Raw genomic sequence first — 56,832 nt, 5'->3', positions numbered from 1 at the left:
CGCGCCGCCGGACGGACGGGCCGCGACGTACGGATATTGCCGGTGGGAAGCGACGGGCTGGTCGATCTCGATGCCGCGCGCGCCGCGATCACGCCGGGCGTGGGGCTTGTGGCGGCGATGCTGGTCAACAACGAGATCGGCGTGATCCAGCCGGTCAAGGAACTCGCCGATCTGGCGCACGCGGCAGGAGCACTGTTCCTGTGCGATGCGGTGCAGGGCTATGGCCGCCTGCCGATCCCGGACAATGTGGATCTGGTCGCCATCGCCGCGCACAAGATCCATGGCCCCAAGGGGATCGGTGCGCTGTGGGTGCGCGACGGCGTGACGATCGAACCGCTGCTCCATGGCGGCGGGCAGGAAGCGGCGGGCCGCTCGGGCACCCTCGCGCCAATGCTGTGCGCCGGTTTCGGCGCGGCCGCCGAGCTGATGCACGAGCGCGCCGAGGAAGATGCCGCGCATCTCGACCGGCTATGGCAGATTGCAACCCAGCGGCTCGGCCCCGAATGGACGATCAACGGCTCCTTCGCGCACCGCTATCATGGCAATCTCAATCTCCATTGCGACGGGGTGGACGCGGCGCGGCTGATTTCCGACCTGCGGGGCCTGGCCTTTTCCGCGGGTTCGGCCTGTGCGAGCGGATCGGGGCGGCCCAGCCATGTTCTCAAGGCGATCGGCCTCAGCGACGCCGAGGCGCGATCGAGCATCCGGCTTGGCTTTGGCCGCTATACGAGCGAAGAGGATATCGAGAAGGCGGCGGGGATGATCCTCGAAGCGGCGGAGCGGCAGTTGATGTGGGCGGTATGACGCGGGTGATATTCGTCTCGGCCAATGGCGAGGACCGCAGTGAAGTGGACGCCGCGCCGGGACAGAGATTGCTGGAGGTGGCGCAGGCCGACGGCCAGCCGCTCGAAGGGACGTGCGAGGGCCAGATGGCATGTTCGACCTGTCATGTCATCGTCGACGCGGCGGACTTCGCCAAGCTGCCGCGCGCGTCGGAAATGGAGGAGGATCTGCTCGATCTCGCCAGCCATGTCTCTCGCACCTCGCGATTGGCCTGCCAGATCCACCTGGAGGAAGGGCTCGACAGTCTGACGGTGCGGATGCCGGGCGCGGCGCGGAACATGCAGGGGCGGTAGTTCGGCTCCTTCGCTATCGTCATCCCCGCGGAGGCGCGGCGTGGATTCGCAAACCAAGTGCGACAGTGGGTCGTAGAGTGCCGCGGCGGGAGTCTTGACCCGGTGCCCTTCGGTTTTGCTGGAATGACCGGGCGGGTCGCGGCTACCCTGCGATCATGATCTATGGCGATCCGGGCACCGTCATTCCGCTGAACATCCCGCCGGGGCGGGGCGATCATGTCCTGTCGGTTCCGCCTGGTCTGGTTGTGGCGCGGCGGGTCGCCACACCCGGGCATCAGCCGGTTGGAGCTGGCTGGTCTTTCGCCGCTGGCTCGGCCTTCGTGATGAGCAGCGGCGATGCCCTTCCGGCGCGGGTTCCGCTGGCCGTCATTGGCCCCGGCGTTGCGCAAAGCGGCATGATGCGTCTCGACCGCAGCGCCTATCTCCAGTCGAAACCGCTCGGGGTGGATTTCGGTACGTCCTCCGATCCGGCGCGAACGCAGACGCCGCACCGGCTGCGCTGTTCCTTTCGCGGCATTGTCCCCGCGAAGGTCGATGGCGCGCTTCTCTTTGCGATGACCGGATGGGGAACCGGCAGCATCATGCTGTCGACCCGCTATGGCAGTGACCAGCTCGAATGTACGATTGGACGCGGCGACCAGACCGAGGGCGGATTCTTCAGCACGGCGATGCGCAGGCCGGGCGTCGAGCAGCTGCTCGAAGTCGAATGGCGCGACGGCTCCGGTGCAGGCGGCACGATCAGCTTCTTCATCGACGGCAAGCCTGCGGGCGGACCGTTCCGGACGAAGATCAAGCCACGCGTTGCCGCCGGGATGGATTTCTCGGTCAATGCGTCGCTGGGCAATATGAGGCAGGCGATCGATGGGCTGCTGGTTCGCGAGATCAGGGTCGGCTTCGATCGGCCGGTGACGAATTACAGCTATCCGCTGGTCGTGAGCGGGCCGGTGGACGGCGCGATCCTGCCCGATCTGGTGGTCGATGCCCGTGCGGTGACCGCGCCCCAGCCGGCGCGCACCCTGGCCTGGCGCGGCGCGGACGGATCGGTCGCGACGCTCGACGTGACGATCGGCCCGATCGATGTCCGGCCCGGCCAGGCCTATAAGGCGATCCTCGAAGACTGGTCGAGCGGCAAGCCCGTCGCCCATCCACATGAATTGGTGATGACCCGTATCGCCGCGCAGAATTGCCGCTTCGAGGATGATTGGCTCGGCGCGGCGCAGTCCGCCTGGATCGAGTGCCTGCCGCAGGGCCCGGTGCCGAACATCGGTGGCATCGACTATCGGTGCGAGGCGATACGCTGCGGCGACTATGTCCAGTTCCAGTTCGGCTATGACTGGGACGCCGCGACGATGCCCGCCAACCCGTTCGGCGATCCGAGCGGCAAGCATAGTTATATGGTTCCGCATAAATGGCGGATCTACGATACCGACGACCTGCCGATCGCGGTGATCGAGACCCCCGATGGCGGCCCGTTGAACGGTAACGACAAACCCTATCTCTTCTCTGGGCCGCATGATCCGCGCGGCTGCGCGATGATCAGCTCCACCGATCGCTGGTATCCGCATGGCACCGTCCGTTCGGGCGTCATCTGGCGCAGCGGCGATCCGGGCAGCCATGATCAGGCGGGCATCCGCCGCACCGTGCCGCTGTTCGATCTCAGCATCCCTTTCGGCTGCCACCTCGACTATTCGGTCAACGGCTTCGATCTGCGCATCTTCAGCGGCGGGCAGGGCAATGAGGGACAGGCCAACGGCTTCGGAAACATCCGCGTCATCCCATGGAAGCAGAGCGACTACCGGAAGATGACCGGCAGCGCCGGGCGTACGCGCGACCCCTATGGCCGCATGCTTTATTCGGCGAACTCGATGGCTGCCAATGCGGCGCTGTGGCTGGAATATACGCCGTTCAACGTCCAGGGGCGATCGCCGGTCACCGGTTCGGGCGGGATGCGCGACGACCGGCAGATCATCCCCGAGCCGGTCGCCTGGCACATCAACCTGCCTGATGGCGTCCGGCCGCATGACGGGCTGCCGTGGCGGGCGATCGCGCTGGACTATCTGACCGGCTATGTCTCCGATCCGGTCCACGCATTCGAAAAGGGGCGGAATATTCCGCTGTTCAAGGGGAATGCCCGCCGTCCGATCGTTGCCCGCAACCATTATTACGGCCCCGGCGACAGCGCGGTTCCGGAGGCGCAGGCCTGGTATCAGCAGGGCGGGCGCGTGCCGAACTGGCTGCGCGAGACCGCGCCGCTCAAGGTCACGGTACCCTACGCCGGGGACACGCCATCGACCCCCTATTTCGGGACGTTCCAGGTCGACAAGCTGCACGGCCACCAATTTCCGGGCTGGGGCAGCATGTTGTTCCGGACGCCTGAATTCGCCTTTCTCGGCCATCGCTTCTGGGATCAGAACCGGCTCTATTCGAACGACATCCTGTCGGACCCATGGCTCGACCTCTGGTCGTCGCGCGAGGGCGCCTGGGCTTTCCTTCATGCGGCATTGGCGTGGAAGACGGCGAGCGCGGCATCGCAACGGCTCTACAGCCGCGCCGAGGTGCTCGACTTCGCGGTCTTCGACCTCGAACTGTTCCACGATCGCCATTATGCAGCGACGCCCGGCTTCCTGAATCCGCCGATCAATCTGATGCCCAACGGCAAGGTGGAGATGCACCTCGCGGCCTATGCCGCCGCCCAATATTTCGGCCCGGTGGCGAAGGATGACGGGCGCATCTACCAGCATGAATTCAGCATCGGCTACTGGCTGAGCGCGCTTGCGGCGGGGGAGAAACTGGGCTTCAACACGGCGTTGCGCAGCGCATCGCCCAAGGCCCGGGCGGTGCTCGACTGGCTGATCGCGATGCACCGCAAGCGGATCGTCGGGCGGATCAACGAAGCGCCGAACCTGCCGCCGATCGACGGCTCCAACTATCTGGTGGGAATCTGGACCGCCGATCATATCGCCAAAGCGGGTGGCGAGGTGGCGCGGCTGCCGCGCCGCTACGCAGAGCTCGAACCGCTATGGGGCAAGACAGCAAAGTGGGACGTCTATCGCGACGATCGCGGAACCGTGAGCCGCGACGGGCAGGCGATGGATCAGCTGATTGCCGGTCCCTCGCTGCTCCGCTACCTGCTTGGTCAGACCGGCGACGATCTGATCGCCGCGCAATCGACCGCCAATGGCTGGCGCGACACGAAGAAGGCGGAAGAGCTGGCGAAGGGCGAACAGGCGGGGTCGGGCTGGTTCACCTGTCTCCAGGCGACGAACAACCCTGCCAAAGCGGTTCAGAGCTGAAAAAACATAGCCGGGCCTCGCGAGAGCCCGCAAGGCCGAACGGCCGCCCGAGCTTATGCGAGGAAAGCCAAGCGAGCGCATGCTCGCGCCGGCGTTTGAGGCAAGATTTTGCGCCGGGTTGTACTCACACCCGATACTGTTATAGAGCCCGCCGACCGGCGGTCCTGTTTGCGGGCGTGGCGGAACTGGTAGACGCGCCAGATTTAGGTTCTGGTATCGCAAGATGTGGGGGTTCGAGTCCCTTCGCCCGCACCAGCTTCGCTCTCAGCAAGCGAAGCAGGACCCGAAAGCAATTTCTCGAGATAGAGGTTCGGACGACCCATGCAGACTGTCGAAACGCTCAATGAGGGCCTGAAGCGCGCCTATGCGGTGACGATTCCGGCGAATGATGTCGCCAAGCGCGTCGAGGCCGAGATCAAGTCGATCGCTCCGCAGATCCGCATGCCCGGCTTCCGCCCCGGCAAGGTGCCCGTCAATCTCGTCAAGAAGATGCATGGCCCGTCGATCGAGCAGGACGTGCTGAACAAGACCGTGCAGGACGGCATCCAGCAGCTCCTCGCCGAGCAGAAGCTGCGCCCGGCGATGCAGCCTTCGGTCGAGCTGGACGAAGGCTATGAGCCGGGCAAGGATGTCGCGTTGAAGGTCGAGCTCGAAGTGCTCCCCGACGTGCCCGCTCCATCGATCGACGGCCTGAAGCTGGAGCGCCTGACCGTCGCCGCCGCCGAAGAGGTGATCGACGAGCAGCTGAAGCGCATCGCCGGCCAGCAGAAGCAGTATGACGATGCGATGGAAGGCCATCCTGCGGTCGAAGGCGATCTGGTCGTCATGGACTATGCCGGCAGCGTCGACGGCGTTGCTTTCGATGGCGGCACCGGCGAGGGCATGTCGGTCGAGCTCGGCTCGGGCCGCCTGATCCCCGGCTTCGAGGAGCAGCTCGAGGGCGTCAAGAAGGGCGAGGCGCGCACGCTCAACGTCACCTTCCCCAAGGATTATGGCGAGAAGTCGCTTGCCGGCAAGAAGGCGGTGTTCGAGGTGACGGTCACCGACGTTCGCGTGCCGCGCGAAGCCAAGGTCGATGAGGATTTCGCCAAGTCGCTGGGCCTCCAGGGCCTCGACCAGCTGCGCGAACTGCTCAAGGGGCAGATCGAGCAGGAGCTCAACGGCCTGACCCGCACCCATATGAAGCGCAAGCTGCTCGACCAGCTGGCCGCGAACCACAGCTTCCCGGTGCCGCCGTCGATGGTCGATGCCGAGTTCCAGCAGATCTGGGCGCAGCTCGAGCATGAGGCGAGCCATGAGGAGGACCCCGAGGCCGCCCGCGCCGAGATGGAGAAGGACCGTGCCGACTATCAGGCGATCGCAGAGCGCCGCGTCCGCCTGGGTCTGCTCCTGTCCGAGATCGGTCAGCAAAATGGCGTCGAGGTCAATCAGCAGGAAATGCAGCGGCTGATCCTCCAGGCCGCGCAGCAGTACGGTCCCAAGGACCGCGACCGGTTCATCCAATATGTCCAGCAGGACCCGATGGCTGCAGCCCAGCTCCGCGCGCCGCTGTATGAGGACAAGGTCGTCGACTTCCTGTTCGAGAAGGCCGAGATCACCGACCGCACGGTAACGCGTGAAGAGCTCGAAGCCGCGATCGAGGCGGACGACGACACGATCGGCAAGGGCCATGTCCATGGCCCGGATTGCGGCCATGATGATCACGACCATGATCATGACGCCAAGCCGGCCAAGAAGCCGGCGGCGAAGAAGGCCGCTGCCAAGCCCGCCGAGGAGGCTCCCGCCGCTGAAGAGCCGGCCGCCGCTAAGCCCGCGCCGAAAAAGGCTGCTCCGAAGAAGGCTGCCGCAGCTGCCGCAGATGAGGCCGCTCCGGCTCCTGCCAAGAAGGCTCCGGCGAAGAAGAAGACCGCCGAATAATCGGACGATCTTCGGACGAGATTGGGAAGGGCCGGGCAGAGATGTCCGGCCCTTTCTGGTTCAGGCGGTCCGTTCCCGCACCGCCAGCGCGAACAGCGCGAAGCCGGTGGCGATCGTCCAGACAAACACCCGGTCCATGAACCAGGCGTGGATGATCGTGTGTTGCCAGAGCAGCGCCAGCATTCCGACGATCACGACATTCGACGCGACCAGATGAAACGCGCGTGATTTCAGGACCGCGTCGCCCGACCCGATGAGCTGCCGCGCCCCCCAGATACCCGCGCAGATCGCGATCAGCAGCATCGCCCCCGCCATGACATGCATTCCGGCGGCAAGCGAATTGAGTCCCTTGGTCAAGGATTTCGCCATGCGGAGCGGGCCGATGTCGGCGGGCCCGGCGCCGATACCCATCCGCACGCCGAGCTGCGCGGCGCTTTCACGGAAGGATTCGATGCCGAACACCCAAAGCGCCAGCCCGATCTTCAGAGCCAAGCACATCGCGACCGCGACGCAGAAGGCCGCGAGCGCCTCGATCACGCGCGCCAGCGTCTCGCGCGGATCGCGGTCGCGCAGCGCGAAGGGCAGGCCCCCGGCGATGATCGCCAGGCCGAGTGGGATGCCTCCGGTCAGGAATTCGAAGATCGCCACCGTCGCGCCGAAGACCGCTGCCGCGCCGATCGAGCACCAGCGGCCGAGCCCGCCGCGCGCTGCCGCGATCGCCAGGAAGAGCAGATAGGCGATGATCACCGCGTCGGACGGAGCGTGCGACAGCGACTGGCCGTAGGATTCGAGTCCGAACCAGCGGGAGAAGGCGAGAAAGATGATCAGCCAGAACAGGCCCGCGGTCTGGCTGCGGCCCCGGGCGAGCGTGGTCATCGCGACGATCAGCCCGGCCAGCACCAGCAATGTCTGGATGCCGTGATAGAGGTTGCGGATCGCATCGACCGACAGATGCGGCAACAGGTAGCGCGCCAGCATCGTATGACCGTGGATATATTGATGATACCAGACGCCGGTCCGCCCCGCCGCCTTGTCGCCGCCCGCATAGGCACGCAGCGCGTGGCACATCGATTCATCACCGCGCTGCATCGGCTTGATCGGGCTCGCGAGCAGCTGGACGGGAGTGGCCTGCTGGTCGATCGCCATATAGAGGATCAGGCAATCATTATATTGATGCCGGCCGATGCCGGTGTTGCCGGGCAGCCAGTCCTGATCCTGAAGCACCCCCGCGGCGAAGGCGGCGCGGACATTCGCCTCGGCCGCGGGAAGATTGCGGCCGAGGCCGTACCAGTTGCCGAGCGCGAAGATTGCGAACAGCAGCGCGGCGACCGGAAGCGCGATGAGCCCGCCTTGGCTCGCGCGGCGCGCCAGCGGCGTGATGTCGGCCCGTTTCAGCATCGGCATGCTCCCCCTCATCGCGCCATCTTGCCGATCGGTGCCGCCCATGCCAGCGATTTTCGGACCCTCTTGAAACCCCCGCGGCAAAGGCCGATGTTGGCGGTTCAAGGCAAAGTATCAAGGACCGAGACACTCCATGCAGAATCCGTTCGAAACCGGCCAGTTCCTCAATCCGGAAACGGCCGCGCTGGTCCCGGTCGTCATCGAGCAGTCGAACCGCGGCGAGCGCAGCTTCGACATCTATTCGCGCCTGCTGCGCGAACGAATCATCTTCGTGACCGGCCAGGTCGAGGATCACATGGCCTCGCTGATCACCGCCCAGCTGCTGTTCCTGGAATCGGAAAATCCGAAGAAGGACATCTTCATGTACATCAACTCGCCGGGCGGCGTGGTGACGGCGGGTCTCGCGATCCACGACACGATGCAATATATCCGTCCGCGCGTCGGCACGGTGTGCATCGGTCAGGCGGCGTCTATGGGCAGCTTCCTGCTTGCCGCGGGCGAGCCCGGCATGCGCGTCGCGCTCACAAACAGCCGGATCATGATCCACCAGCCTTCGGGCGGGGCGCAGGGCATGGCGGCCGATATCGAGATCCAGGCGCGCGAAATCCTGCGCATGCGCCACCGGCTCAACTCGCTCTACGCCAAATATACCAAGCAGCCGATCGAGGCGATCGAGACCGCGATGGACCGCGACAAGTTTCTCGAGGCGGACGAAGCCAAGGCCTTCGGCCTGATCGACGAGGTGTTCGACAAGCGTCCGACCCCGGCCGACGAGGCAATCGCGGCCTAAGCGCAGCCTTATCGGATGACATTCGCGGGGCGCGTCCTTTCCTCGGGAAAGGGCGCGCCCTTCGTCATTGTGGCGGTCAGCCTGTTGCTGATGGCGCCCGCCCTGATCGACGCGGGCATCGTCCACGGCGATTTCTACGTCTATGCCCGCTGGCAGGCGCATTTCGCCGAAGCGATGGCGGCAGGCGACCTTTATCCGCGCTGGCTGCCCGATCTGAACCAAGGCCTCGGCAGCCCCGCCTTCTTCATCTACCCGCCGCTCGGGCAATGGCTGGGGGCACTGCTGGTCCCGCTGCTGCCGGGCGCACAGGCGGCGGGCCTGCGACTCCATATCGTCCTGGCCGGATGCCTGATCCTCAGCGCTTTCGGAACGCTGCTCTGGCTGCGCTGGCTCGGGCTCGGCAGGCCGGCGGCGCTGATTGGCGCGCTCACCTGGCTGCTGCTGCCTTATCACGCCTATCTCAACCTCTATCAGCGCGGGGCGTTCGCCGAGCTGGTGGCGATGGCGGCGCTGCCCTGGGGGCTCGCCTTCGCGCATGCCGTCGAGCAGCGGCGCATGCTAGGCTGGGCGGGACTGACCCTGTCGCTCGCCGGGCTGCTGCTGAGCAACGCGCCGACAGCGTTGTTCGGGGCGCCCTTCACCTGCCTCTACGCCGTGTTGCTGAGCGATCGGAAGGACTGGCTTCGGCTTGGCGTGACGATCCTGTCCAGCGCGGCGCTGGCGATCGCCTTGTCGGCGGCATGGCTTTGGCCCGCGTTGAGCCAGGTCGGGCTCGTCAACGATCGCATCCTGTTCAACGATGTCTACCAGCCCGCGAACTACCTGATCTTCTCACCGACGCCTTGGCCCAATCAGGGCGTTAGGATAGCCGCGACGGCGATCTTCCTGCTCCATATGGCGATGCTGCTGCTCGTCGCGTTGGCGGGTGGCGCAGCGTGGGGCAGGGCGTTGCTGATCGCTGCGGCGGCGCTGATCCTGCTGGCAATGAGCGAGCTTGCCCGGCCGATCTGGATAGCGGGCATGCCATGGTCGAAGATCCAGTTCGCCTGGCGGCTGCTGGGGCTGCAATCGCTGCTGCTCGCCGGGCTGGTGGGGATGGGTTGGCAAGCCGTCGCGGCGCGGCGGAAGGGGCTGGTGCGGACCATACTGGCCTGGCTGCTGCCCGGCCTGCTGCTGATCGATGCGGCTTTTCTGGCGGCGCTCTCCTGGCATGTCGCCCGGCGTCCCGTGTGGCCTACGCCCGCGGTCGCCGCGCATCGCGCCGAGGTCCGCGAATATTGGCTGGGCGACGTCGATGCTCTGGCGCGCCGCTTCGGAACGAACGATGCGGTCGCGGTGTCGGGCCGTGTCGAGGCGGGGAGTCTGATCCGGAATGGACGCTCGCTCACCCTCGATGTCCGCGCCGATGGACCCGCATTGATCGCGCTGCGGCAGTTCGCCTATACGGGCTGGACATTCCGGATCGATGGCGGTGGCTGGTCGCGTGCATCGCGTTCGACGACGCTGCCGGGACTGATCGAGGTGCCCGTTCCCGCCGGAAACCACCAAATCGAGCTGCACCTGCCGCCGCTTCCTGCCGAGTCGCGCGGATTGTCGGTTTCGAGGGCGGCATTGCTGCTGTTGCTGGCCGGTCTGCTGCTCGCTCCGCTGAGGCGGCTGCTTGCGCGATAAAATGGGCACCCCATATGAATGGAACCCACGGATCGATCATCGCTTCTTAAGAAGGTTGTGGGATAGGCGGGGACATGCTTAGGATGCTAGCGATCCCCTAGTGGAGTCAGGATCTAGTTTATGACCAAGTTGACCGGCGGCGACTCTAAGAGCACGCTTTACTGCTCATTTTGCGGGAAGTCGCAGCACGAAGTCCGCAAGCTGATCGCCGGCCCGACGGTTTTCATCTGCGACGAATGCGTCGAGCTCTGCAACGACATCATCCGCGAAGAGACCAAGGGTGCGCTCGTCAGCAAGAAGGATGGCGGTGTCCCGACCCCGCATGAGATTTGCGAGCATCTCGACCAATATGTGATCGGCCAGGCGAAGGCCAAGCGGGTCCTGTCGGTCGCGGTCCACAACCATTACAAGCGGCTCAACCATGGCGCGAAGGGCGCCGATGTCGAGCTGGCCAAATCGAATATCCTGCTCGTCGGCCCCACCGGCTCGGGCAAGACGCTGCTCGCCCAGACAATGGCGCGGCTGCTCGACGTGCCCTTTACCATGGCCGACGCGACGACCCTCACCGAAGCCGGCTATGTCGGCGAGGATGTCGAGAACATCATCCTCAAGCTGCTCCAGGCTTCCGACTATAATGTCGAGCGCGCGCAACGCGGCATCGTCTATATCGACGAGATCGACAAGATCAGCCGCAAGGCGGACAATCCCTCGATCACTCGCGACGTGTCGGGCGAGGGCGTCCAGCAGGCGCTGCTGAAGCTGATGGAAGGCACGACTGCCAGCGTTCCGCCGCAGGGCGGGCGCAAGCATCCGCAGCAGGAATTCCTGCAGGTCGACACCACTAACATCCTGTTCATCTGCGGCGGCGCGTTCGCGGGTCTCGAAAAGATCATCGGCGACCGTCTCCAGGGTAAGTCGATCGGCTTCGGCGCTTATGTGGCCGCGCCCGAGGAACGCCGCACCGGCGAGACGCTGCAGCAGTGCGAGCCCGAGGATCTGCTGAAGTTCGGCCTGATCCCCGAATTTGTCGGCCGCCTGCCGGTGATCGCGACGCTGATGGACCTCGATGAGGCCGCGCTGGTCGAAATCCTGTCCGCGCCGAAGAACGCGCTGGTCAAGCAGTATCAGAAGCTGTTCGAGATGGAGGGCGTGAAGCTCGGCTTCACCGATGACGCGCTGATCGCGGTCGCCCGCAAGGCGATCACCCGCAAGACCGGCGCGCGCGGCCTGCGCTCGATCCTCGAGGGGCTGCTGCTCGATACGATGTTCGACCTGCCGTCGATGGACGGCGTCGACGAGATCATCGTCGACAAGGACGTGGTCGAAGGCCGCAAGGACCCGGTCCGCGTGTTCTCGAAGAAGAACAAGGAAAAGGCCGGCGACGCCGCCTGATCCTTCGGGATATCCGGTAAAGAAAAGGGCCGTCCGGCGATCCGGGCGGCCCTTTCTTCATGGCCTACGTCATCCCTGCGCGGGGATGACGCGGCACAGGCTACTTCCCCGGCACGCCCAGCATCTGCGCGGCCTGATCGAAGCGGGCCTGTTGCCGGGGATCGTCCTTGAACGCCGCTTTCGCGCCGTTCACCGCGCTGCGCGCGCCGGCCGGATCGTTGAGCTGCATCCGCGAGCGAATCAGCATGATCCAGCGATCGGCGTCGCGCGGATTGGCCTCCAGGCGGGCGGCGAGGCGCGCAACCATGCCGCGTGCCATATCGTCCTGCTCCGACGGCGTCATGCCGGTCGCGGCCTTAAGGTCGGCGGCAGTCGGCCCGGGAATGCCGCCCGTCGCGACGTTGTCAACCGGCGCGGGCGTGGGGCTCTGCGCGACCGAAGGCGGACGAAGGCGGCCCGTGATGTCGATCTTGTTGTCAGTGGATATCTTCGCGATCAGGTCGCGGACCGGTTGTTCCCACGACGCCCCCGCCGGGCTGTCGTTGAGCAGGCTGATCAGCTGGTCCACCGCGCCCTTGCTGTCACCGCCCTCGTTCCGCTTGACCGCCAGGAAATAGCGGGCCCGGAAATCCTTGGGGTCGATCGCCAGCGCCTTTTTGAACGAGGCTTCCGCTTGCGGGATCACTCCGCCCGGACCGGTGAGCACCTGCACCTCGCCGAGCGCCGACCAGTATACCGCATTGTTCGGATCGATGCTGGTGGCCCTGGCATAGGCTTTCACGGCGTCGGCGTAGCGGCCGACATTATAATAGCCGAGGCCGAGCAGGTTCCAGTTTTCGGCGTTGTCGGGATTCGCGGCCAGCTTCTTCTCAAGGCCGGAGATCGCAGCGGAAAGGTCGCCGGCCGCGGGCATCGCCTCCGGCGAAGGAGATTCGCTGCTGCTGCTGCCCGATCGCATCGTCGCGATTGCCACGGCGGCGAGCGCGATCAGGGCCGCGAGGATCAGCGCGACACGCGCGAACGGCAGCGAAAACCCCTTATTTGCGGCACTGTCCTTCGTCACATTTCTCTCCGGATTCGAGCGTAATAGGCTTTGATCTCCAAATGTAACGAAAGTCTAGCGGAACGCGTCGAAGCTGATAGAGTAGGGCCGGGGCACAACAGGGAAATTTCGACGGTCACAGGGCCCGTTGGAATATTCTGTGCCGCTATGTCGGTCGCTGGTGCAGCGGCGCAGAACGGGGCAGGGGGAATCAGTGGCGGATACCTACCGTATTGCCATCGTTGGCTCAGGGCCGGCGGGGCTTAGCGCGGCGGCGCACGCGGCGAAGCTCGGCCTGTCGCATATCCTGCTCGAAAAGACCGACCATCTTTCTGATACGATCTTCAAATATCAGAAGGGCAAGCACGTCATGGCGACGCCGAGTCAGCTGGTGCTGCGCTCGGACATCGAGTTCGACGCGGGCAAGCGCGAGAAGATTCTCGGCATCTGGGACGAGCAGACCGCCGCCGCCAAGGTGAATGTCCGGCTCAAGAGCGAGGTGAAGACGATCACCGGCGCCAAGGGCGACTTCACCCTGACCCTGACAGACAAGACCGAGATCAAGGCCGAGAACATCATCCTGGCGATCGGCACCCAGGGCAACCCGAACCTGCTGCGCTGCCCCGGCGCCGACCAGAACCACCTTCAGCTGCAATATCAGCTCGACGACCCCGGCGAATATGTCGATGAACATATCACCGTGATCGGGGCGGGCGACGCGGGTATCGAGAATGCGCTGGGCCTCGCCGCCGATCTGGCGCAGGGCAACATCGTCTCGATCATCAACCGCACCGCGGACTTCAGCCGCGCCAAGGGCGCGAACGTGAAGCTGCTGATGCAGGCGCGCGACGAAGGGCGGATGAACGTCATCACCGACGCGACGCCGAACCGGATCGAAGCGGGCCACCTCGTCCTCGACACCCGCGATGGCGAGGCGCGCATCCGCTGCGACCGGATCATCGCCCGCATGGGCTCCGCCGCCCCGCGCAAGTTCATCGAGGAATGCGGGATCGAGTTCACCAGCGCCGACCGTGAGGCTTTCCCCAAGCTGTCGCCGCAGTTCGAGACGACCAACCCCGGCATTTATGTCATCGGCGCGCTCGCGGGCTATCCGCTGATCAAGCACTGCATGAACCAGGGCTATGACATCGTCGAGTTCATCAACGGCAATCTCGCCCTGAAACCCGCCGACGAACCGATCCTCGAGGGCAAGTTCGTCAACCTGCCCATCCGCAAATCGGTCGACGAATGGCTCGAGTTCATCCGCACCAACGTCACGATCCTCAACGATCTGTCGCCACTGCAGATGCGCGAGTTCATGCTCGACTCGGACGTGCGCTTCTATGGCAAGAACGACATCATCTTCGAGAAGAACGCGCCGGGATCGTCGCTGTTCTGCATCGCGCAGGGCTCGGTGGACATTCCGCTGCCCGATGGCCGCTCGACGGGCATCGTCATTCCCGAAGGCTCGATCTTCGGTGAGGTCGGCCTCGTCTCGGGCCGCCGCCGCGGCTCAACGATCCGCTCGATCGCCGAGACCGTCGTGGTCGAGATCCCGCGCAACGCGATCCTGAAGCTGATGGCGTCTGTGCCGGGCGTGAAGCGCGCGGTGACTCGCATCTCGACCGAGCGTCAGCTGCTCCAGATGTGGCAGTCGGGCCTCCAGCCCGCCGATCTGGCAGAGGTGATCGAGAGCGCCGAGATCAAGGCCGTCCGCGCGGGCGAGGTGATCTTCCGCGAGGGCGAGGAAGGCAAGGACGTCTATGTGATCCGCTCGGGATCGGTGGTCGTCGAGAAGTCGATCGGCGGCAAGCCGGTGTTCCTCTCCTACATCCCCGCCGGCAATTATGTCGGCGAGCTCGAACTGTTCGACAACGGCATCCGCAAGCAGACGGTGCGCGCCGCGGTCAAGTCCGAGGTGATCAAGCTTGAGGGCGAGGCGTTCCGGCGGTTGCTGGAGGCCAAGCCGCAATTCTTTGCCAAGGCGAAGGTCGCTATCGGCGAGCGCGAGGATCTCGCCTCGTTCATCGAGGCCAAGAAGGACAGTTTCGCCAGCGTCGTCGACATGTATTCGTCGGTCGCCAACTTCCTGGTCGACAATGGCGTCGGCGAGGCCACCGACGTGCTGCTGATCGACGAGAATCTCTGCGTCGGCTGCGACAATTGCGAGAAGGCCTGCGCCGACAGCCATGACGGTATCTCGCGGCTCGACCGCGAGGCGGGACGCACCTTCGCGCATCTCCATGTCCCGACCAGCTGCCGGCATTGCGAGCATCCGCACTGCATGGCCGATTGCCCGCCGACCGCGATCCACCGCGGTCAGGATGGCGAGGTCTATATCGACAACACCTGCATCGGTTGCGGCAATTGCCAGCGGAACTGTCCCTATGGGGTGATCCGGATGGAAAAGGAGCCGCCGAAGAAGCCGAGCTTGTGGAAGTGGTTCCTGTTCGGACAAGGGCCGGGACCGGGCGAGCCGAGCCATGAATGGGCCTATGCCAATTCGGGCGGGGTCGAGAAGGCGAAGCGCGCGGTGAAATGCGACATGTGCTCGGGTATCGAGGGCGGCCCGAGCTGCGTGCGCGCCTGTCCGACGGGGGCGGCGATCCGTGTCGCGCCTGAAGAGTTCCTGACGGTCGCCCGGTTGCAGCGGGACGACGCCTGATGGCCAGTAAATCGCTACGCCAGGCGACCACCGGTCGCGAGCGTGCCTCCGAGCATGAAGGTTTCCTGCGCTATCAGGGCTATAAATGGCTCAAGATCGCGCTGATCATCTCGGGCATTGCGCTGCTGATCTACGCGTTCAACGACGTCCAGCCCAAGCCCAATGGCGGCAGCATCTACGGCTATGTCACGGGCACCATCGGGGTGGGCCTGATCCTGTGGCTGACGATGCTGGGCGTGCGCAAGCGCCAGATCACGCCGGGCCGCTGGTCGCTCAAGAGCTGGACGTCGGCGCATGTCTATCTGGGCCTGTCGCTGATCGTGATCGCCACCCTCCATACGGGTTTCGACCTCGGATGGAATGTTCACACCCTGGCCTATGTCCTTATGATGCTTGTGATTGCATCGGGCATTTTCGGGATCGCGGCCTATGCCTCGCTGCCCCAGGCGCTGTCGGCCAACCGGGGTGAGACCACCCAGCTGCAGATGCTCGACAATCTGCGGATGCTCGACCGTCAGCTCAACGAGGCGGCGCAGCCGCTCGACGCCGAGGGCGCCGCGATCGTCCAGATGGCGTTGCACGACGATCCGTTCGGCGGCGGCATCATCGCACGGCTGACCGGCCGCTATGGCAAATGCGGCACGCGCGCGGCGCTCGCCGCGGTCCGCGCGCATCCGTCGCGCGGCGAAGCACAGGCCGATCCGCTCGATCATGTCGAAGTGCTGCTGGAGCGCAAGCGTTCGTCGCTGTCGCGGATACGCAAGCATCTGCGCCTCAAAGCGCTGCTCGAGGTTTGGCTGTACATCCATGTGCCGCTGACCTTCGCGCTGATCGCGGCGCTGTTCGTCCACATCGTCGCCGTCTTCTATTACTGGTGAGAACGCGCACATGAGCTTCATCGTTCGCACGGTAGCGCGCACCGCCGACGGGCGCGACATCGTCCGCCCCAAGAGCTTCGACAAGGCCGAACTTAGCATCGGCCGCAGTCCGTCGAGCGACATTCACCTTCCCGACCTCGCGGCGGCGCTCAATCATGCCGTCGTCCGCACCGCGCCGGGCGGCTATGTCGAGCTGGTCGCCACCGCCGGCATGCCCTTCGTGGTCGACGGCAAGCAATCCGAACATGAACGCTTCAGCGCGGCGCAGGGCGCCGACGTCCGCATCGGCAGCCACGCCCTGTCCTTCGAGCCCGGCGAGGGCGATGAAAAGGGCAAGGTCGTCATCACCGTCGCCCGCGTCGGTGCGATCTCCAACGCCTCCGAGGACAAGGAGGAGGCGCGCGTCTTCTCGCTTGCAAGCACCTTGCCCGGCAAACGCCCGCTTGCATGGGCGCTCGCGCTGATCATCCTCGCCATTTTCCTGATCTGGCCGCTGGTCTCGATCCATACCCAGCCGACCGACGCGACCCGCAAGGTCGCCTTCCACGCGGATGAAATGTGGACCTCGGGAAAGCTGTCGCAGGTTCACAAGAGCCTCGAGAATAATTGCCAGGCCTGCCATGTGAAGGCTGGCGAGGCGGTCCGCGACACCGCCTGCGCCGCGTGCCACACCAAGGTCCACGACCATGCCGACCCCAAGAAGCTCGCCGAGGCGCGAGGGTCGCTGGGCATCGTCGGCGGCACCAAGCAGTTTGTCGGCGGGCTCTTCGGCATCCAGCCGGGCCGCTGCGTCGAGTGCCATACCGAGCATCAGGGCACGACCGCGATGCCCGTCACCGACGAGCGCTTCTGCACCAATTGCCATAACGACATGAGCAAGCGGATCGATACCGCGCTCAAGGACACCGCGGACTTTGGCGAAAAGCACCCGCAGTTCGCACCGACGATCCGTTTCGCCGGAGCGGACGGCGCGCCGATGTTCCGCCGGGTCTCGCTCGATGCGAACCCTAAGGAAGACAACGGGTTGAAATTCCCGCACGACATCCACCTGTCGGCGACCAATGGCGTCGCGCAGATGGCGAAGACGCTGGGTAAGGGCGAAGGCTATGGAGCGCCGCTCGACTGCGCAAACTGCCACACCCGCGACGCCACGGGGAACAGCTTCGCCGCGGTGAAGATGGAAACCGCCTGCGGTGCCTGTCACTCGCTCGCCTTCGATCAGGTCGGCGGAACGGTCCGCACGCTGCGCCACGGCGAACCCGCCCAGGTGGTCGCGGATATCCGCGCCTTCTATCGCGCCGGCGCGCCGCGCACCGCCGCGTTCCAGGGCATGGAGCGCCGCCGTCCGGGCGACTTCGCGACCTCGGGCCAGCGGATCGACTTCGCGCAAACGAGCGCGATGCACATCGGCAACGCCGATCAGGCGATCCGCGCGGTCTTCTCGAAGGGCGGGGCCTGCTTCGACTGTCACGTCGTGCGGCCGACCGGCAATGCTGCGGTGCCGTTCGCGGTCAAGCCGGTGGCGCTGACGACCCGTTACATGAAGAAGGGCTGGTTCGATCACGCCGCACACGACACCGAGAGCTGCAGCAGCTGCCATGCAGTCAAGCAGTCTCACTTCGCGTCGGATGTCAGCCTGCCGAAGCTGGCCAAGTGCCAGGAATGCCATGGCGGGCAGGACGCCAAGAAGGAAGTGCCGTCGGCCTGCGCGATGTGCCACGACTATCATATGACGGCGTTCGCGCCGCTGATGGTCCGCAACAACCGCGCGCGTGGCAAGGCGATCGAGCATATCGAGGAAAAAGCGCTCAAACAGGCCGGCAGCGGCGCTTAACCTCTGCTTTACCCCCTTTTTACATTCGCTGTGTAGGAGATCACAGCAACGGGCATTGGCACATGATGAGGTGCGGACGCGTTGGGAGTTGAGCCGGTGCCAGCCGGCGGAGTGAAGGGACCTTGTCATGCTGATCGCGCAATTGACCGACCTGCATATCGGGTTCGACCTCGACAATCCCGACGAGTTCAACTTCCGTCGCGTCGCCTCCGCCATCGATTATGTGAAGGGCCTGGCGGTGCCGCCGGACCGGCTTTTCCTAACCGGTGATCTGACCGACCATGGCGACGCCGCCAGCTATGAGCGGCTGAAAGGGCTGATCGCCGATTGCGATTTCCCGGTCCATCTCTGCGTCGGCAACCATGACGACCGCACCGTTATGAAGCAGGTCTTTCCCGACCTGCCCGTGGAGGACGGCTTCGTCCAATATGTCATCGACGAGCCCGAGGTTCGGATCATCGTGCTCGACACGCTCGATCCCGGCCATCATGGCGGGGCTTTCTGCCGTCGGCGCGCGGGCTGGCTGCGCGCCCGTCTGGCGGAGGTTCCGGGCAAGCCGGTGCTGCTCGTGCTCCACCATCCGCCGATCGAGACCGGGATTCCGTGGATGACCGCGCATCCCACCGAACCCTGGGTCGTGATGCTCGACAAGGCGATCGGGGATCGGTCCGACGTCATGATGATCACCGGCCATATCCATCGCTCGATCACGACCCAATGGCATGGCCGCATGCTCGCGGTCGCGCCATCGACCGCGCCGCAGGTCGCGCTGGAAATGGCGCCGATGGACCCCGCAACCCCCGACGAGCGGCCGATGATCGTCGCCGAAGCGCCCGGCGTCGCGCTGCATCTGTGGACCGGGGAGTTCTTCGTCACCCACCATGCCCAGGTCGGTGCGCCCGACGTGCTCGCGCGCTACGATCGCAACCTCCAGCCGCTCGTTCAGGCGCTGGCCGAGGAGCATGACACGGTAGAGCCCGGCGCGGCTGCGGCCTGACTCAGCGTTTGCGGACGAACTCCGCGCGCAGCACCAGCCCCTTGATCCCTTCGTAGCGGCAGTCGATCTCCTGCTCGTCGCCCGTCAGGCGGATCGAGCGGATCACCGTTCCGCGCTTGAGCGTCTGGTTTGCGCCCTTGACCTTCAGGTCCTTTATCAGCGTCACGCTGTCGCCGTCGGCCAGCAGATTGCCGACCGAGTCCCGCACCTCCACGCCCGCGGCCGGGCTCGGCGCCTGCGCTTCGGCGGCGCTCACCCATTCGCCGGTCGCTTCGTCATAGATATAATCTTCGCTCATGTGGCTCCGCCGCTACCGCCGTTGATGATCTTGCGCCTACACGTTGCCCTGCGTCAGGCCAATGGCAGGGCACAGACCGTCGCGAGGAGCCGGCAAAAGGAGGTTACAAAAAGATCCCCCATGCGTTAGTCGCGGCGCAGGCGCGATAATTGATCGGACAGATTGAGAGATGTCGATGGAAGACGAGGATATCGCCGGCGGATCCGCTACCGGAAAGATTGCGGTTCCCCAGCATGTCCAGGATGCGATTCGTACCTTGATCCGCTGGTCGGGCGACGATCCCGACCGCGAAGGCCTGCTTGACACGCCAGCGCGGGTCGGCAGGGCGTGGAAGGAATATTGCGTCGGCTATGAGGAAGACCCTTCGCTCCACCTGAGCCGGACCTTCGAAGAAGTCGGCGGATATGACGAGATCGTCCTGCTCAAGGACATTCCGTTCCAATCGCATTGCGAACATCATATGGCGCCGATCATCGGCCATGCGCACATCGCCTATCTTCCCAATCACCGGGTGGTTGGCATTTCCAAGCTGGCCCGCGTGCTCCATGGTTTCGCGCGGCGCCTGCAGATCCAGGAGCGGCTGACGGCCGAAGTCGCCGACTGCATCTGGACGCATCTGGAGCCGATCGGCGTCGCGGTCGTGATCCAGGCGACACATGCCTGCATGACGGCGCGCGGCGTGCGCACGCCGGGCGTCGGAATGACGACCAGCCGCATGATGGGCGTCTTCCGCGATGACGAGCGGAGCCGTAAGGAGGTGCTGAGCCTGATGGGACTCGGCAGTTGAGGATGTCGAAGATGCGTGGATTCAAGATTCTGGCCATTGCAGCTGTATTGCCCGGAGTGGCGTTCGCCGCCCCGACGCCTGCGCCCAAGCCCGCTCCCGCCGCGAAGCCGGCGCCGTTGCCGCTGGCCCCGGGAGTCCGGCGGATCACCTTGTCGGCCGAGGGCCGGACGATCGCCCAGCGCATCATGAGCGTGCCCGATCCGCGTGTTGGACAGATCCAGAGCGAGATTTTGTCGATCCGCTCCGAGAAGCTGAAGATGATCAGCGGTCCCACCATCGACGTCGAGGCGCTCGAGCCGATATTGCGCCGCGAGGAGGCTTTGCAGACCGAATTGCGGACCCGGCAGAACGATCGGTTGATGACCTTGCTGCGCGCGCTGTCCGATCCCGATCGCGTCGCGCTGCTGCAGAATCTCGCCAATCCCGCCAAGCCGCAGAGCTCGAAGCCCGAACCCGCCCATTGAGCGCGCCGTCGATCGTCTGGTTCAGGCAGGACCTGCGTCTGACGGATCAGGCCGCGGTGGCGGCTGCGACCGCGGAAAGACCCTGGATCGGGCTCTACGTCCTCGACGACGAGGCGCCCGGCCATTGGGCGATCGGCGGTGCCCAGCGCTGGTGGCTCCATAACAGCCTCGCTGCGCTCGGGCATATGCTGGCTGAAAAGGGCGGGCGGCTTGTCCTGCGCCGCGGCGATACCCGTACCGAACTTGGGAAGGTCGCGAAGACGATCGGCGCGGGTACGATCCATGCGCTGCGTCATTATGAGCCATGGTGGCAGGCGGCCGAACGGTCGGTCGGCGATGATTTCGATCTGCGCCTCTATGACGGCGGCAGGCTCGCGCCACCGGGCGGGGTGCTGACCGGCGCGCATGGCCGCTACCGCATCTTCACGCCCTATTGGCGCGCGCTGAAGGATCAGATGCCGCCGGGCAGGCCGATGCCCGCGCCTGACGCGATCAGCGCGCCGCATGTCTCGATCGACAGCGATGCGCTCGGCGACTGGAAGCTTCGGCCCTCCGCGCCCGATTGGGCGAAAGACTTCGATGTCTGGACCCCGGGCGAAGCGGGCGCGCGCGAAGCCCTCGACGATTTCCTGTCTGTGCTGGGCAATTATGACGAGGATCGCGACCGGCCCTCGGTCGACGGCACCTCTCGCCTGTCGCCGCATCTTCATTTCGGCGAAATCTCGCCGGCGACGCTGTGGTATCGCGCCGCGCGGCAGGCGCGGGCAGGGGCGGAGCCCTGGCTGCGGCAGATCGGATGGCGCGATTTCACCGCGAACATCGTCGATATCCTGCCCGATTATGGCGACGCCAATGGCCGCGACGCCTTCGATCATTTCCCGTGGCGCAGCGGCGCCGCAGCAGATCGCGACTTCGCTGCATGGACTCGCGGGAAAACCGGCTATCCGATCGTCGACGCCGGTATGCGCGAACTCTGGGCGACCGGCTTCATGCACAATCGCGTCCGGATGATCGCGGCCTCCTTCCTGATCAAGCATCTCCTGATCGACTGGCGGCGCGGGGAACGCTGGTTCTGGGACACGCTCGTCGACGCGGACTATGGCAACAATGCCGTCAACTGGCAGTGGGTGGCGGGAACGGGGGTCGACTCCAACCCCTTTGGCCGGATCATGGCGCCGCTCGTCCAGTCACCGAAATTCGATGCCGGCGGCTATATCCGCCAATGGATTCCAGAGCTTGCCGACATCGATGGCGAAGCCGTCCACGATCCGCACGGGGCAGGCCTGTCGCCTGCCGGCTATCCAATGCCGATCATTGGTCACCGCGAGGCCCGGGAGCGGGCGCTCGCCGCATCGAAGCGCTGACGAAATAGTTCGCCGCCGGTGCAACAAAGCGTCTTTCTCTCCCGTATCCCCCGATATATGCGGCATAAAGTCTTGCCGATCTGGGGAATAGGACGGACAGCTTAGATGAATGCCCAGCCACCCGTGCGTGGACAACACCTTCTTCGCGCCGATCGCCGCTTTGCCACGGGTTCGAGCTGGTGGGCCCGGCTGCTGTCGCCCGGTTTCCAGCGCCTGCTCGATACGATCGACCGCGGACTCGAGGAGGGGGCGATCGAGGCCACGCTTCCCGACGGCACCTATCGCGTGCTGGGCGGGCGCAAGCCGGGGCCGGTCGCGATCGTCGAGCTGAAGAACTGGCGGCCGCTGGTCAGGCTGGTCACCACCGGCTCGGTGGGCTGGTACCGCAGCTGGGCCGAAGGCGAATGGACGAGCCCCGATCTGGTGCCGATCTTCGACCTGTTCATGCGCAACCGCCATCCGCTCGGCGAGCTGGGCCGCGCGCAGGGGCCGCTGCGGCTGTTCAACCTCGTCGGGCACGCCTTCCGCCGCAACAGCCGCGCCAACGCCCGCCGGAACATCGCCTTCCATTACGACCTGGGCAATGATTTCTACGAGCTGTGGCTCGACCGGACGATGAGCTATTCCTCGGCGCTGTTCGAGGAGCCGATCGGTGCGGCCGAACCGCTGGAAATAGCGCAACATCGCAAGATCACCGCGCTGCTCGACCGCCTCGATCTCAAGCCCGGATCGAAGCTGCTCGAGATCGGCTGCGGATGGGGCGGCCTCGCCGAGGTCGCCGCGCAGGATTATGGCGCGGACGTCACCGGCATAACCCTGTCGGTCGAGCAGAAGGCGTGGGCCGACGAAAGGCTCGCCAGGGCGGGGCTGTCGGACAAAGCTCGCTTCGAGATTTGCGACTATCGTGACGTTCCGGGCCAGTTCGACGCGGTCGCCAGCGTCGAGATGGTCGAGGCGGTCGGAGAGAAATATTGGCCCGCCTATATGGAGGCGATCGCCCGGGCGCTGAAGCCCGGCGGGCGCGCCGCGATCCAGTATATCTCGGTCGATGACGCTATCTTCGAAAGTTATCGCACTGACGCGGATTTCATCCAGACCTATATCTTTCCGGGCGGCATGCTGATTTCCGAAAGCCGTTTTCGTGCGGCGGCGGAGAAGGCGGGGCTGCGCTGGGAAAATGTCCACAGCTTCGGCCATCACTATGCCGAAACGCTGCGCCGCTGGCGGGTGAGCTTCGACCAGGCGGTCGCTGACGGCCGTCTGCCGCAGGGCTTCGACGAAGCCTTCATCAAGCTGTGGCGCTTCTACCTGATGTATTGCGAAGGCGGCTTCGACGGCGGCGGCATCGATGTCGCGCAGGTGACCTTGGTGAAGGCTTAAGCTGAACCAGGGTCATCCTGAACTTGTTTCAGGATTCACCCATCATCCGCAACGCCGCTCTTGTGACGCGGGATGCTGAACCAAGTCCAGCATGACGTTTATTTGGGCCTCAGGCCTCGACGCGGATCCGTGTCCCGGTCTCGAAGCCGTCGGCGATCAGCCGGGTGATCGCATCGCCCACCACCTCGGGGCCCTTCAACGTCGCGGCATCCTCACCAGGGAAGGCCTGCGCACGCATCTTGGTCGCGGTGGCGGCAGGGTCGACGATCGCGACCTTGACCTTGCTGATATTGGCGACTTCGGCGCCATAGGCGAGCAGCAGATTGTCGAGCGCGGCCTTCGACGCGCCATAGGCGCCCCAATAGGGACGGGCGTTCGCGCCGACCGAGCTGGTCACGCCGATCACCGACGCATCGGCGGACGCGCGGAGCAGCGGGTTAAACGCCGAGATAAGCTGCTGCTGTGCCATGACGTTCAGCGTCAGCAGCCGGGCGAACTCCTTGGCGTCGATCGCGGTTACCGGGGCCAGGGTGCCGAGCATCGCCGCGTTGAGCACCAGGATGTCGAGCGCGTCCCATCGCCCGCCGATCGCCTCTGCCAGGCGCGCTATGCTGTCATTCTCGGCCAGGTCGAGCGGGGCGATCGTGGCATTGCCGCCCGCCGCGTGGATGCGCTCTTCGACTTCTTCCAGCCCGCCCACCGTCCGCGCGGTCAGGATGACGTGCGCGCCCGCCTTGGCGAGTGCTTCGGCGGTCGCCGCGCCGATGCCGCGCGACGCACCGGTGACGAGCGCCAGCTTGCCGGAAAATGGAGTTGCCATGATGTCGTTCTTCCGCTGGTCGTCAGGCGACGACGCGCTCGCCGTGCAGGGCAAGCTGGTCGGTCGGGATCAGCTCTTCCTGATCGGTGAGGTGGGTCGGATAGTCCCCGGTGAAGCAAGCGTCGCAATAGCTCGGTGCGCGATCGTCGCGGACATCCTCGCCCAGCGCCTTGTACAGGCCGTTGATCGAAACGAAGGCCAGGCTATCCGCGCCGATATAGGCCGCCATCTCGGCGACGTTCATCTGTGCGGCGAGCAGCTTGGCGCGTTCGGGCGTGTCGACGCCGTAGAAGCAGCTGTGCCGGGTCGGCGGGCTGGCGATGCGCAGGTGCACCTCGCGCGCGCCGGCATCGCGCAGCATCTGCAGGATCTTGACGCTGGTGGTGCCGCGGACGATCGAATCGTCTATCAGCACGATCCGCTTGCCGTCGATCAGCGCCCGGTTCGCATTGTGCTTCAGCTTGACGCCGAGGTGACGGACCTGATCGCCGGGCTGGATGAAGGTGCGCCCGACATAGTGCGAGCGGATGATGCCCAGTTCGAACGGTATGCCCGATTCCTGTGCGTAGCCGATTGCCGCCGGGGTGCCCGAATCGGGGACCGGAATGACAAGGTCGGCCTCGACGCCACTCTCGATGGCAAGCTGCGCGCCGATCGCCTTGCGGACATTGTAGACCGAGGAACCGTCGACGATCGAATCGGGGCGCGAGAAATAGACATGCTCGAAGATGCAGGGGCGTGCGCGGAGATCGGCGAAAGGCCGGATCGACCGCAGACCGCTTTCCGACACGATCACGATTTCGCCGGGGTCGACCTGACGGATGAAGGTGGCACCGACGACGTCGAGCGCGACCGTCTCCGATGCGAAGATATAGGCGTCGCCGATACGGCCGAGGACGAGCGGGCGGATGCCGAGCGGATCGCGGCAGGCGATCATGCCTTCGGGCGTCATGCAGATCAGCGAATAGGCGCCTTCGACCTGCTTGAGCGCATCGATGAAGCGATCGAGCAGGGTGCGGTATTTCGACATCGCGACGAGATGGATGATCGTCTCGGTATCGCTGGTCGACTGGAAGATCGAGCCCGAGCGGACGAGATCGCGCCGCAGCTTCATCGCATTCGAGATATTGCCGTTATGCGCGATCGCGAAGCCGCCCGACGACAGTTCGGCAAACAGGGGTTGAACGTTGCGCAGCGAGGTCTCGCCCGTCGTCGAATAGCGGACATGGCCGCAGGCGACCTGGCCCGGCAGGCCGCGGATCACCTCGTCCTTGTCGAAATTGCCCGCGACATGGCCCATCGCGCGATGGGTGTGGAAATTATGCCCGTCCCAGCTGGTGATGCCGGCGGCTTCCTGGCCACGGTGCTGCAGGGCATGGAGGCCCAATGCCACCATGGCCGAGGCGGTCTCGGCGCCCCAAATACCGAAAATGCCGCACTCTTCGCGCAGCTTGTCATCGTCAAACGGATGCGTGGTGAGCATCGCGAATCCCATCGCGGTGGCTGATGAGGCCGCATATAGGGGGCGGACTTCGGTTTGTCGCCCCACTGTCACATGAATTTTGCGGTGCACCCGCATTTATCCACACCCTTGCTTGCCGAAGCGCTTTCGCGCATCGCCGGCGCATGAGCCATGATATCGAACAGGATCAGGAACAGGGCAGCCTGCTGAACCCGCGCTATGACGCCGCCGGACTGATCACCGCAGTCGTCACCGATCACGGGTCGGGCGACGTGCTGATGGTCGCGCACATGAACGCCGAGGCGCTGGCGGCGACGCTGGCGAGCGGCGAGGCGACCTTCTTCTCGCGGTCGCGCGGGCGGCTGTGGAAGAAGGGGGAGACGAGCGGCAACGTCATGCGCGTCGTAGAGGCGCGCATCGATTGCGATCAGGATGCGGTGTGGCTGCGCTGCGAACCGGCGGGCCCGGCCTGTCATACGGGCGAAGCGAGCTGTTTCTATCGCCGGATCGACAATGGCGATGGCGCACTGGAGCGTGTCCAGGATCGTCCCGATCAGGGACAGTCGCTTTACGACTAACGTCCAATTGTCAATCGATTGCGTATAAGGTCGAATATGCGCGGCAAGGGGTGACTTCCGTCGCTTTCGATGCCGGTAGCGCATTGGTGACGAACATGGCCTGTGACATAGCGTATCCCCTGGCGGCGACCGATGCCGACAGGTTCAGTATTTCCGAATTGTCGGACGAGTTCGGCATCAGCGCCCGGGCGCTGCGTTTCTATGAGGAAGAGGGGCTGATCGCCCCGGCGCGCGAAGGCGTGACGCGCGTTTATTCGCGGCGGGATCGCGCGCGCGTTGCTTGGATTTTGCGGGGCAAGAGCGTCGGCTTCAGCCTCGACGAGATCGGCGAGATGCTCGATCTTTACGATCTCGGCGATGGCCGGGCGACTCAGCGCCGGGTGATGGCGCAGCGCTGCCGCCAGCGCGCCGAGGCGCTTCGGGCTCAACTTGCGGACCTTCAAACGATGATCGGCCGTCTGTCCGACTTTGCGGAGAGTGTCGAAGGCGACTGACCCGAGGCCGCAGCAGGGATCGTTACGTTGCGTTAAATATCGCCGGATTAACCTATTTTTTAGATTACTGTGCGGTGGCGGCTATGGCATCTAGCTGCAATGGATGACGGCCCAAGAGAGATTCGCTTGCGCGGCAGGCTGGTCGACAGCCTGTACACCGAAGCCATGGTGCTCGCCGACGAGGCGCGCGCCTATTTCGACCGTCAGGGCCGCGAGGATCGCGAAGGGCTGGACCCGGTCGCCCGCGTCACGCTGAGCTGCGAATCGCTCAAGATCACCACCAGGCTGATGCATGTGCTCGCCTGGCTGCTCACCGAACGCGCGATCGAATTGGGGCAGATGGAATCGGAGGAAGCCGCCGCGTCTGCCCGCCGCCTTGGGGACGCCGCACCGAGCGACGCCGGGTCGGTCGAAGGACTGCCGGCGCCCGCCATCGCGCTGATAGACGCCAGCCAGGATCTCTATGCGCGCGTTCGGCGGCTCGAGGCCGAGGCCCCTGAGGCCGCGTCCGGCGTCAGCCCGGCGCTCAGCTTGCTCGACAGGCTGGAACGGGCCTTTTAAATGACCGGAAGCGGGGCAGGCGCCGGCGCAGGCCGGCAACAGGGAAGCATGCGCCATGCCCGACAGGGATAAAGGCTCGATCAGCAGCATTTCGGATATCGCCCGCCTCGCGGGCGTTTCCGCCTCGACCGTGTCCCGCGCGCTCGCGGGCAGCAAGATGATCAGCGCCGATACGCGCATCCGGATCAACGAGCTGGCTCGCGAACATGGTTTCCAGCTCAACCAGATGGCGCGCAACCTGCGCCTCAAGCGGACCAACGCGATCGGCATCATCTTTCCGCTCGGCCATGAGGTCGGCCAGCTTGTCTCCGATCCATTCTTCATCACGATGCTGGGGCAGATCGCGGATGGCGTCACCGGGCGAGGCTATGACCTGATGCTCACCCGGGTGATCCCTGCCGACCAGGATTGGCTCGAAGCGCTGGTCAACTCGGGCCGGGTCGACGGCGTGATCATCATCGGTCAGTCGAACCAGGAGGCCGCGCTTCGCCGGGTGGCGTCCGGCTATCAGTCGATGGTGGTGTGGGGGCAGCATAGCGACGGGCAGGGCTATTGCTCGGTTGGCACCGATAATATCGCCGGCGGCGCGATGGCCACCAGGCACCTGATCAATGGCGGGCGTCGGCGCATTCTCTTTGCCGGTCATGCCGACGTACCCGAAATCAGCGCGCGTTATGATGGCTTTCTGACGGCGCATCAGGAAACGGGCATCGGCCCGGCGGGCGTCACGGCTGCCCCGCTCACGCCTGAGGGCGCCTACGCAACCATCGCCGATTATCTCGCCGGCAATCCTGCACCCGACGGTATCGTCGCGGCGTCCGACGTCATCGCCATCGCGGCGATCCGCGCGCTCGCGGATCACGGCCTGAGCGTGCCCGGCGACGTCGCCGTGGTCGGCTATGACGATATCCCGCTCGCCGCGCAGACCGCGCCCGCGCTGACCACTGTCCGGCAGGATCTCCGGCAGGGTGCCGGGCATCTCGTCGAAAGCCTGTTCCGCCGTCTGAGTGGGGAGCTGTGCCCGCCGGTGATCATGGCGCCCGAGCTGATCGTCCGCGCCTCCGCGCCGTAAAACGAGGCTTTCTCGCAACTTGACCATCAAAAAGGATCGCGTCGCCGCGTACGAATGGATTGCGATCGATTTATCTTCGCACTGCAAACTAATCCATGTCAGGGGCGCATGCGTCGTGCCGTTTGAAGGGGATAAGGATGGCGAGAGCGATTTTGCGGACAGGAGCGATTCTGTTGTCAACGGCGGCCGCGCCGCTCTCGGCGCAGACGCCCGGGGCTCCGCAGACCGAGCCGCGCCAGATCACCGACGATCAGGTGATCATCGTCACCGCCGTACCCCGCAGCCAGAACCGCCTCGACAGTAGTCTTTCGGTCTCCACCTTGAGTCCCGGCCAGATCCAGATCGCCTCGCCGCGATCGGCGGGCGAAATTTTCCGCAACATTCCGGGCATCCGTGCGGAAAGCTCTGGTGGCGAGGGTAACGCCAATATTTCGGTGCGTGGCCTGCCGCTTGCCTCGGGCGGGTCCAAATATCTCCAGCTTCAGGAAGACGGCCTGCCGATCCTCCAGTTCGGCGACATCACCTTCGCGAACGCCGATATCTTCCTGCGCGCCGACCTGAACGTACAGCGGATCGAGGCGGTGCGCGGCGGAACGACCTCGAGCTTCGCGTCGAACAGCCCGGGCGGCGTCATCAATCTGATCTCCAAGACCGGTGATCGGACCGGCGGTGTCGTCCAGGTCAGCGGTGGTCTTGATTATGAGGAATATCGGGTCGACGCAGATTATGGCGGCCGGATCGGCGAGGATTGGACCTGGCATGCCGGCGGCTTCTATCGGCGCGGCGAGGGCCCCCGGAAGACCGGTTACGACGCCAATCGCGGCGGGCAGATCAAGGCTAATCTTACCCGGAAATTCTCCAGTGGTTTCGTAAGAATATACGTTAAATATCTGAATGATAAGACGCCATCCTACCTGCCGACCCCGGTGCGGGTGACGGGGAGCAATGGCGATCCGACCTATCGCAGCATTCCCAATTTCTCTGCAAACGACGCCACGCTGAACTCGCGCTATCTGCGCAACCACCTGACGCCGGGCCCCCGCAATCAGCCCGAGACCAACGATCTCGCCACCGGCATGCATCCAGTGGTCAAGCAGATCGGTCTGGAGGCGCGGATCGAGCCGGGCGATGGCTGGACGATCAACGAGCGCTTCCGCTACGCGGACATATCGGGGCGGTTCATTGCGCCGTTCCCCGCGGTGGTCGGCGACGCGGCGACGATCGCCGCCGCGCTGGGAGGGCCGGGTGCGACGCTGAGCTATGCGACCGGGCCTGATGCGGGCGGCATGATCGCCACACCGGGTACGCTCAACGGCAATGGCCTGCTGGCTGAGGCGGTGATCTTCGACACCAAGCTCAACAAGCTCGACAATATCACCAATGATCTGCGCGCGATCCGCGATATTCAGCTGGGCGACGGCAAGCTAAGCCTGACCGCCGGTCTGTTTCTGACCCGGCAGAGCATCGACACCGACTGGCTGTGGACCAGTGTCGTGTCCGAAATACGTGGCGACGGCCGGGCGGCGCTGATCGACATCCGTGACGCCGCGGGCGTGCTGCAGACCGATCAGGGCGTCTATGGCTATGGCGCGAGCTTCTTCGGCAATTGCTGCCGCCGCCATTATGACGTCACTTACAGCATCGCCGCGCCCTTCGGGGCGCTCAGCTACGCCGTCGATGGCTGGACCTTCGCGGGCAGTGTGCGCTGGGACAAGGGCCGGGTGCGCGGACATGTCGCCGGCAGCGAATTGGGCCTGACCGGATCAGCCATATCGTCGGTCGACGTCGATGGCGACGGCGTGATCTCCGCTCCCGAAACCCGCACCACCGCGACCCCTGCGATCAGCGCGCCGGTCCGCTATGGCTATGACTATCTCTCCTACTCGGCGGGCGTGAACTATCGGTTCGCGCCGCCGGTGTCGGCGTTCGTGCGCTATAGCCGGGGCGGGCGGGCCAATGCCGACCGGATATTGTTTGGCCCGGCGCTGCGCACCAGCGACGGCGGCCTGTCCGATCGCAGCGCGGCGGTAGATTTCGTCCGTCAGGCCGAAGCGGGGCTCAAATATCGCGAACGCTATGTGACCCTTTTCGTAACCCTGTTCCATGCGCTCGCATCCGAGCAGAATTTCGAGGCGACGAGCCAGCGCTTCCTCGACCGTCGCTACCGCGCTTATGGCCTCGAACTCGAAGGCAGCTACCAGATCGGCGGCTTCAGCATCACCGGTGCGGGCACATGGACCCGGGCGAAGATCACCAAGGACCGCATCACGCCAGCCAATGAAGGCAATCGGCCCCGCCGCCAGGCGAAGCTGGTCTATGCGGTGACACCGCAATATCAGCACGCCTTCTTCACTATCGGCGCCAATCTGATCGGCACGGGCAGCAGCTATGCACAGGACAATGGCGGCCTGAAACTGCCGGGCTACACCCAGGTCAACGCTTTCGTCGCAGTCCAGCCGATCGCCGACCTCATCCTGTCGATCAGCGCCAACAACCTGTTCGACGTGAAGGGCTTTACCGAAGCGGAAGAGGGAACGATCCCCGCCAACGGCATCGTCCGCGCGCGTTCGATCAACGGGCGGACGCTGTCGGCATCGGCACGGTTGAGTTTCTAGGAACGCCTATCGGCTCGGCTTCCAGGTAAACACCCGCCACAGATACCAGCCGCCCATCGCGAGCAGCAGCAGGGTGGAGCCGACGCCGAGCCAGGCTTCCATTTCGGCGAAGCGGGTGCCGAGGACCCAGCCGCCGATCGCCAGCATGGCCGACCAGCCGATCGTGCCGATCGACGACCAGATCACGAAGGGCAGGAAGCGCATCCGCATCAGCCCGGCGGGGATCGAGATCAGCGACCGGACCGTGGGCAACATGCGTCCGACGCAGACGAACAGATAGCCGTGCCGCATGAACCAGCGCTCGCCGCGATCGACCTCCGCCCAGTCCATCGTCAACCAGCGACCGAAGCGGTCGACCAGCGGCTTGAGCCGGGCGAGGCCCAGCCAGCGCGCGGCGAGATACCAGACGATATTGCCGAGCATCGCGCCCGCGCTGCCGAACAGGATCGCGGGGATCAGCGCCATCGTGCCCTTGGCGGCCTGCAGCCCCGCCATCGACATGATCACTTCGGACGGGATCGGCGGGAAGATCGTCTCGCCGAACATCAGCAGGAAGACCCCGAGATAACCGCCATCGGCGATCATCTGCTGCACCCAATCGGTCATCAAACGCTCCGCTTACCCGTACGGCCCGATCAGCGGACCTTCGATTCGATGGCGTCCCATATCAGCGCGGGCGTGTCGGTACCGTTAAATCCGTCGATCGCGACGATGCCGGTCGGCGAAGTGACGTTGATTTCGGTCAGATGCCCGGCAATCACGTCGATCCCGACGAACAGCAGCCCGCGCGCGGCGAGATCGGGGCCGAGCGCCTCGCAAATCTCGATCTCGCGCGCCGACAGGTCGGTGGCATCGGCGCGGCCCCCGGCGGCGAGGTTCGACCGGATCTCGCCCGCTTTGGGCAGTCGGTTGATCGCGCCAGTCACCTTGCCGTCGATCAGGACGATCCGCTTGTCGCCCTTCGACACGTCGGGAAGAAAGGCCTGAACCATGAAAGGTTCGCGCCACACCTGGCCGAACAACTCGGTCAGCGCGGCGAGGTTGGCGTCGTTGCGGCCGACATGGAACACCGCCGATCCGGCATTGCCGTAAAGCGGTTTGACCACCACCTCGCCATGTTCGGCGTGGAAGGCGCGGGCGTCCTCGAGCCGGCGGGTGATCATCGTCGGCGGCATGAAGCGCGCATAATCGAGAACAAACAGCTTCTCGGGCGCGTTGCGCACCGAGGCGGGGTCGTTGACCACCAATGTATGGGGCTGGATGCGCTCAAGCAGATGCGTCGCGGTGATATAGGCGAGGTCGAAGGGGGGATCCTGTCGCATCAGCACGACGTCGACATCGTCGATCAGGTCGAGGATCACCGGCTCGCCATATTCGAAATGGTCGCCTTTCACCCGCTGCAGCCGCTTGATCGGCCGCGCTGGGGCGGACACGCGCCCGTCGCGATAGCAGAGATCGCCCGCCTGATAATGCCAGAGCTTATGCCCGCGTGCGATTGCGCTCAGCATGACCGCGAAGGTCGAATCGCCCGCGATGTTGATCGTCTCCAGCGGGTCCATCTGGACGGCGACATTCAGCGACATAGACGGACTCCGGTGGTTTCGGCGGCTTAACTAGGAGTTGGGAGGGGAGGGCGCAATGACTAGCATCCCACGATCGTCATCCCGGACTTGATCCGGGATCCCGCTTTTCTTGCCAAGATTGGAGAAAGAAGCTGGATCCCGGATCAAGTCCGGGATGACGAAAGAGCGAAGTTGGCAGCCGGGCGTCACCCATGCCAGACATTCTTCAGATGCACCGGCATCCGCCACGGCCGCACCAGCATCACGTCGATCCGTATCTCGTCGACCCCCGCGCCATAGCGGGCGATCAGTCCCTCTGCGGCGGCCGCGACGCGGCGCAGCCGATACTCGTCTATCGCGAGCGCCAGTGCCGCGGCATTGCCGCGCGTCTTGACCTCCACAAAGGCGAGCACCTTCCCGCGCCGGGCGATCAGGTCGATCTCACCGCGTTTCGTGCGGACCCGCTCGCCGACGATCCGCCAGCCCTGCAGGCGCAGCCACCAGGCGGCGAGACGCTCGCCGTGGCGACCCTGGCGTTCGGCGGCCTGCCGGTTCAATCGCCGTCCTTGATCGCCATCGCCCGTGTGTAGAGGTCGCGGCGGTTGAGACCGGTGGCCTTGGCGACCTCGCCCGCCGCCCTGGCGACCGGTAGATGGGTTAGCGCAGCGCGGAGCAGGGCGTCCGCATCCGCTTCGGTCGCGGCAGGGGCGGGGCCGGGCGGGCCGACGATGACGACGATTTCACCCTTCGGCCCGGCTTCGGCATAGCGCGCGGCAAGGTCTGCAAGGGGAGCCGTCACGGCTTCCTCGAAGGTCTTGCTGATCTCCCGCACCACGGCGGCGTCGCGTTGGCCCAGTCCGTCGGACAAGGCCTTCAGCGTCGCGCCGAGGCGAGGGCCCGACTCATAGAGGATCAGCGTGGCGCGGACGGCGGCGACTTCGGCGATAGCCTCCTGTCGCGCCTTTTCCTTTGCGGGCAGGAAGCCGAGAAAGAAAAAGCGGTCGGTCGGGAGGCCCGCGAGCGTCAGCGCGGCCACTGCCGCGCAGGGGCCGGGAATGGTGGTGACCGCGATTCCGGCCGCGCGTGCGTCCCGGACGAGCTTGTAGCCCGGATCGGAGATCAACGGCGTGCCCGCATCGGAGACGAGCGCGACCGGTGCGGCTGCCATCCGGGCGATCAGGCCGGGGCGCACCTTATCCGCGTTGTGATCATGATAGGGGGTCATCGGCCGCTTGGTCCCAATGCGCTGGAGCAGCTTGGCGGTCACGCGGCTGTCCTCGACCGCGATCAGTTCAGCCCGCGCCAGAACCGACGCGGCGCGCGGCGAAAGATCGCCCAAGTTGCCGATTGGCGTAGCGACGATATACAGGCCCGGGGGAAGCGGCGTTTCCGGCGGCAGGGCATCGGCGACGTCTGGTTCGGCAATTTGATTCATAAGGCAGAATAGATGGCAGAGGCCCCCGCGTACAGGCAACCGCGATATGCATTTGGGAAATGGGCGGCGCTTGGCCTGTCGGTGCTGCTGGCGAGCTGCCAGATGGTGCCGAAGGGAAAGCCCGGCCCCGTGGCCCCACCACCGCCGGTCGAAGCTCCGGCCGATGATGGCCTGCCCAGGGATCAGGCGCGCCACCGCGTCGCGCTGCTGGTGCCGCTGAGCGGATCGAACGGCGCGGTCGGCCAGTCGATCGCCAATGCCGCGACGATGGCCTTGATCGATACCGGCAACAAATCGGTGCGGATGACCACCTATGACACCGGCGCGGGTGCCGCCGGCGCAGCCGCGCGCGCGCTGGCCGACGGCAACCGCCTGTTCCTCGGTCCGCTGCTGTCTGAGGATGCTGCCGCGGTCGCGCCCGCCGCGCGCAAGGCGGGGGTGCCGGTCATTTCCTTTTCCAACGACGCCGCCGTCGCCGGTGACGGGGTGTTCGTGATGGGCTTTTCGCCCGCCCAGTCGATCGATCGCGTGGTGCGCTATGCGCGCGGAAAAGGTATCCACCGCTTCGCCGCGCTGGTACCGGCGGGGGTCTATGGCCGCAACGCATCGACCGCGATGATCCGCTCCGTCGAGGGCGCGGGCGGCACGCTGGTCGCGATGAAGAGCTATACGCGCAACGCCAAGGCGATCGAGAAGTCGGTCGCCGAACTGGGCCGCAACCAGGGCTATGAAGGCGTGCTGATCGCCGATACCGCGCGTCTCGCGGTCAGCGCGGTGCCGCTGATCCGCAAGAGCAGCAGTCCGCAGGCGCGGATATTGGGCACCGAATTATGGGCGGCGGAGCCGGCGGCGCTGAACGCAGCGGCGCTCGGCGGCTCATGGTTCGCCAGCGTATCCGACGCGCGCTATCGCCAGCTGGCCGGGGCCTATCGCCGCCAGTTCGGCAAATCGCCCTTCCGGCTCGCGAGCCTCGGCTACGACTCGATGCTGCTGGTCGTGAGCATCGCGCGCGACTGGAGGGTGGGCGACCGTTTCCCGGCGGATCGGCTGCGCGACGAGGACGGCTTCGTAGGCGTCGACGGCGCCTTCCGCTTCGGGGCGAGCGGGGTCGCGCAGCGCGCGCTGGAAGTGAACGAGGCCAGCCCGGCGGGTGTGAAGACGGTCTCGCCCGCACCCGCCAACTTCCAAGGCAAGGATTGAGTTTCCCTGCCGAAATAATCGTCATGCTGAACCAGTTTCGACATCCGCCCTGCCACAGGGGTTCGGTGTAGAGGAGTGTATTCCGAAACGAGTTCAGGATGACGGCTTTTGCAGAGCCTTGGCCTTCACCCACAGCGCTTCCTTCTCGTCGAGCGAGAGTGCGGCAAATGCGTCGCCCGCCATGTCCTCCATCGCGCGAAAGCGTTTCTCGAACTTGGCATTGGCCGCGCGAAGGGCTGCTTCGGGGTCGATCCCCAGCTTGCGCGACCAGTTGACCACCGCCAACAGCAGGTCGCCGATCTCCTCGGCCTGATGCTCGGGTGAGACGGCATCGCGGACCTCGTCGATCTCCTCGACGACCTTGGCCAACGCGCCGTCCGCGTCGGGCCAATCGAAGCCGGTCCGCGCCGCGCGCTTCTGCAGCTTATCGGCGCGCAGCAACGCGGGAAGGGCGGAGGCCACCCCGGCCAGCGCGCTGTCGTCCTCGGCACTGCCCGCGCGTTCGGCGGCCTTGATCTCTTCCCAGCCGGGGCTCGGGCCGTCGCCGAAGACGTGCGGGTGGCGGCGGATCATCTTGGCGCTGATCCCGTCGAGAACGTCCTTCAGTGAGAATGCGCCGAGCTCTTCGGCCATGCGGGCGTGGAAGACGACCTGAAGCTGGAGGTCGCCGAGTTCGTCGCGCAGCGCGGCCATGTCGTCTCGCTCGATCGCGTCAGCCACTTCATAGGCTTCTTCGATCGTATAGGGCGCGATAGTGCGGAAATCCTGCTGAACGTCCCAGGGGCAGCCGGTCTCCGGATCTCGCAGACGCGCCATGATGTCGCGAAGTTCTTCAATCATCGGGCTCATCTATCCCAGGGTGCGACGGGCGAGAAGATCGCCCGGAAATGATCGACGAAGGCCCGCGCATTGGGGGCGTTCTCCGCCCCACGCGGCTGCACCGCATAGATGGCGACGTCGGTCGCGCCGCAGATGTCCGGCAATATCCGGACGAGTGCGCCATCGCGCAGCGCCGGGCCCACATCCCAGGTCGATCGCAACGCGATGCCGAGGCCCGCGATCGTCAGTTCGCGCGCCACCTCGCTCGAATTGGTGCGGACCGCGCTCGCGCCCTCGATGGCGATGGGGCCGCCGGGCCCTTCCAGCCGCCACGGGAGCTGGTGAACCGCTGCCAGCAGCCGATGATCCCCCAGCGCCTCGATCGTCTCGGGCGCGCCATGTTCGGCGAGATAGGCGGGGGCAGCACAGAGGATGCGGTGGTTTTCGGCGAGCCGGTGGCCGATCAGCGATCCGGTCGGCTCCGCTGCGATGCGGATCGCCACGTCGATCCTTTCGCCGAGCAGGTCGACGAAGCCATCGTCGAGATCGAGCGACAGCTCGATCCGCGGGAAGCGATCGAGGAAATCCTTGAGATAGGGCGCGATGTGCATGCGCCCGAAGGATGTTGGCGCGGCCACCCGCAATGGACCTCCAGGCTGGCCGATCCGCCCCGCGACCCGCGCCTCGGCCAGGCGCGTTGCTTCCAATATATGCCGGACATCCTCGTAAAAGCCCTGGCCGACGTCGGTCAGCACCAGCCGTCGCGTGGTGCGATGGACCAATGTCGAGCCCAGCCGCGCTTCCAGCCGGGCGAGCCGCTTCGACACCATGGCGGGCGAAATCCGCAGCCGACGGCCAGCCGCCGACAGGCTGCCGGATTCGACGATCGCCACGAACAGCGCATAATCCTCGTTCATCGCGGACAGCTAGCCCGATCCCCGGTTGCAAAGCCACCGCTAATCCCGGATGCTGCGGACCAGGGTGGAGTATGATCGGGCCATGGGGGGGACGTTCCAGCGATTGCTGTTCCATCTGGTCTGCATGCTTGCTCTGGCCTGGCCCGCGTTCCTGAACGGCCAGCCCTTCTACTTTCCGGACACCACCGCCTATATCCGCGCGGCCGACAGCGCCGCCTATATTTTTTCCGACCATCGGATCAGCACCGAATGGACCGAGCGCTATCGCCACTCGCTCGATCCGGGCGGCAAGGCCGCCGATGCGGGCCGGCATGTCAGCCCGAACGTCAACGATCTGGGCACCGAGAGCGTGATGGCGGGGCGGTCTCCTTATTTCGGCGCGCTGCTGTGGCTGAGCTATGTGCTGAGCCGGTTCTGGCTGTTCGTGCTCGCGCAGGCAATGGTGGCCTATGCGTTGATCCGCATAACGCTGCGGTTGTTCGGGCTGGCCAGACCGGCGATCGTGGCGGCCAGCGTGGCGGGGCTTGCGCTGTTCACGTCGCTGCCCTTCTTCGTGTCGCTGTTGATGCCCGATCTGCTGGCGGCGTTCGCGATACTGGCCTTCCTGCTGCTGGCGATTGATCGCCAGCGATTGCGGAAAGGCGAGCGCCGGGCGCTGTACGGGCTGATGCTTGTCTCCGCGCTTGCGCACATCACCCATATCTTCATCATCGCGGCGTTGGCGCTCTCGCTGTTCGCTTGGGCGTCGTTCCGGGGTTTGCGCCGCAGCCGGCTCGCGCCGCTGGTCGGCTTCAGTTCGCTGGTCGCGCTGGCCGGAATCGCCTCGGTGATGGTAACCGGCGCGGTGGTCGAACGGACCTTCGGGCGCGCGCCGCTGCTCGTGCCTCTGCTCACCGCGCGCTTCCTGGGCGACGGAACCGGGCTCGACTATCTCCGCCGCCATTGTCCCGAAGCCGGTTTCGCCGCCTGTGCCTATCGGGACCGCAAGCAAGTGATCGTCGGCGAATTCCTTTGGTCGCTGGAGCCGGGAAAGGGCGCCTATATGATCGCCGACACCTCGACACGGCGGGCCCTGTCGGTCGAGGACAGCCGCTTCGCGCTGGCCGTGCTCGCCGCCTATCCGGTCGAGCAGGGCGGGCGTATCCTGCGCAATGGCTGGCGGCAGATGCTTAGGTTCGACATCGATCTGTGGAACTATAAATGCGCGGGCAAGCCCCAATGCTGGTCGTCGCTGCCCCCCGCCGAGCGCGCGGCCTTGCTCGCCAGTCCCGGTGGACGCGATCTTTGGCCCCAAGAGGCGATTGCGGTGATCCACTATACGGTGGTTGCGGGCGCGTTGGTACTGCTGCTGGCCTGGGCCGCCACCGACGCCCGGACAGGCCATGAGGGGGTGGAAGATATCGCCCTTTGGTTGGCGTTGCTGCTCATCGCGATGGCGGTAAACGCCTTGCTGGGTGGCGGTGTTTCGGATCCGCAGCCGCGCTATCAGGCGAGGGTCACATGGTTGTTGCCGTTGCTGGCGCTAATCGCCGCGCTGGTCTGGCGACGCCATCGTAACGAAGATGCGGCGGCCGGATGACAAGCCGAGGGAGCAAAGCTATCACCAGCGCCATGCAAGCCGATATCGCCGTCATTCTACCCTGCTATAACGAGGAGGCGGCGATCGGCGCGACCATCGCGGGCTTCCGCGCGGCGCTGCCCGAGGCGCGGATCTACGTCTTCGACAACAACAGCAAGGACCGCACCGTCGAGGTCGCGCGCGCCGCGGGTGCGATCGTCCGGACCGAGCGGATGCAGGGCAAGGGTAACGTCGTCCGCCGGATGTTCTCCGACGTCGAGGCCGACATCTATGTAATGGCTGACGGCGACGCGACCTATGACGCAGCGGCCGCGCCCGCGCTGATCCGGATGATGCTCGACGAGCGGCTCGACATGGTCGTCGGCGCGCGCAAGTCCGAGGTGGAGGAAGCCTATCGCCGCGGCCATCGCTTCGGAAACAAGATGCTGACCGGCATATTGGCGCGCCTCTTTGGAAGAACTTTTTCTGACATATTATCAGGTTATCGGGTTTTCTCTCGACGTTTTGTAAAGAGTTTCCCCGTGCTATCGGCAGGGTTCGAAATCGAAACCGAGATCAGCATCCATGCACTCGAACTCCAGATGCCGGTCGGCGAGGTGATCACCCAATATGGGGCGCGGCCCGAAGGATCGATGTCCAAGCTGTCGACCTATCGCGACGGATGGCGAATCCTCTGGACGATCATGACGCTGTTTCGCATCGAAAAGCCGGTGCTGTTCTTCGGCGCGATCGGCGGCCTGCTCGGCCTGCTGGCGATCGTCCTCGCGATCCCGCTGGGCATTACCTACATCGAGACCGGTCTGGTGCCGCGTCTGCCCACCGCCTTGCTGGCAACGGGGCTGGTCATCCTCGCGGTCCTCAACTGGTTCTGCGGGCTGATCCTTGCGACGGTGGTGCGCGGACGGCGCGAGGTCCGGCGGCTCGCCTATCTGGGCTTCGCCGCACCGGGGGGCGAAGACCGCGCGAGCGGCAGCACCACCGGCTGACCCTCGATCGCGCCCGTCCAGGCGCGGATATCATAGCAGTTGCGGAGATTTTCGGCGGTGAGCACTGCCGACGGCACGCCGTCAGCAATGAGCCGCCCTCCGTGGATCAACAGCAACCGATCGCAGAAGCGCGCCGCCATGGCGAGGTCGTGCAGCACCGCGATGACCAGCGTTCCGGCGGCGGCTTCGGCCCTGAGCAGTTCCATGATTTGCAACTGATGACCGGGGTCGAGGGCGGCAAGGGGTTCGTCGACGATGAGGGCCGGAGCCTCGACAGCAAGCGCGCGCGCGATCAGCGTGCGGGCTCGTTCGCCTCCTGAAAGTTCGGTGGCGATACGACCACGCAAGTCATTGATTTCCGAGCGATCCATGGCCCGGTCTATCGCCACGCGATCCTCGATGCCAAGAGCCGAGAAAGGCGCGAGGTGAGGCAGGCGCCCGAGCGCCACAAGCCGCTCGACAGTCAGCGGCCAGTGGACCGTCTGGCCCTGCGGCAGATAGGCGATCCGCCGCGCGAGCGCCGCGCGTGAAAACCGTTCGACCGGAGCGCCATCGATCAGCACCCGGCCCGCCGTCGGTCCGATCAACCCTGTGATCGCACGCGCCAGCGTCGATTTCCCTGCGCCGTTGGGCCCGATCACGCCGACGAGCGCGGCGGGTTCGATCCGTGCGTCGATCGCGTGCAGCACCTGGCGGTCGCCCAGCGTCGCGTCGAGCCTTTCGATCGACAGGCTCACCATAGCCGCCGCTCGCGGACGAGATGGTGGAGGAAGATCGGCACGCCGAGCAGCGCGGTCAGCACGCCGAGACGGAGTTCGCTATCGGTGGGGATCAGCCGCACCGCTATATCGGCCGCGCTGAGCAACGCCGCGCCGCCCAGCGCAGAAGGCAGCAGCAGCGCCGAGGGCGAGCGATCGGTCAGCGGCCGGAGCAGATGCGGCACAATCAGCCCGACGAAGCCGATTGCTCCTGAAATCGCCACCGCGCCTCCGACGCCGATCGCGGTGCCGGCCAATATTCGCCAGCGCAGGCGGCCCAGATCGACACCCAGCGTCTGCGCGGCATCCTCGCCCAGAGTGAGCGCGTCGAGCGCGCGGGCATCCCACAGCAGCAGCGCGCCGCCGATCAGGATGCAGGGCAAGGCCAGCCAGACATGGCTGAAGCTGCGATCCTCGAGCGATCCCATCAGCCAGCTCATGATCTCCATCGCCGCGAAAGGATTGGGCGAGAGGTTGAGGGCGAGGCTGATGCCCGCCCCCGCCAGCGTGCCGACCGCAATGCCCGCGAGGATCAGTGACAGCGGGCTTTCGGCGCGGCCCGCGAGCAGCATCAGCGGCGCGAGGCCGAGCAGCGCGCCGGCGACCGCGAGCAGCGGCAGGCCGAGCGGCCAGGCCTGGGCGATGCCGAAATAGAGCGCGATCACCGCGCCCAGCGCTGCGGCGTTCGAAGTACCGAGCACCGACGGTTCGGCGAGCGGATTGCGCAAATAACCCTGAAGCACCGCGCCGCCGAGGCCGAGCATTGCCCCGACCAGCAGGCCGAGCAACGCGCGGGGCAGGCGCAGTTCGATCATCACGGCGCGCAACACCGGGTCGCCGCCCCCCGCCAATATGTCGGCGATCTCTCGCGATCCGAAGACGGTCGGCCCGGTCAGCAATGACGCGACGCCGAGCAGCAGCGCAGCCAGGGTGAGACCGGCGATCAGCAAAAAGCGGTGGGAGAGGGAACGGGAGGTCATTGCGCTCGCTTGACCCTAGCCGGGCGATCTTCGAATGAGAAGGCGATGCGCTTCCGAAATCATCGCTGGCTGGGCATGGCCCTCGCGCTACTGGCGGCCATGCCTGCGACGGCCGCGCCGAAGCGCATCGTTTCGCTCAGCCTGTGCGCCGACCAATATCTGCTCGCGCTAGCCGATCCGGGGCAGATCGTTGCGCTCAACCGCTTTTCGCACGATCCGGCGATGTCATGGGGCGTGGCAAAGGCGCGCGCCTTTCCCGGCATCAGGGGCAGTGCAGAGGAGATGCTGACACTGAAGCCCGATCTGGTGCTGACCTCGGGCTTCGGCACGCCCGCCGCACTGGCGGTGCTCAGGAGCCGCAACGTTCCGGTCGTCGACCTCCCGTGGGACGATCGCTTCGAGAGCATCGAGCGGACCACCCGGCAGGTTGCCGCGCTGGTCGGCCATCGCGAACGGGGCGAGGCGCTGATCGCGGCGATGCGGCGGCGGGTCGATGCGATCGGGATACCACCGGGTCGCGGACGGATCGCCGCCTATTATCAGCGGCGCGGCTATCTGACCGGGCAGGGGACGTTGATCGACGAGATGATGCGCCGGGTGGGTCTGGTCAATCTTGCCACCAAACTCAATCGGCCGATGCTGTCCTATCTGTCAATCGAGGCGATGGCAGTGGCGCGGCCCGATTTTCTGATTACCGACCATGGCGGCAAGATACGCGACAAGGGCACCGAGATGCTCGAGCATCCGCTGCTGTCGCGGGTCGTGCCGGCGTCGCGGCGGATCAATATCCCCGAGGCGCTGACGACCTGCGGCGGGCCGTCCTATCCCGATGCGATCGAGGCGCTGGCAGCGGGGATTCGGCGCGCGGATCGCCGCTAACGCGTCTCGCCGTCCTCGCCGCGATATTTGAGTTCGAGATAGCGGCCCTGCGTGGCCAGCTTGTTGAGGTCGCCCGAGGCCAGCTGCTCGCTCATCCGCAACAGCTCCTCGTCGACGACGCGCAGGCCTTCGACCAGTTGCTTGTCGGGCGACGAGCCGCCGTTGCGCGCTTCGCGGCGCATCGCTTCGGGGACGCGCTTGTAGTTCTCGACGAGCTCGGGAAGCTCTTCCGCCATCAGCTTGCGGAACTCGTAGGCCGCTGGCTCGCGCGGATCGAGCTGAGCGAATTGCGGGCCGATCGCTTCGAGCTTGATGCCGATCTCGTCGGCCAGCCGCTGCGCGGGTGCGGGCAGGGCGGGGCGCTGCCCTTCCAGCCAGCGCTCGGTCTGCGACGGCAATAGCGGCAGGTCGCTCTTCGCCATCTGTTCCGGCGTCGGCTCGGGCGCCTGCGGCCAGCCGAGGATGCCGAAAAACACGATTGGCATCGCCACCAGCATCAGGAAGAAACCGCCGACGCCGAGCGGGGTGACGAAGCTGCCGATCAGCCCGCCCGCCAGCATCACGCCGAGCACCGCGAAGAAGGCGTATTTCAGCCGCCGGAAGAAGCCGACGACACGCCTGCGGTGCGCCTTGATCTGACGCGGGCTGGTGCGCGCGCGGACGCGCTCGAGGATCTCCTCGGCCCGGTCCATCGTCGCGCGGCTGTTGGACATCAGTCGAGTGCCTTGAACGGCTCGGCCTGGCCCTGCGCCGCGCCCTCGGCCCGGGCGATATAGCCCTTCGACTTCTCAACCTCAGTGGTCAGCGTGCCGACGGTCTGCTTCATCGACGACAGCGCCTCGATCTTGAACCGGTCGATGGCGTCCATCGTGTCGTAGATATTCTGGAAGGCGCGCTGCAGGGTTTCGACCGGGATCGTTGAGGAAGCGGCCTGCTTGTGGATCTCGCCGGTCTGGGTCTTCAGCATCTCGCCGGTCGAATCGATCATGTTTGCGGTTGTGGTGTTCAGCGCGGTGATCTGGTCGAGGACGAGCTTCTGGTTGGTCAGCGCCTGCGCGACGGTGACGGCTGTGCGCAGTGCGGCGACGGTGGTGGTCGAGGCGCGGTCGACGCCCTTCACCAGCTCGACATTGTTCTTCTTGACGAGATCAAGCGCCAGATAGCCCTGCACCGTTACAGCCATCTGGGTGAGCAGGTCCTGGGTCCGCTGGCGGACATAAAAGAGTGCGGTTTCGCGGATCTTGCCCGCCTTTTCAGGATCGCTGCTGTCGAGATCAAGCGCCTTAGCTTCGAGCCGTTCGTCAAGCGTCTTCGACAGGTGGATCATCTGCTCCAGACGCCCCATCGCCGCCCAGAGATTCTGCCGCTCGACGTCGATCGCGGCATTGTCCTTGATCAGCTCGTCCTTGCCAGAGGCCAGGCTGCGCAGGATCGAGGAGATGTGGCTTTGCGCCGACTTATAGCTATCGAAATAATCACGCATCTTGTTGCCGAAGGGGATGATCCCAAACAGCTTCTTGCGCGTGAACAGGTCGCCCTTGCTGCCGGGATCGAGATCCTCGATCGTCCGGCGCAACTGGGCGAGGTCTGCCCCGACGCCCGTATCCGCGTCGATTGCGCGCACCGGACGATCTAGGAAGCGGTTGGACTGGCCCGCCGCCTCGGCGATCTCTCGGCGGCCCATATTGCTGATCGAGTCGACGCGCTTGCCGAATTCAGGGCTATTGACGTCCTGCGCGACAAGATCGTCGATGAAGCTGTCGACTTTCTCGTCGAGCTGGCTGCGCTGCTCATCCTTCAGTGGAACGAGGCCGGCGGCCCGTTCGGGAGCTAGCACCTTCACCGGGGCTGGCGCTTCGAGCACAAGGCCAGGTTCTTCGGTGGTCGTCGTCGTGCTGGCCATCGCCGGCATCTCCCTCATGCTTTGCTGGCGCTGAAGATGGCGGCATGAGGTGCATTATTCAAGCGATACGGTGAACGCGCCCTCGCTGCGGAAAATGCACTCGGAATATCTTGAATGCATAAATTGCAACTGCCGTTGTTGCATCAGCATTTGTCGAATCGTCCGCTGCGCCGCAATAGGGACGGGCCTTTCAGGCATCCTCTCCTAATGACTTAAGGGCTGGTTCTCGCGAACCGGCCCCTTTTTTTGTCCGCTCGCGGCCGGGCTGCACCGCGGCGGAACCTCCTCAATCGCCGATCCGCCGAATTGTTCCGGTTCCTGCCCTTGTTGCATTGCGCCAATTCCGCTATGCGCGCGCCACATTCCTCAAATCAGGATTACCAAGACCATGAGCCTCCGCAACGTGGCCATCATTGCGCACGTCGATCACGGCAAGACCACGCTCGTCGACCAGCTCTTCCGCCAGTCGGGCACCTTCCGCGACAATCAGCGCGTCGAGGAGCGCGCGATGGATTCGAACGACCTCGAAAAGGAGCGCGGCATCACCATCCTGGCGAAGCCGACCTCGATCGAGTGGGAAGGCACGCGGATCAACATCGTCGACACCCCCGGCCACGCCGATTTCGGCGGCGAGGTGGAACGCATCCTCTCAATGGTCGACGGCGTGATCCTGCTGGTCGACAGCTCCGAAGGCGCGATGCCGCAGACCAAGTTCGTGACCGGCAAGGCGCTGGCGCTGGGCCTGCGCCCGATCGTGGTCGTCAACAAGATCGACCGTCCGGACGAGCGCACCCAGGAAGTGCTCGACGAGGTTTTCGATCTGTTCGTCAGCCTCGAAGCCAGCGACGAGCAGCTCGATTTTCCGGTCCTTTTCGCGTCGGGCCGAAACGGCTATGCCAGTGAGGATCCCCAGGCGCGTTCCGGCACGCTGACCCCGTTGTTCCAGAAGATCGTCGACCATGTGCCGCCGCCGTCGGTACCGGTCGATGCTCCCTTCACCTTTCTGGTGACGCTGCTCGATCGCGACAACTTCCTCGGCCGCATCCTCACCGGCCGCGTGACATCGGGCACCGTCAAGGTCAACCAGCCGATCCACGCGCTGGATATGGATGGCAAAGTCATCGAGACCGGCCGCGCGTCGAAGATCATGTCGTTCCGCGGCCTCGATCGCGTTCCTGTCGACGAGGCGAACGCAGGCGACATCATCTCGCTGGCGGGCCTGACCGTCGCGACCGTCGCCAACACGATCGCCGACATCTCGGTGAGCGAGCCGATCCAGGCGCAGCCGATCGATCCGCCGACGCTGTCAATGACCTTTGCAGTGAACGACAGCCCGATGGCGGGCCGCGAGGGCACCAAGGTGACCAGCCGCATGATCCGCGACCGCCTGTTCCGGGAAGCCGAGTCCAACGTTGCGATCAAGGTGACCGAGAGCGCCGGCAAGGACAGCTTCGACGTCGCCGGCCGCGGCGAGCTACAGCTCGGGGTTCTGATCGAAACGATGCGCCGCGAGGGCTTCGAGCTCGGTATCAGCCGTCCGCGCGTCCTGTTCCGCGAGAATGAAGAGGGCGGCAGGGAAGAGCCGTACGAGACCGTCGTGATCGACGTCGACGACGAATATTCCGGCACTGTCGTCGAGAAGATGAACCTTCGTAAGGCCGAGATGACCGATATGCGTCCTTCGGGCGGCGGCAAGACTCGCATCACCTTCTCCGCTCCGTCGCGCGGCCTGATCGGCTATCATGGCGAGTTCCTGTCGGACACCCGCGGCACCGGCATCATGAACCGGCTGTTCGAGAAATACGGCCCGTACAAGGGCAATATCGAAGGCCGTAAAAATGGCGTGCTGATCTCGAACGGCGCGGGCGAAGCGAACAGCTATGCGCTCGGCCCGCTCGAAGAGCGCGGCATCCTGTTCGTCGGCCATGGCGAGGCCCTCTACGAGGGCATGATCGTTGGCGAGAACGCCAAGACCGACGATCTCGAAGTCAACCCGATGAAGGCGAAGCAGCTCACCAACTTCCGCGCTTCGGGCGGCAAGGATGATGCGATCCGCCTGACTCCGCCTAAGAAGATGACGCTGGAACAGGCGATCGCCTATATCGACGATGATGAGCTCGTCGAAGTGACGCCCAAGTCGATCCGGCTGCGCAAGCGCCACCTCGACCCGCATGAGCGCAAGCGTGCCAGCCGGGCCAAGGCAGCGGCATAAGCCAGAGAAAAGGGCACCGGAGTGATCCGGCGCCCTTTTCATATTGGGCTCAGTCGAACAGTTCCTCCAGGAACGACTTCTTCCGCTTATATTTGTAGCGGGGGTCGTAGCCGTAAGCCTGCTGCTGTGGCGGGGGGGCGTAGCCATGTCCGCGCGGCTCGGGCTGGGGCGGCGGTGGCGGGGCGCTTTCGGCGGTCGTGCGTTCGATGATCTTGTCCAACTCGCCGCGATCGAGCCATACGCCACGGCATTGCGGGCAATAGTCGATCTCGACATTCTGGCGTTCGCTCATCGTCAGCGGCACGGCGCAGACAGGGCACATCATGTTCGGATGGGTCATATGCAATCTCCCTCAATCGCCCGGCGCGAGAGGAAGATGGACCCCGCGGCACCGAGCATTGCTCGATGCGGTCCGACATCACGACCGATTTCGATCGCCAGAGGGGCCCGGCCCGCGCGTCTAAGATAGGGCGCGCGGGAAGGGAGGCAAGGGCTGCTTAGCGCGGCAGGTCGGTCGCGCCCATCAGGTGAAGATCGACGGCGCGGGCGCACTGGCGGCCTTCACGGATCGCCCAGACGATCAGGCTCTGGCCGCGACGCATGTCGCCGCAGGCGAAGATGCCGTCTTCGCTTGTCGCGTAGCTGTTGGTGTCGGCCCTCACATTGCCGCGCGCGTCGAGCTCGACCCCGGCCTGTTCGATCATGCCGGGCGTGTTCGGGCCGACGAAGCCCATCGCCAGCAGGACGAGATCGGCCTGGAGCGTGAATTCGCTGCCCGGGATCTCCTGCATCTTGCCGTCGATCCACTCGACCCGGACGCATTCGAGCGCGGTGAGCTGGCCGTTGCTGCCGATCGCCCGCTTGGTGACGACCGACCAGTCGCGCTCGCAGCCCTCTTCATGGCTCGACGAGGTGCGCAGCTTGAGCGGCCAGTGCGGCCAGGACAGCGCCTTGGCTTCCTTTTCCGGCGGCCGGGGCATGATCTCCAGCTGTGTGACCGACGCCGCGCCCTGGCGGTTCGAGGTGCCGACGCAGTCCGATCCGGTGTCGCCGCCGCCGATCACGACGACATGCTTGCCGGTGGCGGTCAGCGAGCCGCGCGGGGCGGCGCGCAGCTCGTCGTCGCCGGCGTTGCGCTTGTTCTGTTGAGTCAGGAACTCCATGGCGAAGCGGACGCCCTGCAGTTCGAAGCCCGGGATTTCGAGCGGGCGGGCCTTTTCCGCGCCGCCCGACAACACCACCGCGTCGAAATTCTCGCGCAGCGAGTCGAGCGAGACCTGCACGCCGACCTCGGTGCTGGTGCGATAGCTGACCCCTTCGGCTTCCATCTGGACCAACCGGCGGTTGATCAGATGCTTCTCCATCTTGAAGTCGGGAATGCCGTAGCGAAGCAGACCGCCCATCCGATCGTTCTTTTCGAACAGGGTGACGCTGTGGCCCGCGCGGGCCAGTTGCTGCGCGCAGGCGAGGCCAGCGGGGCCCGAGCCGACGACCGCGACCGACTTGCCGGTCTTGCGGGCGGCAAGCTGCGGCACGATCCAGCCTTCTTCCCATCCTTTGTCGACGATCGCGCATTCGATCGACTTGATCGTGACCGGGCTGTCCTGGATGTTCAGCGTGCAGGATGCCTCGCACGGGGCAGGGCAGACGCGACCGGTGAACTCCGGAAAATTGTTCGTAGAATGAAGAACTTCAAGCGCGTTCTTCCAATCCGATTCATAGACCAGATGGTTCCAGTCCGGAATGATGTTATTCACCGGACAGCCATTGTGGCAGAAGGGAATGCCGCAGTTCATGCAGCGGGCCGCTTGATCGCGAAGCTGCTGGGCGTCCATCGGGACGACGAATTCGTTCCAGTTCTTCAGCCGGTCCTGCGGCTTGAGATAGCCGCGATCCTTGCGCTCGACTTCGAGAAATCCGGTTGCCTTGCCCATTATCTTACTCCGGTCATTCCGCGGCGACATTGGCGGCAGCGAGGCGCTCGGCCTCCAGCTGGCGCAGCGCGCGGGCATAGTCTCTCGGCATCACCTTGACGAAGCGACTGAGCGTGGTCTGCCAATCGTCTAGGAGTGCGCCCGCCTGGGCGCTGCCGGTGTGCAGGTGGTGACGCTCCAGCAGGATGCGCAGCCGTTCGGCGTCGTGGCGGAGCATGTCGCCCATGCCATAGTCGTGAACGCTGGCGGCGCGCTGCTGCGGGCGGCCCGTACCTTCGTCAGCGTCGGTGTCGCTGCTGACCGGCAGGACATCGACCATCGCCTGATTGCAACGGTCACGGAAGCGGCCATCGGCGTCATAGACATAGGCGATGCCGCCCGACATGCCCGCCGCGAAGTTGCGGCCGGTCTGGCCGAGCACCGCGACGACGCCGCCGGTCATATATTCGCAGCCATGATCGCCGGTGCCCTCGACGACCGCGATCGCGCCCGAGTTGCGGACCGCAAAACGCTCGCCCGCCACGCCCTGGAAATAGGCCTCGCCGGCGATCGCGCCGTAAAGGACGGTGTTGCCGACGATGATGTTCTCGAGCGGGTTGCGCTCGACGTGCGCCGGTTGCCGCACGATGACGCGGCCTCCGGACAGTCCCTTGCCGACATAGTCGTTGGCGTCGCCGGTCAGTTCAAGCGTCACGCCATGCGCCAGAAACGCGCCGAAGCTCTGCCCGGCCACGCCCTTCAGGCGGATGGCGATGCTGTTCTCGGGCAGGCCGGCATGGCCGCAGCGGCGGGCGACCTCACCCGACAGCATCGCGCCGACGGTGCGGTTGACGTTGAACACCGGCCGTTCGATCACCACAGGCTCGCCCTTGTCGAGCGCGGGTGCGGCGGCAGCGATCAGATCATTGTCGAGCGCGGCGTCGAGGCCGTGATCCTGGAAGCTCGAATGGTGGAGTGTATTGCCCATCGCCGGCTTGGCCTGATGGAGCAAGCGGCCGAGATCGACGCCGTGCGCCTTCCAGTGATCGAGCGCCTTTCGCATGTCGAGCCGGTCGACCCGGCCGACCATCTCCTTCAGCGTACGGAAGCCCATCTCCGCCATGATCTGGCGCAGTTCCTCGGCGACGAAGAAGAAATAGTTGATGACATGCTCGGGCTGGCCGGTGAACCGCGCGCGCAGCACCGGATCCTGGGTGGCGACGCCGACCGGGCAGGTGTTGAGATGGCATTTGCGCATCATGATGCAGCCCGCGGCGATCAGCGGCGCGGTGGCAAAGCCGAACTCGTCCGCGCCGAGCAGCGCGCCGATCGCGACGTCGCGGCCGGTGCGCAGTCCGCCGTCGACCTGGACGACGATGCGGCTGCGCAGCCCGTTGAGCAGCAGCGTCTGCTGGGTCTCGGCGAGGCCGATCTCCCATGGGCTGCCGGCATGGGTGAGCGACGTCAGCGGCGATGCGCCGGTGCCGCCTTCATAGCCCGAGATGGTGACGTGATCGGCACGCGCCTTGGATACGCCCGCGGCGACCGTGCCGACGCCGACTTCGGACACCAGCTTCACCGAGATGCGGGCACCGGTGTTGACGTTCTTCAGGTCGTGGATGAGCTGCGCTAGATCCTCGATCGAATAAATGTCGTGGTGCGGCGGCGGCGAGATCAGGCCGACCCCCGGGGTCGAATGACGTACCTTGGCGATATTCTTGTCGACCTTGTCGCCGGGCAACTGCCCGCCTTCGCCGGGCTTCGCGCCCTGCGCCATCTTGATCTGGATGTCGTCGGCGTTGACCAGATATTCGGCGGTGACGCCGAACCGGCCCGAGGCGACCTGCTTGATCGCCGAACGCATCGAATCGCCATTGGGCAGCGGCGTGAAGCGGTCGGCTTCCTCGCCGCCTTCGCCGGTGTTCGATCGGCCGCCGATGCGGTTCATCGCCATGGCGAGGGTAGTGTGCGCCTCGCGCGAGATCGAGCCGAAGCTCATCGCGCCGGTGGCAAAGCGCTTGACGATCTCCGACGCCGGTTCGACCTCGCTGATGTCGATCGGCTGATCGGCGGGCTTGAGGGCCATCAGGCCGCGGATCGTCAGCAGCCGTTCGCTCTGCTCGTTGATCGAACGGGCGAACTCGCCATAGCGGTCCTTGCTGTTGCCGCGCACCGCATGCTGGAGCGATGCGACGCTCTCGGGCGTCCAGGCATGTTCCTCGCCGCGAATGCGATAGCCGTAGACCCCGCCGACATCGAGCATGTTACGGTAGATCGGGTTGTCGCCATAGGCGGCGGCATGGCGGCGGACCGTCTCCTCGGCCACTTCGTCGAGGCCGATGCCTTCGATCGTGGTCGCAGTGCCGGTGAAATATTTGTCGATGAACGGCGAGGCGAGGCCGATCGCGTCGAAGATCTGCGCGCCGCAATAGCTCTGATAGGTCGAGATGCCCATCTTGGACATGACCTTCAGGATGCCCTTGCCGACCGCTTTGATATAGTTCTTGCGAACCTCATGCTTGGTCAGGGTCAGCCCCTGGCGGACGCGGATTTCCTCGAGCGTGTCGAAGGCGAGATAGGGGTTCACCGCTTCCGCGCCATAGCCGGCGAGGACGCAGAAATGATGGACCTCGCGAGCTTCGCCGGTCTCGACGACCAGGCCGGTCTGCATGCGCAGCCCCTGCTTGACGAGATGATGGTGGACCGCGGCGGTCGCCAGCAGCGACGGCATCGCGATCCGGTCCGGACCCTGGGCGCGGTCCGACAGGATCAGGATGTTCTTGTCGGCGAGCACCGCCTCGGTCGCCGCCCAGCACATCTCCTTGATCGCCATGGCGAGCCCGGCCGCGCCGGTCTCGGCGTCCCAGGTCATGTCGATCGTCTCGGTCCGGAACGCGCCGTCGAGCTGGGCTTCGGCGGAGCGGATGCGCGCGACGTCGCCATTGGTCAGGATCGGCTGTTCGACCTCGAGCCGCTTGTGGGTACCGGCCTGGCGGCCGAGCAGGTTCGGGCGGGGACCGATCATCGACACCAGCGACATCACCAGCTCCTCACGGATTGGATCGATCGGCGGGTTGGTGACCTGGGCGAAGTTCTGCTTGAAATAATCGTAGAGCAGGCGCGGCTTGCCCGAGAGGACGGCGATCGGCGTGTCTGTGCCCATCGAACCGATCGGATCCTCGCCGACGCGGGCCATCGGCTCGAGGAACTTGCCGATATCCTCCTGTGTGTAACCGAAGGCCTGCTGGCGATCGAGCAGCGCGTGCGGATCGTTGCTGAGGCTCGTGATCTCGGTCTCTGCGGTGCGCAGCGCGTCGAGGTCCTTCAGCTTATACTGGGTCGAGGCGAGCCACTTGGCGTAGGGCGCGGCCTCGGCAAGGCTGGCCTTTATCTCCTCATCCTCGATGATCCGCCCCTGCTCCATGTCGATCAGGAGCATCTTGCCGGGCTGGAGACGCCACTTGCGGACGATATTCTCCTCGGCGACGGGCAGCACGCCCGATTCCGACGCCATGATCACATGATCGTCGTCGGTGACGAGGAAACGGGCCGGGCGCAGGCCGTTGCGGTCGAGGGTCGCGCCGATCTGGCGGCCGTCTGTGAAGGCGACGGCGGCGGGGCCGTCCCACGGCTCCATCAGCGCGGCATGATATTCGTAGAAGGCCTTGCGCGCCGGATCCATCAGCGGATTGCCGGCCCAGGCCTCGGGGATCAGCATCATCACCGCATGGGCGAGCGAATAGCCGCCCGCGACGAGCAGTTCGAGCGCATTGTCGAGACAGGCGGTGTCCGACTGGCCATGCGGGATGATCGGCCAGATCTTGTCGAGGTCGGGGCCGAGCAGGTCCGATTCCATCGTGCGGCGGCGCGCGTTCATCCAGTTGACGTTGCCGCGCACGGTGTTGATCTCGCCGTTATGGGCGATGAAGCGATAGGGGTGGGCCAGCTTCCAGCTTGGGAAGGTATTGGTCGAGAAGCGCTGGTGGACCAGCGCGATCGCCGAGGTGGTCAGCGGATCGGACAGGTCTTTGTAGAAGCTGCCGACCTGACCTGCGAGCAGCAGGCCCTTGTACACGACGGTGCGCGACGAAAAGGACGGCATGTAGAGATCGTTTAGCCCGGGCAGATCGTGCTTCACGGCCAGCGCGGCGAGCGGGTTCTGGGTCTGCTTACGGATGACGAGCAGCTTGCGCTCGAACGCGTCCTGGTCGGGCGTGTCCTCGCCACGGCCGATGATCGCCTGGCGGATCACCGGCATCTCGTCGAGCACGGCCTGGCCCAGGCCGGTGGTGTCGACCGGCACGTCGCGCCAGCCGATCATGACCTGGCCTTCCTTGACGACGAACTTCTCGAAGCTGCTGATCGCGAAAGCGCGTGCCGCCTCATCGGCCGGCAGGAAACACATCGCCACCGCATAGTCGCCTGGCTGGGGCAGGGCGAGGCCGGCGCCATCGGCCCAGGCGCGCAGCAGCCCATCGGGAATCTGAATCAATATGCCCGCGCCGTCGCCCAGCAGCGGGTCGGCGCCGACCGCGCCGCGATGATCGATCTTGAGCAGGATTTCCAGGCCGCGCTGAACGACCAAATTGGATTTCGCGCCGCGGATATTCGCGATGAAGCCGACACCGCAGGCGTCATGCTCGTTGCGGCTGTCGTACAATCCTTGGTTCTGCGGATAGGTCATCCCGCGCACATGCTCCCCTCGGCCCGCCCTATAGGGCCTTTGGCGGGCTGCTATACATATGTGGCGGGACGAGTGAAGCCTTAAGCGCGATATGTTTTCTTTCGGGGCGCAGAGTTTAGAATGATATGTCCTGCCGACGTAATAAAATTATTCCGCTAATCGGCCATAAAGCGAAAGATATTCGCTTTCACTCGATCGTCGACAGGTCGAGCAGGGTGAAATCTTTCGCGATGGCCGCGCTCTTGGCCCGAGTTTCGGCGGGTGCGGGAATCAATCCGCGCCGCGATAGATAAGCGCCGGGTTCCCATCCGCGCGCATATTCGGCGATGAATTCCTTCAAGCCGGGAATGGCGTTGAGATGCGCCTGCTTGACATAGACGTACATCCGCCGCGCGCCGGGATAGGAGAAGTCGGCGATGGTGGCGGAAGTCGGTTCGACCCCGCCGAGCGACACGCCGCGCAGCTTGGCGGCGTTTTCCTCGAGGAAGCTGTAGCCGAAGATACCGATCGCATCGGGATTGGCGATCAGCTTCTGAACGATCAGGTTATCATTCTCCCCGGATTCGACGAAGGCGCCATCCTCCCGGACCTTGGTGCAGACCTCCTTATGGCGGGCCTCGTCGCTCTTCTTGAGCGCCGCCATCTCGGCATTGGCGTTGCAGCCCTTGTCCATGATCAGTTCGTTGAAGCTGTCGCGCGTGCCGCTGGTCGGCGGGGGGCCATAGACCCGGATTGCGATGGCGGGCAGTGATGGATCGATGTCTTTCCACGTCTTCGCGGTGTTCGGCTTGCCATAGGGGGTGGCGGCCAGCGCCTCGTAGACCTGCTGCTGGGTGAGTTTGAGCGCCGGCCCGGCCTTGCTCTCGGCGAGTGCGAGGCCGTCGATGCCGATCTCGAGTTCGATGATCTTGTCGACGCCGTTCTTCCGGCAGGTCTCGGCCTCGCTCGCCTTGATCCGGCGCGAGGCGCTTTCGATGTCGGGGTGCTGCGCGCCTACCCCGGCGCAGAACAGCTTCATGCCCGCGCCGGTCCCGGTGGATTCGATTACCGGCGCCTTGAAGGCGGGGAATTTGCGCACGAATTGTTCGGCCACCGCGGTGGTGAAGGGATAGACGGTCGAGGAGCCGACAGCCCGAATCTGCGTGCGCGCCGCTTGGCTCGACCCGCCCGATCCTCCGCCGCTGTTGCACCCGGCCAGTATGACGCCGGCCACGCCCAGGATGATCGCCGCGCGCTTCATATATCCACTCCCAAATCCGATGACGCCGAACGCATTAGCCGTCGAACCTAGAAGCTTGTGTGACGCGCCGCAATCGACGCGGGCTATCGCGGCGAAGCGGTATGTCGATGCGGTGGAAGCGCTGGTGACCCCTACGGGACTCGAACCCGTGTTTTCGCCGTGAGAGGGCGACGTCCTAGACCGCTAGACGAAGGGGCCGTGCTAGGCGGAGCGGCGTCCTTATGGGGCGGGCCCGGCCAAGTCAAGGCGCCACCATGCCAGCGGGCGGACGGTGTACCGGGAAACTACGCAATGGCCTATTCGACCGCCGCCGCTAAGTTCGGTCCATGCAGGCAGATATGGCTTGGCGGGATGAGGCGGACCTCCTCATAGCCCTTCATGGCACGGGTGCGATCGGCGCTCTCGTCGGCCGGATTTCCGACGCCGTGCGCCGGTGCGATGATCAAGCCGTCCGTAATCTCGACACGATATTGCAGCTGGTGGAGGCGCGACTCGAAGGGCCATGGCGTTTGCCGCCCCCGAACGCGGCCATCGCCGATTCCCGATCGTTGAAGGCGATGTCCGAACCGGGCTGAGCCTTTCGAGACTTTGCTCCTAGAGATAGCCTTGGTCGCGCAGGCTGCAATGGCCGCTGCGCCCGATCACGACATGGTCGTGAAGGATGATGTCGAACAGACGGGCCGCCTCGGCGACCGCGCGGGTCGCGTCCAGATCGCTGCGGCTCGGAGCGGGGTCTCCCGATGGATGGTTGTGCGCCATGATCAGCCCGGTCGCGCCGAGATCGAGCGCCCGGCGGACGACTTCGCGCGGGAAGATGTCCGCGCGGGTGACCGTTCCGCGCGTGACGATCTCTTCGGACAGAAGGCGATTCTTGGCGTCGAGGTAGAGCATGACGACCTGTTCGGCGGTTTCATGCGCCATCGACACGAACAGATAGTCGAGCGTCGCACGCAGGTCGGGCAGGATCGGGCTATCGAGCATCTCGGCCCGCAGCGTTTCGCGCATCAACGGGCGGACCGCGATCAGCAGATCGGCAACACCCGGGTCGTCGGTGAGATGGATGGCCAGCGCCGCCGGGCTCGACCGCAACAGCGCAGGCAGCGATCCGAAGGCGTCGAGCAGATCGGCCGCAATCGACCTGGCGCGGCACCCCGACAAGGGCGCGAGGAGTTCGCCCAGCACCTCACGGTCGCGGCGGGCATCGGTCGCCAGGCGGCGGTCGCCATCCGCGACGCCCGACGGCGCGATGGGCGCCGCGGGCCAGCGCTGGTCGCGAACGCAGAAATTGCCGGGCATCAGCGCGCGTAGCGGGCGGGCGGAATGGACGTTCTGGAGCCCCGCCCATCTCCGGCCGACAAAGCTGGCAAAGCGCTGCAGCGGCCCTGAAGGCCTCAGCCCTTCAGGGCGATGAGCAGCGTCGACAGGGCGGTCAGGCCGGACAGCAAGATACCGGTCGCGATGGCGAGCCCGATGATCAATCCGATCATCCATCCTGCACGCTGCAGGATCGAGAGGGAGTTGCTCGGCCGATCCCGTGTGGGGAAGGGCAGCGGAAGTCCACGCATGTCACTTGGCGTGCTGTAGCCCGAGATATCCTCCCGGAGCGCCACACCCGCACCTGTCGTTCCAGCATCATCGTCGCCACCCCCAATGGTTGGAGGTGACCGGAATCTGCCGGATTCGGCTAGGTCCGGCGATTGGGGGCCCAATTCCCGGCCCAGCTTTCCGGCGTCCGATGCGGCCAGAAGGCGGGCGGCCTCGATCCGGCTGCCGACGCCCAGGATGCGCATGGCTTCCTTGATGCGCTTGTCGACCGTATGCGCCGAAATGCCGAGCGCCTGCGCGATCTGCTTCGACGACTGGTGCGCGAGAACGAGGCGCAGATAGGCGCGCTGGCTATCGGTAAGCTTGGCGATCTGGTCGTCGGACATGGCAAGAGGAGTCTAGCCGCTCTGCGCCGGTCAGGCCATGGCTATTGCCGAAGATGCACGATCAGGCGGCGGCCCGATCGCGCTCCTTCATTTCCTGGTTCAGCATCTCGGCAAGCAGGAAGGCAAGCTCGATGCTCTGGCCCGCGTTCAGGCGGGGATCGCAATGGGTGTGATAGCGATCGGCGAGATTCTCGTCGGTGACCGCCATCGCGCCGCCGGTGCATTCGGTAACGTTTTGGCCGGTCATCTCGGCGTGGATGCCGCCGCCATGGGTTCCCTCGGCGCGATGCACGGCAAAGAAGCCGCGAACCTCGGCCAGGATCCGGTCGAACGGGCGTGTCTTGTAGCCGTTCGCCGCCTTGACGACATTGCCGTGCATCGGATCGCACGACCACACCACCGGGCGCCCCTCGCGCTTCACGGCGCGAACGAGGGTCGGCAGATGCTTCTCGATCTTGTCGTGGCCATAGCGGGTGATCAGCGTGATCCGGCCGGGCTGGCGCGCGGGATCGAGCGTGTCGAGCAAGCGCAGCAGTACGTCGGGCTCGAGGCTAGGGCCGCATTTCAGGCCGATCGGATTGCCGACGCCGCGCAGGAACTCGACATGCGCCGAGCCCTCGAAACGGGTGCGGTCGCCGATCCACAGCATATGTGCCGAAGTGTCGTACCACTGGCCGGTCAGGCTGTCCTCGCGGGTCATCGCCTGCTCATAGGGCAGCAGCAGCGCCTCATGGCTGGTGTAGAATTGCGTGCCCTTGAGCTGAGGCACGGTCTCCGGATTGATCCCGCAGGCAGCCATGAAGTCGAGCGCATCGCCGATCCGGCTCGCGATCTCACCATATTGCGCGGCCCAGGGGCTGCGGTTCATGAAGTCGAGTGTCCAGGCATGGACCTGGTGCAGATTGGCATAGCCGCCCTGCGCG

The 56,832-nt window shown here is 65.3% G+C and carries 48 protein-coding genes and 2 tRNA genes (2 of these 50 only partly in view); 27 read left to right on the top strand and 23 right to left on the bottom strand.

What is annotated here, in order from left to right; all coding sequences use genetic code 11:
• The 5 genes from ASE00_RS04705 to tig all read left to right on the top strand — a co-directional run.
• Positions 1 to 804 carry the 3' portion of a cysteine desulfurase family protein gene (locus tag ASE00_RS04705; protein ID WP_056379316.1) on the top strand. Its footprint begins 291 nt before the window's first position, so 804 of the gene's 1,095 nt are visible here — the last part of the coding sequence; the start codon falls outside the window, past its left edge; it ends in the stop codon at positions 802 to 804.
• Positions 801 to 1,136, top strand: coding sequence for a 2Fe-2S iron-sulfur cluster-binding protein (locus ASE00_RS04700; RefSeq protein ID WP_056377998.1), 336 nt, complete (start codon positions 801 to 803; stop codon positions 1,134 to 1,136). Before ASE00_RS04705 ends, ASE00_RS04700 begins: the two co-directional genes overlap by 4 nt.
• A 155-nt stretch (positions 1,137 to 1,291) precedes the next feature.
• Positions 1,292 to 4,429, top strand: a complete 3,138-nt coding sequence (locus tag ASE00_RS04695; protein WP_056377997.1) for a hypothetical protein — start codon at positions 1,292 to 1,294, stop codon at positions 4,427 to 4,429.
• A gap of 170 nt (positions 4,430 to 4,599) precedes the next feature.
• Positions 4,600 to 4,684 (top strand) — tRNA-Leu (locus ASE00_RS04690).
• A gap of 66 nt (positions 4,685 to 4,750) precedes the next feature.
• Positions 4,751 to 6,346: a trigger factor gene (tig, locus tag ASE00_RS04685; protein WP_056377996.1), complete on the top strand. Its 1,596-nt coding sequence runs from the start codon at positions 4,751 to 4,753 to the stop codon at positions 6,344 to 6,346.
• Positions 6,347 to 6,406: 60 nt separating this feature from the next.
• Here tig and ASE00_RS04680 read toward each other — a convergent pair whose 3' ends face one another.
• On the bottom strand, positions 6,407 to 7,750 hold the full coding sequence (locus ASE00_RS04680; protein ID WP_156405264.1) for a hypothetical protein: 1,344 nt from the start codon (positions 7,748 to 7,750) through the stop codon (positions 6,407 to 6,409).
• Positions 7,751 to 7,880: 130 nt separating this feature from the next.
• Between ASE00_RS04680 and ASE00_RS04675 the strand changes: the two genes are divergently transcribed.
• From ASE00_RS04675 to clpX, 3 genes are all read left to right on the top strand, one after another.
• Positions 7,881 to 8,537, top strand: a complete 657-nt coding sequence (locus ASE00_RS04675) for an ATP-dependent Clp protease proteolytic subunit (protein ID WP_056377994.1) — start codon at positions 7,881 to 7,883, stop codon at positions 8,535 to 8,537.
• A gap of 15 nt (positions 8,538 to 8,552) precedes the next feature.
• The gene (locus ASE00_RS04670; protein WP_056377993.1) at positions 8,553 to 10,208 is read left to right on the top strand and encodes a hypothetical protein; all 1,656 of its coding nucleotides are present in this window, start codon (positions 8,553 to 8,555) and stop codon (positions 10,206 to 10,208) included.
• Between the two features lie 120 nt (positions 10,209 to 10,328).
• Positions 10,329 to 11,600 (top strand): ATP-dependent Clp protease ATP-binding subunit ClpX, encoded by a 1,272-nt coding sequence (gene clpX, locus ASE00_RS04665; RefSeq protein ID WP_056377992.1) that lies wholly within the window; start codon positions 10,329 to 10,331, stop codon positions 11,598 to 11,600.
• Between the two features lie 100 nt (positions 11,601 to 11,700).
• Here the strand turns inward: clpX and ASE00_RS04660 are convergent, their stop codons facing one another.
• Complete coding sequence (locus tag ASE00_RS04660) at positions 11,701 to 12,663, bottom strand: tetratricopeptide repeat protein (RefSeq protein WP_056377991.1); 963 nt, start codon at positions 12,661 to 12,663, stop codon at positions 11,701 to 11,703.
• Positions 12,664 to 12,856: 193 nt separating this feature from the next.
• Here ASE00_RS04660 and ASE00_RS04655 point away from each other — a divergent pair, with 193 nt between their 5' ends.
• The 4 genes from ASE00_RS04655 to ASE00_RS04640 all read left to right on the top strand — a co-directional run bounded on the left by ASE00_RS04655 (position 12,857) and on the right by ASE00_RS04640 (position 19,016).
• Positions 12,857 to 15,307: a cyclic nucleotide-binding domain-containing protein gene (locus tag ASE00_RS04655; RefSeq protein WP_056377990.1), complete on the top strand. Its 2,451-nt coding sequence runs from the start codon at positions 12,857 to 12,859 to the stop codon at positions 15,305 to 15,307.
• Positions 15,307 to 16,185: a hypothetical protein gene (locus ASE00_RS04650; RefSeq protein WP_056377989.1), complete on the top strand. Its 879-nt coding sequence runs from the start codon at positions 15,307 to 15,309 to the stop codon at positions 16,183 to 16,185. Before ASE00_RS04655 ends, ASE00_RS04650 begins: the two co-directional genes overlap by 1 nt.
• A gap of 10 nt (positions 16,186 to 16,195) precedes the next feature.
• Positions 16,196 to 18,019: a cytochrome c3 family protein gene (locus ASE00_RS04645; RefSeq protein ID WP_056377988.1), complete on the top strand. Its 1,824-nt coding sequence runs from the start codon at positions 16,196 to 16,198 to the stop codon at positions 18,017 to 18,019.
• 127 nt (positions 18,020 to 18,146) lie between these two features.
• Positions 18,147 to 19,016, top strand: a complete 870-nt coding sequence (locus tag ASE00_RS04640; RefSeq protein ID WP_056377987.1) for a metallophosphoesterase — start codon at positions 18,147 to 18,149, stop codon at positions 19,014 to 19,016.
• A gap of 1 nt (position 19,017) precedes the next feature.
• Here the strand turns inward: ASE00_RS04640 and ASE00_RS04635 are convergent, their stop codons facing one another.
• Positions 19,018 to 19,314, bottom strand: a complete 297-nt coding sequence (locus ASE00_RS04635) for an alkylphosphonate utilization protein (protein ID WP_056377986.1) — start codon at positions 19,312 to 19,314, stop codon at positions 19,018 to 19,020.
• Positions 19,315 to 19,483: 169 nt separating this feature from the next.
• Here ASE00_RS04635 and folE point away from each other — a divergent pair, with 169 nt between their 5' ends.
• The 4 genes from folE to ASE00_RS04615 all read left to right on the top strand — a co-directional run bounded on the left by folE (position 19,484) and on the right by ASE00_RS04615 (position 23,309).
• Positions 19,484 to 20,101, top strand: a complete 618-nt coding sequence (gene folE / locus ASE00_RS04630) for a GTP cyclohydrolase I FolE (RefSeq protein WP_056377985.1) — start codon at positions 19,484 to 19,486, stop codon at positions 20,099 to 20,101.
• 11 nt (positions 20,102 to 20,112) lie between these two features.
• Entirely contained in the window at positions 20,113 to 20,565 is a 453-nt protein-coding gene (locus ASE00_RS04625) for a hypothetical protein (RefSeq protein ID WP_162256405.1), read from the top strand.
• A complete protein-coding gene (locus ASE00_RS04620) occupies positions 20,562 to 21,929 on the top strand; it encodes a cryptochrome/photolyase family protein (protein WP_056377983.1) in 1,368 nt (455 codons plus the stop codon). The genes ASE00_RS04625 and ASE00_RS04620 overlap by 4 nt, the downstream gene beginning before the upstream one ends.
• 105 nt (positions 21,930 to 22,034) lie before the next feature.
• The gene (locus tag ASE00_RS04615; protein WP_056377982.1) at positions 22,035 to 23,309 is read left to right on the top strand and encodes an SAM-dependent methyltransferase; all 1,275 of its coding nucleotides are present in this window, start codon (positions 22,035 to 22,037) and stop codon (positions 23,307 to 23,309) included.
• A 109-nt stretch (positions 23,310 to 23,418) separates the two neighbouring features.
• Here the strand turns inward: ASE00_RS04615 and ASE00_RS04610 are convergent, their stop codons facing one another.
• A complete protein-coding gene (locus ASE00_RS04610) occupies positions 23,419 to 24,129 on the bottom strand; it encodes an SDR family NAD(P)-dependent oxidoreductase (protein WP_056379313.1) in 711 nt (236 codons plus the stop codon).
• Between the two features lie 22 nt (positions 24,130 to 24,151).
• Entirely contained in the window at positions 24,152 to 25,612 is a 1,461-nt protein-coding gene (purF, locus tag ASE00_RS04605; RefSeq protein ID WP_082594557.1) for an amidophosphoribosyltransferase, read from the bottom strand.
• 143 nt (positions 25,613 to 25,755) lie between these two features.
• Here purF and hisI point away from each other — a divergent pair, with 143 nt between their 5' ends.
• The 5 genes from hisI to ASE00_RS04580 all read left to right on the top strand — a co-directional run bounded on the left by hisI (position 25,756) and on the right by ASE00_RS04580 (position 30,911).
• The gene (hisI, locus tag ASE00_RS04600; protein WP_056377980.1) at positions 25,756 to 26,169 is read left to right on the top strand and encodes a phosphoribosyl-AMP cyclohydrolase; all 414 of its coding nucleotides are present in this window, start codon (positions 25,756 to 25,758) and stop codon (positions 26,167 to 26,169) included.
• A gap of 95 nt (positions 26,170 to 26,264) precedes the next feature.
• Positions 26,265 to 26,663 carry a MerR family transcriptional regulator gene (locus ASE00_RS04595; RefSeq protein WP_056377979.1) on the top strand — a complete coding sequence of 133 codons (399 nt, stop codon included), beginning with the start codon at positions 26,265 to 26,267 and terminating at the stop codon, positions 26,661 to 26,663.
• 99 nt (positions 26,664 to 26,762) lie between these two features.
• Entirely contained in the window at positions 26,763 to 27,224 is a 462-nt protein-coding gene (locus ASE00_RS04590) for a DUF1465 family protein (RefSeq protein WP_056377978.1), read from the top strand.
• Between the two features lie 55 nt (positions 27,225 to 27,279).
• Positions 27,280 to 28,296: a LacI family DNA-binding transcriptional regulator gene (locus tag ASE00_RS04585; protein ID WP_056377977.1), complete on the top strand. Its 1,017-nt coding sequence runs from the start codon at positions 27,280 to 27,282 to the stop codon at positions 28,294 to 28,296.
• A 173-nt stretch (positions 28,297 to 28,469) separates the two neighbouring features.
• Entirely contained in the window at positions 28,470 to 30,911 is a 2,442-nt protein-coding gene (locus ASE00_RS04580) for a TonB-dependent receptor (RefSeq protein WP_321164003.1), read from the top strand.
• Positions 30,912 to 30,917: 6 nt separating this feature from the next.
• Here ASE00_RS04580 and ASE00_RS04575 read toward each other — a convergent pair whose 3' ends face one another.
• From ASE00_RS04575 to rsmI, 4 genes are all read right to left on the bottom strand, one after another.
• Positions 30,918 to 31,517 carry a DedA family protein gene (locus ASE00_RS04575; RefSeq protein WP_056377975.1) on the bottom strand — a complete coding sequence of 200 codons (600 nt, stop codon included), beginning with the start codon at positions 31,515 to 31,517 and terminating at the stop codon, positions 30,918 to 30,920.
• 29 nt (positions 31,518 to 31,546) lie between these two features.
• On the bottom strand, positions 31,547 to 32,494 hold the full coding sequence (gshB, locus tag ASE00_RS04570) for a glutathione synthase (RefSeq protein WP_056377974.1): 948 nt from the start codon (positions 32,492 to 32,494) through the stop codon (positions 31,547 to 31,549).
• Between the two features lie 185 nt (positions 32,495 to 32,679).
• Positions 32,680 to 33,030: a YraN family protein gene (locus tag ASE00_RS04565; RefSeq protein ID WP_056377973.1), complete on the bottom strand. Its 351-nt coding sequence runs from the start codon at positions 33,028 to 33,030 to the stop codon at positions 32,680 to 32,682.
• The gene (gene rsmI, locus ASE00_RS04560) at positions 33,027 to 33,908 is read right to left on the bottom strand and encodes a 16S rRNA (cytidine(1402)-2'-O)-methyltransferase (protein WP_056377972.1); all 882 of its coding nucleotides are present in this window, start codon (positions 33,906 to 33,908) and stop codon (positions 33,027 to 33,029) included. The genes ASE00_RS04565 and rsmI overlap by 4 nt, the downstream gene beginning before the upstream one ends.
• A gap of 12 nt (positions 33,909 to 33,920) precedes the next feature.
• Here rsmI and ASE00_RS04555 point away from each other — a divergent pair, with 12 nt between their 5' ends.
• Positions 33,921 to 35,108, top strand: coding sequence for a penicillin-binding protein activator (locus tag ASE00_RS04555; RefSeq protein ID WP_056377971.1), 1,188 nt, complete (start codon positions 33,921 to 33,923; stop codon positions 35,106 to 35,108).
• A 93-nt stretch (positions 35,109 to 35,201) separates the two neighbouring features.
• Here ASE00_RS04555 and mazG read toward each other — a convergent pair whose 3' ends face one another.
• Positions 35,202 to 35,948, bottom strand: coding sequence for a nucleoside triphosphate pyrophosphohydrolase (gene mazG / locus ASE00_RS04550; protein WP_056379311.1), 747 nt, complete (start codon positions 35,946 to 35,948; stop codon positions 35,202 to 35,204).
• A gap of 5 nt (positions 35,949 to 35,953) precedes the next feature.
• Positions 35,954 to 36,844, bottom strand: a complete 891-nt coding sequence (locus ASE00_RS04545) for a LysR family transcriptional regulator (RefSeq protein ID WP_056377970.1) — start codon at positions 36,842 to 36,844, stop codon at positions 35,954 to 35,956.
• Between the two features lie 82 nt (positions 36,845 to 36,926).
• Between ASE00_RS04545 and ASE00_RS04540 the strand changes: the two genes are divergently transcribed.
• Together ASE00_RS04540 and ASE00_RS04535 are read left to right on the top strand one after the other, a co-directional pair.
• Positions 36,927 to 38,423 (top strand): hypothetical protein, encoded by a 1,497-nt coding sequence (locus tag ASE00_RS04540; protein ID WP_056377969.1) that lies wholly within the window; start codon positions 36,927 to 36,929, stop codon positions 38,421 to 38,423.
• A gap of 32 nt (positions 38,424 to 38,455) precedes the next feature.
• Positions 38,456 to 39,409, top strand: a complete 954-nt coding sequence (locus ASE00_RS04535; RefSeq protein ID WP_056377968.1) for a glycosyltransferase family 2 protein — start codon at positions 38,456 to 38,458, stop codon at positions 39,407 to 39,409.
• On the opposite strand, the gene ASE00_RS04530 is transcribed toward ASE00_RS04535, so the two are convergent.
• Both ASE00_RS04530 and ASE00_RS04525 read right to left on the bottom strand, forming a co-directional pair.
• Positions 39,349 to 40,149: an ABC transporter ATP-binding protein gene (locus tag ASE00_RS04530; RefSeq protein WP_056377967.1), complete on the bottom strand. Its 801-nt coding sequence runs from the start codon at positions 40,147 to 40,149 to the stop codon at positions 39,349 to 39,351. The genes ASE00_RS04535 and ASE00_RS04530 overlap by 61 nt on opposite strands.
• Positions 40,143 to 41,147, bottom strand: coding sequence for a FecCD family ABC transporter permease (locus ASE00_RS04525; RefSeq protein ID WP_056377966.1), 1,005 nt, complete (start codon positions 41,145 to 41,147; stop codon positions 40,143 to 40,145). The genes ASE00_RS04530 and ASE00_RS04525 overlap by 7 nt, the downstream gene beginning before the upstream one ends.
• Before the next feature lie 45 nt (positions 41,148 to 41,192).
• Here ASE00_RS04525 and ASE00_RS04520 point away from each other — a divergent pair, with 45 nt between their 5' ends.
• Positions 41,193 to 42,026: an ABC transporter substrate-binding protein gene (locus ASE00_RS04520; protein ID WP_056377965.1), complete on the top strand. Its 834-nt coding sequence runs from the start codon at positions 41,193 to 41,195 to the stop codon at positions 42,024 to 42,026.
• Here ASE00_RS04520 and ASE00_RS04515 read toward each other — a convergent pair.
• On the bottom strand, positions 42,023 to 42,739 hold the full coding sequence (locus ASE00_RS04515; RefSeq protein WP_056377964.1) for a hypothetical protein: 717 nt from the start codon (positions 42,737 to 42,739) through the stop codon (positions 42,023 to 42,025). The two genes, ASE00_RS04520 and ASE00_RS04515, sit on opposite strands and share 4 nt — an antisense overlap.
• Entirely contained in the window at positions 42,739 to 43,929 is a 1,191-nt protein-coding gene (locus ASE00_RS04510; RefSeq protein ID WP_056379309.1) for a toxic anion resistance protein, read from the bottom strand. The genes ASE00_RS04515 and ASE00_RS04510 overlap by 1 nt, the downstream gene beginning before the upstream one ends.
• A gap of 388 nt (positions 43,930 to 44,317) precedes the next feature.
• On the opposite strand from ASE00_RS04510, the gene typA reads away from it, so the two are divergent.
• Entirely contained in the window at positions 44,318 to 46,141 is a 1,824-nt protein-coding gene (typA, locus tag ASE00_RS04505; RefSeq protein ID WP_056377963.1) for a translational GTPase TypA, read from the top strand.
• 49 nt (positions 46,142 to 46,190) lie between these two features.
• On the opposite strand, the gene ASE00_RS04500 is transcribed toward typA, so the two are convergent.
• From ASE00_RS04500 to ASE00_RS04480, 5 genes are all read right to left on the bottom strand, one after another.
• A complete protein-coding gene (locus ASE00_RS04500) occupies positions 46,191 to 46,481 on the bottom strand; it encodes a zf-TFIIB domain-containing protein (RefSeq protein ID WP_056377962.1) in 291 nt (96 codons plus the stop codon).
• Between the two features lie 157 nt (positions 46,482 to 46,638).
• Positions 46,639 to 48,075 carry a glutamate synthase subunit beta gene (locus ASE00_RS04495; protein WP_056377961.1) on the bottom strand — a complete coding sequence of 479 codons (1,437 nt, stop codon included), beginning with the start codon at positions 48,073 to 48,075 and terminating at the stop codon, positions 46,639 to 46,641.
• Positions 48,076 to 48,088: 13 nt separating this feature from the next.
• Positions 48,089 to 52,738, bottom strand: coding sequence for a glutamate synthase large subunit (gltB, locus tag ASE00_RS04490; RefSeq protein ID WP_056377960.1), 4,650 nt, complete (start codon positions 52,736 to 52,738; stop codon positions 48,089 to 48,091).
• A 187-nt stretch (positions 52,739 to 52,925) separates the two neighbouring features.
• Positions 52,926 to 53,978, bottom strand: coding sequence for a substrate-binding domain-containing protein (locus ASE00_RS04485; RefSeq protein WP_056377959.1), 1,053 nt, complete (start codon positions 53,976 to 53,978; stop codon positions 52,926 to 52,928).
• 122 nt (positions 53,979 to 54,100) lie between these two features.
• Positions 54,101 to 54,176 (bottom strand) — tRNA-Glu (locus tag ASE00_RS04480).
• Between the two features lie 140 nt (positions 54,177 to 54,316).
• Between ASE00_RS04480 and ASE00_RS04475 the strand changes: the two genes are divergently transcribed.
• Positions 54,317 to 54,553: a hypothetical protein gene (locus tag ASE00_RS04475; RefSeq protein WP_200957872.1), complete on the top strand. Its 237-nt coding sequence runs from the start codon at positions 54,317 to 54,319 to the stop codon at positions 54,551 to 54,553.
• A gap of 19 nt (positions 54,554 to 54,572) precedes the next feature.
• On the opposite strand, the gene ASE00_RS04470 is transcribed toward ASE00_RS04475, so the two are convergent.
• The 3 genes from ASE00_RS04470 to ASE00_RS04460 form a co-directional block, all read right to left on the bottom strand.
• Positions 54,573 to 55,274: a JAB domain-containing protein gene (locus ASE00_RS04470; protein WP_056377958.1), complete on the bottom strand. Its 702-nt coding sequence runs from the start codon at positions 55,272 to 55,274 to the stop codon at positions 54,573 to 54,575.
• Between the two features lie 95 nt (positions 55,275 to 55,369).
• Entirely contained in the window at positions 55,370 to 55,909 is a 540-nt protein-coding gene (locus ASE00_RS04465) for a helix-turn-helix domain-containing protein (protein WP_056377957.1), read from the bottom strand.
• A 61-nt stretch (positions 55,910 to 55,970) separates the two neighbouring features.
• Positions 55,971 to 56,832 carry the 3' portion of a class II 3-deoxy-7-phosphoheptulonate synthase gene (locus tag ASE00_RS04460; RefSeq protein ID WP_056377956.1) on the bottom strand. Its footprint extends 512 nt past the window's final position, so only the last 862 of its 1,374 coding nucleotides appear in the window; its start codon lies off the right edge, out of view; the stop codon is at positions 55,971 to 55,973.

The organism is Sphingomonas sp. Root710 (assembly GCF_001429065.1).
Taxonomy (GTDB): Bacteria; Pseudomonadota; Alphaproteobacteria; order Sphingomonadales; family Sphingomonadaceae; genus Rhizorhabdus.
Note: the sequence above shows the minus strand (reverse complement) of the source record. Positions and strands in the feature narration are given on the sequence as shown.

What these genes read in the sequence shown, in the direction of transcription:
- ASE00_RS04595 (WP_056377979.1), top strand. Translation starts at nt 26,265, where the DNA reads ATGGCCTGTGACATAGCGTATCCCCTGGCGGCGACCGATGCCGACAGG.
- folE (WP_056377985.1), top strand. Translation starts at nt 19,484, where the DNA reads ATGTCGATGGAAGACGAGGATATCGCCGGCGGATCCGCTACCGGAAAG.
- ASE00_RS04525 (WP_056377966.1), bottom strand. Translation starts at nt 41,147, where the DNA reads ATGACCTCCCGTTCCCTCTCCCACCGCTTTTTGCTGATCGCCGGTCTC.
- gshB (WP_056377974.1), bottom strand. Translation starts at nt 32,494, where the DNA reads ATGTCGCTGAATGTCGCCGTCCAGATGGACCCGCTGGAGACGATCAAC.
- ASE00_RS04585 (WP_056377977.1), top strand. Translation starts at nt 27,280, where the DNA reads ATGCCCGACAGGGATAAAGGCTCGATCAGCAGCATTTCGGATATCGCC.
- tig (WP_056377996.1), top strand. Translation starts at nt 4,751, where the DNA reads ATGCAGACTGTCGAAACGCTCAATGAGGGCCTGAAGCGCGCCTATGCG.
- ASE00_RS04530 (WP_056377967.1), bottom strand. Translation starts at nt 40,149, where the DNA reads ATGGTGAGCCTGTCGATCGAAAGGCTCGACGCGACGCTGGGCGACCGC.
- ASE00_RS04575 (WP_056377975.1), bottom strand. Translation starts at nt 31,517, where the DNA reads ATGACCGATTGGGTGCAGCAGATGATCGCCGATGGCGGTTATCTCGGG.
- ASE00_RS04485 (WP_056377959.1), bottom strand. Translation starts at nt 53,978, where the DNA reads ATGAAGCGCGCGGCGATCATCCTGGGCGTGGCCGGCGTCATACTGGCC.
- purF (WP_082594557.1), bottom strand. Translation starts at nt 25,612, where the DNA reads ATGCTCACCACGCATCCGTTTGACGATGACAAGCTGCGCGAAGAGTGC.
- ASE00_RS04555 (WP_056377971.1), top strand. Translation starts at nt 33,921, where the DNA reads ATGGCAGAGGCCCCCGCGTACAGGCAACCGCGATATGCATTTGGGAAA.
- ASE00_RS04520 (WP_056377965.1), top strand. Translation starts at nt 41,193, where the DNA reads ATGCGCTTCCGAAATCATCGCTGGCTGGGCATGGCCCTCGCGCTACTG.
- ASE00_RS04500 (WP_056377962.1), bottom strand. Translation starts at nt 46,481, where the DNA reads ATGACCCATCCGAACATGATGTGCCCTGTCTGCGCCGTGCCGCTGACG.
- ASE00_RS04645 (WP_056377988.1), top strand. Translation starts at nt 16,196, where the DNA reads ATGAGCTTCATCGTTCGCACGGTAGCGCGCACCGCCGACGGGCGCGAC.
- ASE00_RS04700 (WP_056377998.1), top strand. Translation starts at nt 801, where the DNA reads ATGACGCGGGTGATATTCGTCTCGGCCAATGGCGAGGACCGCAGTGAA.
- ASE00_RS04495 (WP_056377961.1), bottom strand. Translation starts at nt 48,075, where the DNA reads ATGGGCAAGGCAACCGGATTTCTCGAAGTCGAGCGCAAGGATCGCGGC.
- rsmI (WP_056377972.1), bottom strand. Translation starts at nt 33,908, where the DNA reads ATGAATCAAATTGCCGAACCAGACGTCGCCGATGCCCTGCCGCCGGAA.
- hisI (WP_056377980.1), top strand. Translation starts at nt 25,756, where the DNA reads ATGAGCCATGATATCGAACAGGATCAGGAACAGGGCAGCCTGCTGAAC.
- ASE00_RS04590 (WP_056377978.1), top strand. Translation starts at nt 26,763, where the DNA reads ATGGATGACGGCCCAAGAGAGATTCGCTTGCGCGGCAGGCTGGTCGAC.
- ASE00_RS04670 (WP_056377993.1), top strand. Translation starts at nt 8,553, where the DNA reads ATGACATTCGCGGGGCGCGTCCTTTCCTCGGGAAAGGGCGCGCCCTTC.
- mazG (WP_056379311.1), bottom strand. Translation starts at nt 35,948, where the DNA reads ATGATTGAAGAACTTCGCGACATCATGGCGCGTCTGCGAGATCCGGAG.
- ASE00_RS04540 (WP_056377969.1), top strand. Translation starts at nt 36,927, where the DNA reads ATGGGGGGGACGTTCCAGCGATTGCTGTTCCATCTGGTCTGCATGCTT.
- ASE00_RS04650 (WP_056377989.1), top strand. Translation starts at nt 15,307, where the DNA reads ATGGCCAGTAAATCGCTACGCCAGGCGACCACCGGTCGCGAGCGTGCC.
- ASE00_RS04635 (WP_056377986.1), bottom strand. Translation starts at nt 19,314, where the DNA reads ATGAGCGAAGATTATATCTATGACGAAGCGACCGGCGAATGGGTGAGC.
- gltB (WP_056377960.1), bottom strand. Translation starts at nt 52,738, where the DNA reads ATGACCTATCCGCAGAACCAAGGATTGTACGACAGCCGCAACGAGCAT.
- clpX (WP_056377992.1), top strand. Translation starts at nt 10,329, where the DNA reads ATGACCAAGTTGACCGGCGGCGACTCTAAGAGCACGCTTTACTGCTCA.
- ASE00_RS04515 (WP_056377964.1), bottom strand. Translation starts at nt 42,739, where the DNA reads ATGTCCAACAGCCGCGCGACGATGGACCGGGCCGAGGAGATCCTCGAG.
- ASE00_RS04510 (WP_056379309.1), bottom strand. Translation starts at nt 43,929, where the DNA reads ATGGCCAGCACGACGACGACCACCGAAGAACCTGGCCTTGTGCTCGAA.
- ASE00_RS04610 (WP_056379313.1), bottom strand. Translation starts at nt 24,129, where the DNA reads ATGGCAACTCCATTTTCCGGCAAGCTGGCGCTCGTCACCGGTGCGTCG.
- ASE00_RS04675 (WP_056377994.1), top strand. Translation starts at nt 7,881, where the DNA reads ATGCAGAATCCGTTCGAAACCGGCCAGTTCCTCAATCCGGAAACGGCC.
- ASE00_RS04535 (WP_056377968.1), top strand. Translation starts at nt 38,456, where the DNA reads ATGCAAGCCGATATCGCCGTCATTCTACCCTGCTATAACGAGGAGGCG.
- ASE00_RS04475 (WP_200957872.1), top strand. Translation starts at nt 54,317, where the DNA reads ATGGCTTGGCGGGATGAGGCGGACCTCCTCATAGCCCTTCATGGCACG.
- ASE00_RS04545 (WP_056377970.1), bottom strand. Translation starts at nt 36,844, where the DNA reads ATGAACGAGGATTATGCGCTGTTCGTGGCGATCGTCGAATCCGGCAGC.
- ASE00_RS04695 (WP_056377997.1), top strand. Translation starts at nt 1,292, where the DNA reads ATGATCTATGGCGATCCGGGCACCGTCATTCCGCTGAACATCCCGCCG.
- ASE00_RS04680 (WP_156405264.1), bottom strand. Translation starts at nt 7,750, where the DNA reads ATGCCGATGCTGAAACGGGCCGACATCACGCCGCTGGCGCGCCGCGCG.
- ASE00_RS04640 (WP_056377987.1), top strand. Translation starts at nt 18,147, where the DNA reads ATGCTGATCGCGCAATTGACCGACCTGCATATCGGGTTCGACCTCGAC.
- ASE00_RS04625 (WP_162256405.1), top strand. Translation starts at nt 20,113, where the DNA reads ATGCGTGGATTCAAGATTCTGGCCATTGCAGCTGTATTGCCCGGAGTG.
- ASE00_RS04465 (WP_056377957.1), bottom strand. Translation starts at nt 55,909, where the DNA reads ATGTCCGACGACCAGATCGCCAAGCTTACCGATAGCCAGCGCGCCTAT.
- typA (WP_056377963.1), top strand. Translation starts at nt 44,318, where the DNA reads ATGAGCCTCCGCAACGTGGCCATCATTGCGCACGTCGATCACGGCAAG.
- ASE00_RS04615 (WP_056377982.1), top strand. Translation starts at nt 22,035, where the DNA reads ATGAATGCCCAGCCACCCGTGCGTGGACAACACCTTCTTCGCGCCGAT.
- ASE00_RS04470 (WP_056377958.1), bottom strand. Translation starts at nt 55,274, where the DNA reads ATGCCCGGCAATTTCTGCGTTCGCGACCAGCGCTGGCCCGCGGCGCCC.